Here is a 57,671-nt window from a genome sequence, read left to right on the forward strand (position 1 = left end):
CTGCTCAGCCGTGGCTCTACGAGAATTTCTTCACGCCACAGGACATTGCTCTGGCCATTTCGTGTCACAAGAGGAGTCAGCAATTGGCTGTGGCCGGTCGACCTTTGTCGCTGTACATGCAGGCCAGCGATGCGTCCATGTTGAAGTACAGCTTCAGCGGCAGCGAGATAGAAGCGGCACTGAGCGTCGAGCATTACGACGGGTCGATCACCGACGCCGGGGTGCAATCCAGGTTGCTGACTGGAGCATTGTCGCCACGGGAATTTGTCTCGATGCTGATACTGGCGGGCCGGCTTGAGGTGTTGCGGGGCAGCGCGCTCTGGGCACGTTTGGGGAGGGTGGGCCTGGAATGGATACCCTTCGCGAACTTCCCTTGGCCGCCCTTGAGTCAGGCGTTTTTATCCGCCGATGACGCCGTTCGGTATGCCCACGAACAAGTCGGCATTCGCCGTGACCGCCAGTACGCAGGCTATGTATTTCAGCGCAGCGACACACGCTTTGTGGTCACCGAGCCGTTGGAAGGGGATATCGATGTGCTGGACCAGGGGCGACTTTATCCTCGGGATAATCGAGGGCGTCCGGTTTTCCCTGACGACCACGTGGTGCATGCCCGATATGTCTCCCACGTCGCGCTCACGCAGCTTGAGCCGGTCAATATCAGTTCCCGGCAGTGGACGCTCCAGGAGGCGTTACTAAGCCTGCAAATGTTGAGTGTAGAAGAGGTCCGGCAGGTATTGCTCGATAACACCGTTCTGTATTGCTCTGCTGCCATGAACAGTCTGGTCAGGTTTGCACCTTACGCAACCCCGGCTTCGAAGGATCTGGCGCGACGCCTGGGAACACGCGTGCATCCCGGTCCATTGGCTCTAGGTCTGGACAAGGGCAGCAAGCGACCGCAAGACTTCATCAGGGAGCAGGCCGCCGCCGGCTGGCTGTTCAACCTGACGGACAACGAGTTGTGGGGCCATCGCGGCCAAATATTACCGGGCTGGAGCATGTCAGAATCCGCCGGGTCAACCTCCGCAGAACCGACGTCACCCATACCTGCACTCCCTACGCCGTCCCTGCCTCAGCCGTCGCTGCCCCCGTATCCTTCGTCGTCTTCGCCCCGGCCATCTTCTCCTCGGCCTTTGCCATGGAAGCGGCCGGAGTTCGTCATGTACGGTCCTGTCTGTTCTTCGGCGGACGACGCGGCACAGTATCTGTTTGCTGGCGACAGGCGTTTGCACGATGAGAACCGTGGCTGGTTCGGATTCATCCTCAAGCACAAGGATCGAGAGGAATACATCGGCACGGAACTGTTTCCAGTCAGCGGTCAAGACAGCAATCTTTTTCGGCAGGCGTTGGTGTTCGCCTCTCGACGGTCGGCGCCGTGGCATCAATACCCGGAAGGCTTCGACATGTATGGGAGCTTTTATGCGCATCAGAAAGTAGAAGCATCTTCGAGCAGCCCTGAAGACTGGCTGGCGCAGTATTTTGTTTCGCCAGACATCCTGACAACAGCCATGTACTACGGTCGCCGTCGGCCTGTAATCGCTTCAAGCCCCGCCGCGTTTTATCTTGCCACTCGGGACGGTGCTCTGCTCAAGTATGCGAGGAGTCAGGCAAGCAAGTTGTTCCATGACGACACGTCTCAGACAACACTCGACTCGATCAAGCGAGGGCTCGCGTCCGGCGAGTGGCTGCCGACGGATTTCGTCCATACGGTCGCTGAAAGCGGCGAACTCTCGGTGTTGCGAACAAGCGCGTGCTGGGATCGGTCAGGAATGGTCAGGCCAACGTGGCAGCCCTACGCGAATCTGCAGCGGCGCTGGCTCGGCCCGGTTTTTCAGAGTGCTGACGATGCCGCAGCGTTTGCCAGATCGAGCTTGCCGCTGGTCACGGACAAACCTTTTGGCGGCGTCATTCTGAAACGCCCCGACGGCCTTTACGTAGCCTCTGCGCCCATCAAGGTGTCGCGGGAGGATTTCGACATCACCGAGATTTTTCCGGATGAAAGCAATGGCGCCGGGGTATTTCCTGCTGGCTGCAGTATCACGGCGCGTTATCGATCCAGAGTGGCCAGGGAGCTGTCGGTCATTTTTTCTCGTATTGAGAAGCAGATCTATCTGAACATGCTGTCTGTCGACACCGTGTACTCATCCTTCAAGCGGCTACCAAGACTGGCATGGGATGAATACCTGTTCGGACCCGACGGTTCGTTGATCCGCTATCAGCCAGGAATATGGGATCGTCTGCGCGCAGATCTCTTGGCAGCTTTGACGGATTACAAAACGCTTCCTGCGTCCCTTGATGGCGATGCGATAAAACAGAACATACGTAGCGCCAAGCTGAAACCGAGTGAATGGGTCGACGCCTTGGCAAAGGCCGGTTACTTGCAAATTGTCATCGGCAGTGAAATCTGGGGTTTGCCCCGCCAGATCAGTCGCTGGGTTCCTTTCTTTGCTGATCTGCAGCCTCTAATGGATTACACCAGAGCCGCGAGCGCACCACTTTGCAGCCCAGTGTTCGTTCAAGCAGATGCTGTTGCCCGGTATGTTCATGAAATCTCGGTGAGCAGGGACACCCAGACGTTCGGATTCATACTGCGCTCTCGGGATGGCTTGTTCCTCGCCAGCCTGCCCGTTGATGTGCAACGCTCTGGCCTGGCTGTGGATCGAGTATTCGAACAGGCAAGACTGCCTTCAGGGTTTGAACAGGATTCGATTTATCTGCGCGCAGCGCTGCCTCCGCTCGGCGCACGGCCTGACGATATGCGAAATGTCTTTGTACTTCCCAACGATGTTCAGCAAGCCTGCCGACAGGCCAGTACGCCGCGGGGGTACAGACCGATCTATATCTCCTGTGCCGATGACGCATTGTTGAAGCTGCAATTGCATGCGTTTGAACCCGGCGTGTTCTACGACGCTTTCGGGCAGGTTGAGTTGCGCCCCAATGCGTTTGTATCGCGTGAACAGGCAGCGATCGATGAACGTGACATTGCCAGTGGCCGATTCAGATTTAAAGACTACGTGCACCGGATGGCCAAGGCCGGCCGGCTCGACGTGATTGAAACCAGCGATTACTGGTCGCGGCAGGGTCAAGTGGATGAGCATTGGCAACCGCGTATGGCCGATACTTCCAACGAGCAGCGATGGCGAGATAGCCCGGTGCCGGCGCTGGGACCGATTTTTCATCACCCTGACGATGCCGCCCGCTATGCGCAACAACGCACGGACGATTCCGGTCACAGTGAAACCGGCTACGAAGGCGCGATCCTGGCGCGGTCGACCAGCAGTCGATTTGTCCCGCTCGAGCCAATAGTCTGGTCTGCCCATGCCGAGGACCCTGTCCTGCGGATATTTCGCTCGTCGAGTGATCCGACGATCAGTTGGCGCAATCCGGCGGCGCGTTACCCCAATGGCTACACACTCGTGGCCAGCCACCAGTTCCATCTGTCGGGCAATACCACGCTCGCACCGGACACTGATGATGTCAGAGCAAATTTCGCTTCGCCTGCGCGGGTGCATGCGCACACGCATGAACTGAAGAACCAGGGTTTCGACATTCAGGATTATTACTACTCAACGCCGAACCACGTGTTGATCAAGTACACACCCGTTTACTCGCAGGCCGAGAGGGATTTGCTGCTGGCCCGGCCTGTGGATTTCGAAGCGGGGCGCTGGGTCAGCCGGCTGAGTCCGGGCGAGTTTGTTTCACAACTCATGGAACTGGGTGAATTCAGGGTGCTGCTCGCCGGGCATTACTGGCGTCAGACCGGACGAATGGGCGCCGGCTGGAGAGTGCGTCGCCAGCAGCCTGTAACGGAGGGTGGTGCGCGAGTCAGGGACGAGTTGTAACGCTCGAACCAGCGGCAACACGGCAGGAGTGTGCCGCCGTCGGCGGCCACTCCACATTGAGTCGGATTTACGTCGAGGCAGACTCAGGTTGCCGGTCAAAGCGCGATAGCAGCAATCGATCCAGCAACCAGACGACCACCAGCGAAGCCCCCACCAACGGGAACACCACTGCCAGCGCCAACATGATTACCACGCCGGTTTTCCATTTCGGCAAGTCATGACGCAGCGGCGGTACGCCGAATTTGCCCTGTGGCCGGCGCTTCCACCAGATCACCACCCCGCTGACGGCACTGAGCAGAATCATCAGGCAGATCAGCAGCACGACGATCTGGTTGAAGGTGCCGAACATCTTGCCTTCGTGGAGCATCACGCCGATTTCCGTGGCCCGCGCCACAGTGCCGTAATGTTCGAAACGCACATCGGCGAGGACCTTGCCGGTGTACTGATCGACATGCAGGGTCGCATCGTTGCGCGGGTCATCGGCGAACACAGCGATGGTGAACACACCGGTGGCGGTGGTCGGCAGGGTGATGCTGTAGCCCGGCTCGACCTTGCGTTGGGTAGCAATGTTTTGTACGTCTTGCAGGCGGATGGCGGGTGCTGCGGGGCCGGCGTTGCTGGCGCCGTGGTTCATGTGTTCGGCGTGGTCGCCGGACATTGGCATCGGCGTGTTTTCCATCGCCCATGGCACGGTCTGGCGGGTGGCGCTGTTAAGGCTGCGCGCCTCGACATCGGAGGTCGGCACGTTGTCCCACATCGCCGCTGGAAAGACGTTCCACACCTGGGCGTATTGCTTGCCCCAGAAACCGGTCCAGGTCATGCCACTGAGCAACATCACCAGCAACAGTGTTGCACCCCAGAACCCGGTGACCGCGTGCAGATCACGCCACAATACGCGGCCGCGACTGTTCAGCCGTGGCCACAAAATCCCCGCGGCCTGACCGCGTGGCCACCACAGAAAAAGTCCCGACACCACCAGCACCACGCCCCACCCGGCGGCCATTTCGATGAGCCGATCACCGACGGTGCCAATCATCAATTCACCGTGGATGGCGCGGGCGATGGCTTGCAGGTTCTGTTTGGCATCCTGTTCGCCGAGGATATCGCCGTGGTATGGATCGACGAATACGTTGAGTTCGTGGCCGGCGTTCTTCACCACAAACTGTGCGCTGCGCTCGGCGTTCACCGGCGGCAGATACTGGGTGATCTGGCCTTGTGGATAAGCGCTTTTCACCCGTTGCAGCAAGTCCTCGGCCGGGACGGTGTGATGGCCGGCGGGGACATTGAGCAAGCTGCTGTACATCAGCGAATCGAGCTGCGGTTTGAACAGATAAATGATGCCGGTCAGGGCCAGCATCACCATGAACGGGGCGACGAAGAGACCGGCGTAAAAATGCCAACGCCAGGCCAGGTTGTAGAAATTCGGTTTGGGCTGTTTCATCACGTGTGCTCCGCTTGGCGAATTTTTTAGATCAAGAGATCGCAGCCTTCGGCAGCTCCTACAGGGTGTATGCGCTCCCATGTAGGAGCTGGCGAAGCCTGCGATCTTTTGACTTTTCTTGTTAGAAACTCATGTCGACCTTGGTCCAGAGCGTGCGCCCCGGTTCATTGATCGCTTGCGGGTCATTGGCCGGGTAGCCGAATCCGGCGTTGCCCGCCAGGTTCAGGTGTTCGGCGTAAGCCTTGCCGAACAGGTTGTCGACGCCGCTGCTGACCTTCCAGTTCTTGTTGATCCGGTAGGCACCGTTGAGTGAGAACACGCCGAAGCCGGAACTCTTGTCGTAATCCTTGCCGACCACGTTGCCCTTGTTCTGATCGATACGATTTTGCGCGGCAACCACCCTCCACAGTGCACCGGCGCTCCAGTTGTCTTCGGTATAGGTCAGGCCGAAACGCGCATCCAGCGGCGGCATCTGCGGCAGAGCCTTGCCGTCACTGCTGTTCTTGCCCCAGGCGTAGGCCAGGGTCGCATCGGCTTTCCAGTGGTCGGTGAGTCTGTACGCGGCACCGAGTTCACCGCCCATGATTCGCGCGTCAATGTTCTCGGCGCGCGAGGTGCTCATGCCCATCATTCCCGGGGTGTAATCAAAGAGGATGTAATCGCGCACCACGCCGATATAACCCGAAGCCCAGGCTTCAAGTTCGGCGCTCTTGTAGTTCACGCCAAAGTCGAACTGAGTGGTCTTTTCCGGTTTGATCGAATCGAACGCGTTGACCGATCCTGCCGGGCCGGATTTGGGCGAAAACAGCTCCCAGTAATCCGGGAAGCGTTGCGCGTGACCGAGGCCCGCATAGAGCGTGGTCGGACTGTCGGCGAGGTCATGCTCGTAGCGGATGAACCCGCTGGGTAGGGTGTCGGCGCGGGTATCGTCGGCGGTCGGGTTGGGGCGAGTCATCATTCCCGAGCCAGTGGCCTGTCGATAATCCTTGGCCGAGGCGCGGTCGATGCGGGCGCCGCTGATCAGCCGATCACGGTCGGCGGCGTACCAGGTCATTTCGCTGAACACGCCGTAGTTATGGAAATCGGCGTCTTTGGTGTAGGGCTGATCCTTGTAGGTATCGATGCCCATGCCGCTGCGCTGGCGGTGTTCGTTGGTCTGCGCGTCGAGGCCGGTGATCAGCTGAAAGTCAGCCCAGCGCCAGGTGGCCTTGATCCGTGCGCCGAGGGTGCGTCGGTCGACGTTGGACGCCATTGGCCCCGACATCATTCCGGTGCCGGACGGCGTGCGCAGGGTGTAGTTGTCCATCACGTGGTCGGCGTAGTTGTAGTAGACCTGCGCTTCGAGTTTCTCCAGCACGTCAGTGATGTTGGATTTTTCGAAACGCAGGCCGAGGCTTTCGCGCAGGAATTGCGAGCCGTCCATGCCGCGTCCGGCATAGCGCGCTTCGCCGTCGCCCTTGCCGGCGGTGAGTTCGATCAGGGTATCGGCGTCCGGGGTCCAGCCCACTGCGATGTCGCCGTTCCACTTGTCGTAGCGTGAGGCGACGATGTCGTTGTTGCCATCGCGGTAATCGTCGGAATGCGCGGTGTTGCCGATCACGCGCACGTAGCCCAACGGGCCGCCGGCAGCGGCGTCGACAACCTTGTCAAAACGTCCGTGGGAGCCGGCCAGAATGCTTGCGTTCACGCGGGTGCCGAGTTCGCCGAAGCTCTCTGGCTCACGATCGAACAGCACCGTACCCGCCGACGCGCCGGGGCCGTAAAGCACGGTTTGCGGGCCTTTGATCACGGTGAGTTTGTCGTAGGTTTCCGGCGAGATATACGAAGTCGGCGCGTCCATTCGGCCGGGGCAGGCGCCGAGCATCATGCTGCCGTTGGTGAGGATGTTCAGGCGCGAACCGAACATGCCGCGCAGCACCGGATCGCCGTTGGTGCCGCCATTGCGCACCAGCGCAAAGCCCGGAATGGTCTTCAGATAATCGCCGCCATCACTGGCCGGCACCGGTTGGCGCGGGTCTTTGGGGTTGGTGACGATGGTCAGCGGTGAGCTCGGGGCGATCGCGGTAATCACCGTCGGGCTCAGTTCTTCCTGGTGGCCGGTGTGATCATCGGCCAGTACCAGCGGTGACAGCAGGACGCCGCAAAGGACGGCGGTAGCGTGCCTGAAACGAACCCGCGATTCGTTCAGAGCGAAGGACGCCGGGGCAACGCCCGAGCGTGGAACAGCAGAAAACCTGGACATGACAATTTCCATCAAACAGTCGTAAACGACACGGCCGGCAGCCTGAGGCTGTCTTCTCAACCGTGTGCAATCAAAGGTGCGTGTTTACGCTGCGATGGGCGGGGCGCGACTGCGGGCGCCGGGGAAGAAGGTCTGCCGGGCGTGGCCCAGGCGCGGGGAGGGCGGGGTGAAGGTGTTCAGCGGCGCGATGTTGAAGGCGACGAAATCACCGCCCCCAGTCAGCGCCGGGCAGTTGAACAGCAGGCTGCAATAGCCACATTTTTCCCACAGCACGTGGTGCGAGGATTGCGGTGGGCAGTGTTCGGCGCTCGGTTTTGCATCATGGCCCGCGTGATCCATGCCCGGCATGTCCATCGACATGTCCATCGACATATCCATGCTCATCGGCATCGATGTCGAGGCGTGTTGATCCATCGGCATCGACTGAGAAATCAGTGGGCCGATGAAGATCATCAACATGGCGAACAGGGCAATCCAGCTGCCGCGAGTCAGGTGTTGAGTCTGACGGCGTTGCATTGGCGGCCTGACGCTCAGCGGGCGCATGGGCGGAGTCTGCCGGAAGGCTTACTGGGCGTGCGCGTGGGCCTGCGTGGTTTCCGGCGGCTTCTTCTGCACCGAGACTTCGACGGTGACGTCACCAGCCTTCTCGAAATGCAGTGTCAGCGCGAAGCGCTTGCCGTCGCTGAGCAGGCTGCGATCGGTCGGGTTAAGCAGCATCACGTGATAGGCCATCGGCGCAAACGTCACGTTGCCACCGGCCGGAATGGCCACGCTCTTCACTTGCTGCATCTTCATCAGATCGCCCTGCATGACGTGCTCGTGCAGTTGCGCTTCCTCAGCAATCGGCGTTTTCACGCTGAGCAGGCGATCATCAGTCTTGCCTGCGTTGTGAATGATGAAATAGGCAGCAACGGTCGGTGCATTCGGCGGCAGTTCCTGCGACCACGGATGAGCGATTTCCAGCTCGCCGGCCTTGTATTCGTGGGCATGGGCAAAGCACGCCGGCAACAGCAGCGCAGCGACGATGATGAGTTTGTTCAACATGGCAGTTCTCCAGAACGATTTGAAACGCAGGTCAATTGCGCGAACAAATCAAACTAGAGGGGAAGCGCGGGGATTGAGACTCGGCCATTGCTGGCGCGGAGTGGGTGTTTGCAGAGAGGCTGGCGCCACGCTGCGGTTGCTTTCGTAGCGGGCGAAATACAGCTGCGGCGAATGCCCCGGCAACGCGACCAGTGGCGCCGAGCCTGAGCAACACCAGCAATGCTGCATGTTCGAATGATTGTCGTTGCTCGGAGCCTTTTGATCGGTGGTGCCGATGTTGATCGCCACCATCTTGGTCCCGCTGCCGGTGCAGAAACTGCTCCAGAGCAACTGTTCGGCCGGTGAATTGGCCGCCTGCGCCATCGCTCCCGTCATCGGCATGGCGAGCATGTTGAACAGCACTGCAAAGCAGGCGATCCAGGCAATTGCTAGCCGGTGTCGGTTCATGGGACAGATCCATTGGGTGGGCGATCAGGCGCGGCTATTTAGCCTGATCAGGGCCGATAAGTAAAAAAGCGTCGTGCGGTTTGGTGTCGCAGCGCTTTCACAGTGTTACGGCATGCAATCGCAAACCCAGAGCCTTCATGACTTTCATGATAGTTGCGAATTCGGGATTGCCAGTGCTACTCAGCGCTTTATAAAGACTTTCGCGGCCCAAACCTGCATCCCGCGCCACTTGTGTCATGCCTTGAGCCCGGGCGATGTCATTGAGCGCTGCACGGATAAGGACGCCGTCGCCTTCATCGTCGTCAAAACAGGCATCCAGATACGCCGCCATGTCCTCGGGAGTTTTGAGGTACTCGGCGGCGTCAAAACGGGCGAATTCTTCGCTCATGATTTACTCCTCATTTCCGATGTTATGAGCCATCTGCACGGCGCGTTTGATATCTCTTTTTTGTGTCGATTTGTCGCCCCCGATCAGCAGCAGATAAATCACTTCGCCTTTGCGTGTGAAGTACATCCTGTAACCAGGGCCGTAATGAACACGCATTTCATAAACAGTGTCACCGACGAACCCGCAATCACCGAAGTTGCCATTTTCGGCTGTTTTAATTCTGGAGATGATTCGGCCTTTCCCTTTGATGTCTTTCAAGGAGTCGAGCCATTCGGAAAATATGCGGGATCGTTCAAAAGCGATCATGTCGGGATCGTATTCCTTGGGATACAAGCTGGCAAGCCGCTTTTCTCGGCTGGCTGCTTGTAGGGATTAAAGGAACCGAAGTATTGGAGTGAGGGTGTAGTGAAGAACAGTCGGCTGCGTCCTCAAAATTTGCAGGTAAATTCACAGATAAATACGAAATGATGAAAAGTCTTACGACGTCAGGGCTTCAAGGACTTCAGATGCTGATCGAAACTCCCGATCAACCCCCGGCAACCCCGGTCGCTTCAACACAATCACCGGCAGCCCACGCTCGCGCGCCACTTCCAGCTTCGGCTCGGTGGCGGTGCTGCCGCTGTTCTTGCTGATCAACACATCGATCTGCCGCCGTTCGAACAGTGCGCGCTCATCCTCCAGCAGAAACGGCCCCCGCGCGCCGATCACTTCGCAGCGTTCATTGCCCGGGTAGACGTCGAGGGCGCGCAGAGTCCAGAACTGGTCCTGAGGGATTTCATTGAGGTGCTGCAGCGGTTCGCGGCCGAGGGTGAACAGCGGGCGGCGAAACGGTTTGAGGGCGGTGATCAACTCGGCCCAGTCGCTGACTTCGCGCCAGTCATCACCGGGCTGCGGCTGCCAGGCCGGACGGCGCAGCGCCCAGCAGGGGATGTCGGTCAGTCGCGCGGCGGTCGCGGCGTTCTGGCTGATCTGTGCGGCATAGGGATGCGTGGCGTCGAGCAACAGCTCGATGCCTGCGTCACGAATGAATTGCGCCAGACCCTCAGCGCCACCGTAACCACCGACGCGGACCTGACAGGTCAGATCCGTCGGCACCCGACCAACACCGGCGAGGCTGTAGATATGTTCTGGCCCAAGCGTGCGGGCAATCGCCAGTGCCTCAGTGACGCCGCCGAGCAGCAAAATCCGCTTCATGCAAAACCTCCGGCATGCCCGACAATCCCGCCCTGACGATCAATTGCAAACACCTCGACCTGCACCTGCGCGGGCACCACGCTGCGAGCGAAATTCAAGGCATGGCGGCAGACCTCATCACCGAGGCCAACCCCCGCCGCACTGGCCATGGTCAGCGCCTGCTGACTGGTATTGGCCTCACGAATGCCTTGCTGCAATGCCTCGTCGGCGCCAATCGCCGCGGCCCAGTCAGCCAGTTGCGGCAGGTCGATGCTCGAATGCCGCGAGTGCAGGTCCATGTGCCCGGCGGCCAGTTTGCTGATCTTGCCGAAGCCGCCGCACAGGCTGAGTTTATCCACAGGCACTTTGCGCAGATGCTTGAGCACCGCGCCGACGAAGTCACCCATTTCGATCAGGGCGATTTCCGGCAGGTTGTAGACCCGGCGCATGGTGTCTTCGCTGGCATTGCCGGTGCACGCGGCGATGTGCAGATAACCATTGGTTTTCGCCACATCGATGCCTTGGTGGATCGAGGCGATGTAAGCCGCGCAGGAAAATGGCCGGACGATGCCGCTGGTGCCGAGGATCGACAAACCGCCAAGAATGCCCAGCCGTGGATTCATGGTTTTCAGCGCCAGCGCTTCGCCGCCCTCGACGTTGACCGTGACGTCGAAGCCGCCGGCATAACCGGTTTCGGTGGCAAGCAGTGTCAGGTGATCACTGATCATCTTGCGTGGCACCGGGTTGATTGCCGGCTCGCCGACACCCAGCACCAGTCCCGGCCGCGTTACGGTGCCCACGCCGGCGCCGGCATTGAAACGAATCCCCGGTTCACTCAGCAGCCGAACACGCGAATAGAGCAACGCGCCGTGAGTCACGTCGGGGTCGTCGCCAGCATCCTTGATCGTCCCGGCCTCGGCGCCATCATCGGTCAAGCGGCAGAACTCCAGACGCATCTGCACCTGTTTGCCTTTGGGCAAAACAATCTGCACCGCATCGGCCGCCAGTCCGCTGAGCAACAGGCGCGCGGCGGCCAGGCTGGTCGCGGTGGCACAGCTACCGGTGGTCAGGCCGCTGCGCAGGGGCGCGGGTTGTTCCGCGGTTTCGTCACGCATCGAGGGGTTTGACCAGATCGAGCAGGGTGATCGGCAGTGCCTGGCGCCAGGTGTCGAACTCGCCGAGCGGCTGCGCCTGGGCGACATGGATACGCGTCAGCTCGCCGCCGAAGCGTTCGCGCCAGTTCATCAGGGCCATTTCGCTTTGCAGCGTCACCGCGTTGGCGACCAGACGGCCACCGGGTTTGAGCTGTTCCCAGCAGGTTTCGAATACGCCCTCACGGGTGACGCCGCCGCCGATGAAGATGGCGTCCGGGCGTTCCAGTCCCGCGAGTGCCTGCGGTGCCTTGCCACGAATCAGTTGCAAACCGGGCACGCCCAGTGCATCGCGGTTGTGCTCGATCAATTGCTGGCGACCATCATCGGCTTCGATGGCCAAGGCGCGGCAGCTCGGATGCGTACGCATCCACTCGATACCGATCGAACCGCTGCCGGCGCCGACATCCCAAAGCAATTCGCCGGGGGTCGGGGCGAGGCGGGCGAGGGTGATGGCGCGCACGTCGCGTTTGGTCAACTGGCCGTCGTGCTGGAAGGCCGAATCCGGCAGTCCGGCGAGACGCGAAAGGCGCGGGGCCTGTGCGTCGGCCAGACATTCGATGGCGATGACATTGAGGTCGGCCACGGACGCGGCATTCCAAGCATTGGCGGTGCTGTCGATGCGCCGTTCGGCGTCACCGCCAAGATGCTCAAGCACGCTCATGCGACTCGAACCGAAGCCGCGCTCGCCGAGCAATTGCGCCACCGCTGCCGGGCTCTGGCCATCGTTGCTCAGCAACAACAGGCGCACGCCGCTGAACAATTGCGCATTGAGCGCCGCCAGCGGTCGGGCCACCAGCGACAGCGTCACCACCTCCTGCAATGGCCAGCCGAGACGGGCGGCGGCCAGCGCGCAGGACGACGGGGCGGGCAGGATCAGCATCTCTTCGCTTGGCACCTGGCGGGCGAGGCTGGCACCGACGCCGTAGAACATCGGGTCACCGCTGGCCAATACGCAAACTGCTTCGCCACGCTGTTCCAGCACCGGTGCGAGGGAGAACGGGCTCGGCCACAACTGGCGTTCGCCGCGAATACACACCGGCAGCAAATCCAGTTGACGCTGGCCACCGACGATCCGCGAGGCGCCCAGCAGGGCACGCCGGGCGTTTTTGCCCAGGCCCTTGAAGCCGTCTTCACCGATTCCCACTACCGTCAGCCAGGGTGACATCTATATTCCTCTAAACACGCCGTTCCGACGGGCAGTCTTTTCATGCCAGCGGACAAAGCAGGCATAATACCGCGCCTTCGCCCGCGAAGCGCCTTTCCCACGCAGCCGGTCAGCCCCTTGAACGAACGCCCGATGTCCACCGCCTTACGCCCCTCGGCCTGCCCGGGGTTACTGCGTATCGTCCAGGCACTGGACGGCGGCATCTGCCGGATCAAGCTCAATGGCGGTTCGATCAGCGTCGATCAGGCCGACGCGGTGGCCGATGCCGCCGAACAGTTCGGCGCGGCGATCGAGGCGACCAACCGTGCCAATCTGCAGATTCGCGGGATCGGTGAGCAATCTGCGGCACTGATCGAACGCTTGCTCGCCGCCGGTCTCGGCCCGCGCACGGCGGCCGGTGACGATGTGCGCAACCTGATGCTCAGCCCCGCTGCCGGCATTGATCGGCAGATGCAGATCGACACGCGCGGCCTCGCCGGGCAGATCCTCGATACTTTGCAAAGCCATCCACGGTTCCACGAGCTGAGCGCCAAATTCGCCGTGCAACTGGATGGCGGTGAAGCGCTGGCGATGCTCGAACATCCCCACGACCTGTGGTTGTCGGCGTTCGCGCGTGACGGTAAAACCTGGCTGGCGTTCGGCCTGGCCGGGTGCCCGACGGATCGCGCGGTCGGAGCGGTGGCGCTGGAGCACGGCCATGCGTTGGTGGTGGCGGTGCTGGAGTTGTTCCTGGCGTTGGCACGTCCCGAGCAGACGCGCATGCGTCATTTGCTCGATGAATTGCCGATGCCGGCGTTTCTGCAACAACTGAGCGCACGTTTGCCGATCAAGCCGATCAGCGATTGGCAGCGCACCGCCGTGGCGGACAATCTGCACATCGGAGTTCATCCGCAAAACACTGCGGGTCAGGTGTATATCGGTGCGGTGCCGGCGCTGGGCCGTCTCGATCCGGCGATGCTGCGCGGGGCTGCGCAACTGGCCCGCCAGTTCGGCAATGGCAGCCTGCGTTTTACGCCTTGGCAAAGCCTGCTGGTGCCGGGCGTCAAAGCAAGTGATGCGGCTCAGGTGCTGGAAGGTCTTGAGCAACTGAACCTGTTGACCCGCGCTACCGAGCCCCTCTCACGCCTGATCGCTTGCACCGGTGCCAGTGGCTGCGGCAAAGGCCTGGCCGACACCAAGCAGGACGCCCGCCATCTGGCGACGTTGCTGCCCTCGGCCCTCAACGTCCACCTCAGTGGCTGCACGCGCTCTTGCGCTGCCGCCCACTGTGCCCCGGCGACGTTGCTGGCCGTCAGTGCCGGTCATTACGACCTCTATTTTCGCGATGCGACGCTGCCGGGTTTCGGCGCGCTGCACGCACGCAACCTTACTATTGAAGCGGCCGCGACCCTGCTCGCCGCCCGCTCTCGGAGTCCCTTTGATGCTTGATTACATCCGCGATGGTCAGGAGATTTATCGCAACTCCTTCGCGATCATTCGCCGCGAGGCCAATCTGGCGCGCATCCCGGCCGATCTGGAAAAACTCGCGGTGCGGGTGATTCACGCCTGCGGCATGGTCGAGGCCATCGACGGTCTGCAGTTCTCCGAAGGTGCGGGCAAGGCCGGGCGCGATGCGCTCGCCGCCGGTGCGCCGATCCTCTGCGATGCGCGGATGGTCTCCGAAGGTGTGACACGTGCGCGCCTGCCGGCCAACAACGAAGTGATCTGCACCTTGCGTGACGAGAGCGTGCCGGAGCTGGCGCGCGAGCTGGGCAACACCCGTTCCGCCGCCGCACTGGAGCTGTGGCGTCCGCATCTGGAAGGCAGCGTCGTGGTAATCGGCAACGCGCCGACCGCACTGTTTTATCTGCTGGAAATGCTTGACGCCGGCGCACCGAAACCGGCGCTGATCCTCGGCTTCCCGGTCGGCTTCGTCGGTGCCGCCGAGTCGAAAGCCGCCCTGGCCGCCGACAGCCGTGGCGTGCCGTTCGTGATCATGCAAGGCCGCCTCGGTGGCAGCGCCATGGCCGCCGCCGCCGTTAACGCCCTCGCCACGGAGATCGAATGATGCAGGCCAAAGGACGTTTGCTTGGCCTGGGCGTCGGCCCGGGGGATCCGGAGCTGATTACCGTCAAAGCCCTGCGCCTGCTGCGCGAATCGCCGGTGGTGGCGTACTTCGTCGCCAAGGGCAAAAAGGGCAACGCGTTCGGCATCATCGAAGCGCATCTGCAACAGGCGCAGAACCTGTTGCCGTTGGTCTATCCGGTGACCACAGAAGCGCTGCCGGCGCCGCTGTCCTATGAGCAGGTCATCAGCGATTTCTACGACGAAGCCGCCGAGACGCTCGCCGCACACCTGGATGCCGGTCGCGATGTGGCGGTGATTTGTGAAGGTGATCCGTTCTTCTACGGCTCCTACATGTACCTGCACGATCGCCTCGCCAGCCGTTACGAAGCCCAAGTGGTGCCGGGCGTGTGCTCGATGCTGGGTGGCGCTTCGGTGCTCGGCGCGCCGCTGGTGTATCGCAATCAGAGCCTGTCGGTGCTCTCGGGCGTGTTGCCCCATGAAGAGTTGAAGCGGCGTCTGGCCGATGCCGACGCGGCGGTGATCATGAAGCTGGGGCGCAATTTCCCCAAAGTGCGTCAGGTCCTCGAAGAACTGGGTCTGGCCGAACGCGCGCTGTATGTCGAGCGTGCGACCATGGCCAATCAGAAGATCGTGCCGATGGATCAGGTCGAGCCGATGTCGTCGCCGTACTTCTCGCTGATCATTGTGCCGGGCGAACGGTGGCAAGGCTGATGACTCAATCTACGCCAGCCATCGTCATTCTCGGCCAGGGTAGCCTGGCCACCGCACGGCGCATTCAGCAGGTCTATCCGGCGGCGCAGATCCACGGCCTCGCCGGGCGCGTCGAAGGCGCCGATTGCACCTATCAGGAGTTCGGCGCGACCCTGCGTGCGCTGTATCAGCAGGACACGCCGATCATTGCCCTGTGCGCGGCCGGCATCGTTATCCGTACGCTGGCGCCGCTGTTGCTGGAAAAGGGCGCCGAGCCTGCGGTACTCGCCGTGGCCGAAGACGGCAGCGCCGTGGTGCCGCTGTTGGGTGGCCTTGGCGGGGTGAATGTCATGGCGCGCGACATCGCTGCCGGGCTGCAAGTCGCAGCCGCGATCACCACCAGTGGCGAGTTGCGTTTTGGCACGTGCCTGCTCAACCCTCCGAGCGGTTATGCCCTGGGCGATCTGGAACTGGGCAAGTGTTTTGTCTCCGACCTGTTGGCCGGTCACAGCGTGCGCATCGAAGGCGCGGCGCCGTGGCTGGATCAGGCGCAATTGCCGGAAGATCCGCAGGCGCAGCGCTCGATTCATGTCGGCAGTGCCGCGCGTGAGGCGAGTGCCAGTGAGTTGCTGATCTATCCACGCAGCGTCGCGGTGGCGGTGAGTGCCGAAACAGCTGACCTGGCGAATGCCGTTCGCCGCGCGTTGCAGCAGGCGAAAATCGCCGTGCAGTCGCTGGCCTGTCTGTTGGCCAGCGAGACGCAAATGGCTTCGCCACTTTTGCGTGAAGCGGCGCTTGAGCTGGGTGTGCCGCTGCGCTTCGTTGCGGCGCAAAGCGACATCGAAACTCTGGCACGTGCCGCAGTGCCTGAGGCTAAAGTTGTGGTCAGCCACGGCATGGCAATCGCGGTCGCCGAACAGCCGTTGGATGTTTCCAGCATTGGCCGGCCACGCGGCCGTCTCGCCGTGATCGGCCTCGGCCCCGGCGCTGCCGAACTGATGGTGCCAGCGGTGAAGGCCGAACTGGCCCGCGCCACCGATGTGCTCGGCTACGAAACCTACGTACGCATGGCCGGGCCGTTTCGCGACGATCAAGTGCAGCACTGCACCGACAACCGCGAAGAGATGCAGCGCGCCCGTCACGCCTTCCGGCTGGCTGCCGAAGGGCGCTCGGTGATTGTCGTGTCCTCGGGTGATCCCGGCGTGTTCGCCATGGCGGCGGCGGTGCTCGAAGCCTTGCACGAGTCGACGGACCCGGCGTGGCACAGCGTCGACCTGGAAATTCTCCCGGGTGTTTCCGCTTCGCTGGCCACCGCCGCGCAGGCCGGGGCGCCACTGGGCCATGACTTCTGCGTGATGTCGCTGTCGGACAATCTCAAGCCTTGGTCGATCATCGAAAAACGTCTGGATCTGGCCGCTGAAGCGGATCTGGCGTTGGCGTTCTACAACCCGATCTCCCGGGCGCGTCCGTGGCAACTGGGCCGGGCGCTGGAGATTGTCGCGCAGCATCGCGCACCTGAAACCCCCGTGGTGTTGGGTCGCGACATCGGCCGTCCGGGCCAGACCCTGCGCACCACGACACTCGGCGCCTTAACCCCCGAGCAAGTGGATATGCGCACCATGGTGTTGATTGGTTCTTCGACTACCTGCACCTTCCCGCGCGGTGACGGCGGCGTCTGGGTTTACACCCCGCGCTGGTACGGTGAAAAACCCGGGGCGTGAGAAAGTCGTGTTGAGCGTCAAGCGCAGTTGTAAGCAACTGCGTGAGACGTGATATCCGGTTAACGCTTCGGATTGAATCATTCCGCTCGAACACAAGGCCGCCAATCTTCTGGATTGGCGGCCTTGTGCGTTTGTGCGCAGGTAAGAAAACAGGCAATTCATTGCCACATGGTTCAAGCACAAACCCCGAGTGTTATTGGCTGTTTCACTGGACATCGTTTGAGTTTGTTCGGGTTTGAGCGTGGTACTCCAGTTCAATAGTTTCGTGGCGAACGAAGCCGTTATGGAAGAAGTGCCACGATGAAAACCAACAAGCCGTACGAAATCCTTTCCGTCAAAGACTTCTCGCAACTGCAGCGGGCGCTGAGCGAGTTTGCCGGCAGCGCTGAATACAAGGCGTTGCTGTCGCACTATGAACTGGCCAGACAAGCCGCTGATGACCCGCAGCGACTGCTGTTGATCAAGCTGTTTCAGGAGGCCCTGGAGTCGTTGCTCCAACGCAGGACTCAGCCCGTTTCCGAAGCCATCAGCCAGATCAGATCGGATCTGGTCAAGTCTGTCGCCAGGCTGGAGGACACACACGCCATGCTCCATGGCGTGGCCAGGCCCGTGGCGAAAATCATGCACTTTGTCTGGGTGGGCGGCAGTGAAGTCGGGGCCAATCAGCGCGACTACATGAACATCTGGCGCCAGGTGCTGGAGCCGCAGGGTTACCGCTTCAACCTCTGGTACGACAGTGATGCGTTGCTGGCCTTTGAAATGAACCGGGTGATCCTCGACAGCGCCAGAGTGGATGCGCTGGAGTCGGGCGGTGACAAGGTCAGCAAGGCTTTTCAGTTGTCGCAGATGATCGAGGACCGTGCGCGGGTGTTGAAGCAGCAGATGTTCGCCCACCTTCAGCAAGCACAGTGGCGGGGGCGAGCCGACGAAGCGCGGATCGACTTGATGGTGCGTGCCTACGGCAAGGATCGGGCGACGCTTGAAGCCTTTCGCCAGCGCTGCCTGCAGACGCATCAGGCGATGCTCGGAGCGGACCTGCAATTGCGCGATGTCGGCGACGAATTTGCCGGGCACTTTTTGCAGGATGTCTATCAGCGCGAGGTGGCCATGCGCGGCAATTTTGCCGCGGCGAGCGATGTCGTGCGCCTGCAGGCCGAATACCTCGAAGGTGGCCGTTACAGTGACATGGATTACTTGCCGCCACTGGCGGACACGCTGGCCGGTGTCGATATTCTCAGCGTCGGCGAAGAAGGCCGAATCGGCGTTTTGCAGTTGCTGTTGAACCACAATGAAGCCTTGATGCCGGGACGCGACCGCCAGCGTTATCTCGACCGCACTGACAAAATCCCGCCCGAACACCTCGAGGCATTGACGGCGTTTGCCCGTGAGCAACACCGGCTAAGCGAGATCTTTGTCGCACCGCAAGATCACGCGGTGCCGCAGGACGCGATGCGTTTGGGCACGGCCTATGGCTTGCCGGACTGGGCGGAAATGAATGCGCATATGCTGGCCCATCCCGGCAGTGCCATGACCCTGGCGTACATGCAGATGATCCGCCTCAATTATGACTGCCTGCTGGAAGTGGAGCGGCGTGCGGCGCTCGCCGGCATCGACGCGACGGATCAGGCGCGGATGTTTGATGTGGTCGAGAATGTGGTCAACGAAGCTCAGGCGCAGGGCAAACTGCCTGAAGCGCAAGGCGAGGTGTTCCGCTCCAGACTGATCGACGCGATTTTTACCTATTACCGCGATGGCATTCGCCTTGAAGCCCGCGGCACCATCACCCTGACGGGCCCAGGGGCCGCCGCGGCCGCGCTGCTCAAATACATAGAGCAGCACCTGCAACCCGATCGACATGTGCAGATCCGTGAGCGCCTGAAGTTGCTCGAAGGCTACAACACCCACACCGAGGAGGAGATGATCTCCGGCTGGACCGTCGACGGTAAGGCCGAGCAATGGTTGCTCAAAGAGCGGGAGAAGTGGCAGAACGGCAAACTGAAATCGCGCTACGTCGGCCAACTGGCGGATCTGCTGAAAGCGCACACGCTAACCTTCAAGCAGGGCTGGCCGGTCATCGAAGGCCAACCGGTGATGTTGACCTCGGTATTGCAGCCACTGATGGACGATCTGGGCGAGCCGTTCCTGCGCGCGATGCAGGAGAAGTTGAGCGGCGACATGACGTTCAATTCAGCGATCTCCATCGGTTTCGACAGCCGTGAGCAGATTCGCGCGCAAACAGTCCGTGCGATTCCGCTTTCCCATGGCGCGGAGCCTACCCGCAATCTCAATGAGTTGTTCACCCTCGTTGCCCATGGCTCGCTGGCGGTTGAGCAACTCAGTCCGTTGCAACGCGTCATCCTCGGCGGGATGTTGGGGGCAAACAGTCTGGATGCCGCCGGGTTTGCCCCGGTCTTGCAGAGCGTTATGGACATCGCTCGGGGAACCGCTGAGGGTGGTTTGTTCGCCCGTTACCACGCGATCGAAAAGGCCCTGATTCAGCAGGCGGCGCCGAACTTCGAGGCGGGGCTTGCCGGCGCGAGCATCCACGGCACGCACACGGCGCGCGAACTCAAGGCGTTGGCGATGAGCGAACCGCTGACGCTGAAACAGTGGGGCGAGCGCATCGGACAGATCAATCGCACGGCACAGCGTGAATACCACAGGCATATTTTCAAGCGGGGTGGCCAGGTGCGGGAGGCGTTGTTCCAGTCCGGCGCCGTGTCCGTCAGGCAACTGCCGCAGGATTTGTTGAGGCGCAGCACGGGCGACCCGGGACGCCGTTGCTATCCGCTGGCGTTGTTGATGGGCGCCGCCGTGGCGGCTGGCGGGTTGGCCGAGCGTGCACTGATCGGACGTGTGGAGAATGCCAGCCTGAGGCCGGAAGACGTTGATTCGCGGGCGTTGCTCAGTGCGCTGGATGAGCTGGGCGAGGTCTCCGGGCGTGCGATCGGACAGGCTCGTGGCCGGCAAAATCTCGACAGCGTGATGCAGACACTGGAAGCGAAAACCGCCCCCGGCGCCCTGCTGCTCGACACAGGCAATCACGCTTTGCTGGTGGCTAAAGTGCAAGTGGATGAGCAAACGTTCTATCGCTTTTATGATCCCAATTTTGCGATTTATGGATTTGCCGCAAGCGCAGAAATGAAGCAGGGCTTGGCACGCTATTTAAGTGACGACGGCAACACTTTGGCGAAGTTGTACGGCCTGACTGACATCGGCACTGCGCAGTTCGATGTAATCGAACTGGACACCGTAGCGCTCGCCGAGCGGACATTGTCGTCCGGGTTGCGCGTCGAGAGTTTTTTGCAAACCGCAGCTATCGCCGACCCTCAGGCGGCTTCGGTCTGGGCCAGGCAAGCTGTCGCACGCACGCGCTCACTCAGTGAAAACGCGCGGCTGGGGGCTAGCCTCGCGCAGTTGGACGCGCGTTACTGGGCGCAGGAATTTGATCAGGCGACCCGGCAATTGCGCGCTGAACACACATTGGGTCGCGACTATCTGCCGCTGCTGGAAACGCTCAAGGCAAACCCGGACGCGGGTTATTCGCTGACGCTGGTGGATGTGCAGAACCCGGCCAGATCACTGACAGTCGGCACCGCCGATGCGCGGTTCGACAGGCTTAAAAAACACCTTCAACGTTTGGTTGTCACATTGACGGGCAAGCCGAGTACCGCGGTCGAAGCCGACGGCGGCAGTCGTCTGAGTTTCGCCTTCGCGATCCAGGCGTTGGTCACTGAAATGCGCCATCGTGACTATCAGGCTGATGGGGAGCGGGCGCCGGTTTTGTCGATAGCCCTGCAAGTGCAGGTCTATTTCAACTATGCGCAGTTGGGTTTCGGCGTATTGAGCGACACGGCCCAGACGATCAATCTGGTGCGTCAGGTGGCGGCCAGCGAACGGGCATTGACGCTTGGTCAGTCGTCGTTGTCCGGGCGTGTGCTGGGGCGTGCCACCACGGCAGGCGGATTGGTATTTTCGCTCGCCAACATCGGCTTCGATCTCCACAACCTGTCGGTGGCCGAGAACCACGAGCAACGCTCGCGGTTCTCCACATCACTGGTGTTCAACGTTGCAGCATTGGGGGTGGATGTTGTTGCTTTGGCGGCTGGCGGGGCGGTGGGCACGGCAGCGGCCGTTCTCTCGGTGCCGCTGCTGGGTGTCGGCATTGGGGTGACGGCGATTGCCAGCAACCTGGGACAGATCAGGGACAAGGCGACGGCGGTGGGCAATCATCTGCGTGCGATCGGTCATGCTTACCGGCGCGGTGCCTACACCTTGAAGGATGGCCTGCTGCAATTTCCCGCAGAGGCGGTCATCGTCAGTCTGAACCTGCAAACCAATGACGTGCGCTTCGACAGCCAGAAGTTTTACCCCTGGACGGGCGGGCCACTGGAACTGCCGCAGTACAACGATGACCCGCAGGCTATTCACCTGTCCCTCGATATCCGCCAGGCACTGGGGCTGCCCGAGGTCGTTCATCTTTACCGTGACGAAACCGATAGGCTTGAGACGCTGGTGCTGCCGTGCACGCCGATCTGCCATTACGGTTACGAGTATCAGTTGAAGGGGCTGGGCGGGTACACCTACGACCCCCTTACCGGCGAGGTCGGGGACGCTGGCGACATCCCTGCTGAAACCCGCTACCCGCAAGTGACGGATCGCATGGCGGACACGCTGGAGTATGACCAACACGGAAACCGGCGCTTTTATCTCACCAGCAACCCGTCGCTGCCGCACATTCTGTACAAGCTGCATCCGGTCTATCAACCGACAGACATCAGCGTGGTGCTGGACAGTCAGGTACGCCAGTTGGTGGTGCCGACCCTGGAAGCGCTGGTGCACAAGAGGATTTCCTACGCAATCAGCGCACCCGAGGGGCAATACCGGATCAGGCTTGCACCCGGCATCGTCTCGGTCAGATTTAATGGCCCTGCCAAGTGGATCGTGCAGGCGACCTGGGCTTGCCTGGAACAGGTCAGATTTGCCGTCCCGAATCGGGAAAATGATGATGAAGTCCAACTGATGGTTGATGGCACGGTGCTGTCGGTTTTCGATGGCTTGATCGAACTGGCCGAGGGCCTGTTCCGGGTCGATGGGTGGGAGCGCTGCCTTCGCTTGCAGTCGGTCACCCTTGATGAGCAAAGCCGCCTGCCGCAAATACTGGCGATGCTGCGCCAGCACGCCCGCGAAGGCCGATTGGTCGCAAATGCTGTGGCGCTGTACAAATTCCGGGTGCCCGCCGCCATGGTGGTGACCACCGCTTGGTATGACGCGACCAGTGATCGTTTGTTGTACGCACGCAATCTGCCGAGCGCGGTGAACGAGGGGCTGCTGTTGGGCGGCGCCGGTGCCCGCCATGCCTGGTTCTACCATCCGCAACGGGCGACGGTCTGGCGTGTCGACACGATCACCGGCACGGTTGTGCATCGCTACCGCTTGATGAACCCCGCGAGCGGGTCGCACATCATGGGTTGTGTCCAGGACGCCGATGGCAGTTTGCGAGTGTTGCAACGCTTGCTGATCGACGCCCGGATAACTGAAACCGAAACCACACTGGAGTATCGCCTCAGCGATGCGGCCGTGGTCCTGACGGGCATCAAGTCGTCGTTTATCGAGGAACCCACCGCGCGCCCCGGGCAGGGCGACTTGCATCACTTCACGACCTTCGGCGCGTATAACGATGAAACCCCGGGCATGGCCAATGCCATCAGCACCTGGGTATATGCATCGTTCGTTTACGCGCGCACCTACTACTTCGAAGGATTGCGCCGGCGTGCCTGGGTCAACAAACGCACGGGCCACTATTTTTCGGCGGGGTTGGGCAGTGACGCGGACATGGTCATGTTGATGCCGGCCGATCCGCAGAGCGGTGCGCTGCTGTTCTACAGCAAGCAAGCGCAGACCATCAGTCAAGGGGTGGAGCCGAGGGTGGGGCAATTCATCAATCGGGTCATCGAGCGCGATATTGTCGACGTCACCCAAACGTTCGGAAGCTACATTGCCACCAAGGCCGACGGCCGCCTCTTCGAGGTCGACACCAGCTTCAAAGATGAGCAGTGGATGGGCGGCATTCCCACACCGAATATTCTGAAATTTGCCGGCCTCGGCCAGCGCTGGCTACAGCTCAACTCCGACTGGCTGGACGCTTTGCCGGCGCTGGCAAAAGTCTACAAAGCCGAACCTTTTCCGCTCATCGGATTGGGCAATGGGGCGGGTCATGCATTTCTGGCGGCGTGGTGCATCGAGGAGCAATTCGTCGTGTCGAACATCGGTCCTGAAGTGCAGTTGACGCCGTTGGGACTGACGCCGGACAAACAGGCCGCATGGTTGCTGGAGGGTTCGACCGGGCGGCTTTATCGCCAGCCGACGATTGCCATCGGGGCATTGCGCGTCGCGTTTGCTGCAGGGCCGCAGCGCGTGAGTCCCGAGCAGTTGCCCATGGCAGAAAAGGTCTGGTCGCAGTGGTCATTTGTTCACGTGCTGAGGCATGGACAAGGTCTGCTCGGGCAAACCCGCGACGGGGTCAATGTCGAGCTGCACGATCAGCAGCCTGCGCGGATCATCAGCGTGGAAAATCGCTGGTCGCATGTGCAGGGGCAGACGGCCGAGCAGTGGCGTACGCGCTTGAAAGGATTGCTCGCGGAACAGGTCCACGCGCAGGTCCTGCCGGTCGAACACACCGGCACGCGCTACACGTATTACCTGCCTGCAACGGATCGCTTGTTTGAGGTCGCCGCCCGCCATGCGCGACAGTGGCCGACGTTTCTTGGCACGCGCCAAAACACCGCAGCGCTGCTGTTCGACGCAGTTGACGGACTTGTCTTCAGCGCAGGCCCGGTCGATCCTGATCCTGTCTGGATTCCGGGCTGCCACGCGCACCGCGAAGGCGAGGTGTTGTCCCTGTCCTTGAGCGATGAGGTGACCGATGTCTGCGCATTGTTGCCCGATGGTATCGACACACTGATTCTAGCCTTCGGTTCCCGGGAAACCGGGTATCGCATCACCGACGAAACCTGGCAGCGTCTGGACTGCATCGTGGTCGATACGCAGCTGGCAGCGGACGACGATGGTTCGGGCACGAACCTGCTGTTTCTCGACATGGCTGATTGCGCGCGCCTTTTGATGTCGCGGGTTGAAGGGCATCTGGTGATTGCCGACCCGGACAGTGCAAGCACGCTGATTGTGCGGGATGTCGAGCCGCAGGGCGGCGAGGAAAACACGCCAATGGAAATAACAGTCCGGCTCAATGAGCGGCTCCACTGCACGTTTACCCTTACCGATTGGTTGCAGCGTTTTGCACGGCTGCAGGGCGATAACGCCGTGGTCAGTCTGAACGTGCTGATTGAGGCAGCGCTTTGAACTCAAAACCGATGTAGAAGCAAAAAGGGCCGTGAAGAATAAATTCACGGCCCTTTGCAAGAAGTGTACGGACGTATTCGATGCGCTTGTTCAGGGCACCAAATAGCCTTTGACCCCTGTAAAAATGATCTGCGCCGCCAAAGCGCAAACAAACAATCCCATCAAACGACTGACGATCTGTAAGCCCTGATCGCCCAGAATCCGCTCGATACGATTCGACAGGTACAGCACCACGCCGACGGTAAAACTGGCCAGGGCAATACTCATGATCGCGGTGAGTTTGTCGTCCCAGTGCGGCTGGCTGACGCCCATCACCAGCAAGGCACCGATGGTGCCCGGGCCGACGGTCAGCGGGATGGTGAGCGGCACGATGGTGACGTCCTGCTGCACATTGTCGGCCTGTACCGCCGGTTTGCCCTGCGCCATCCCCAGTGCCGAAATGAACAGCACACTGCCGGCGCCGATGCGAAACGCATCCACGGTGATGCCGAACACATCGAAAATTACCCGCCCGAACAAATACAGTAAAACGCTGGAGACCAGCGTGGCCACGGCGACTTTCCAGGCCAGCCGCCGTTGTTCCTTGCGCGAATAACCGCGGGTCAGGCTGATAAAGCACGACAGCACGAAGAACGGGCTGTAGAGCACCAGCATCTTCAGGTAAACGCTGAACAACACATGGAGCATGGTGCAAGCTCACTGGCGAGGGAATTCGTGGGGGAGTCTATCAGGCGCTACGGGGTCTGTCGGCTCAGGAGGTGGGCGTCGTGGCACGGTTCTGCTGATCACGCTCGGCTACCCAGTGCTCGATCAGCTCGCGCAATTGTGACAACTCGACCGGCTTGGACATGTGCCCATCCATCCCGGCCTGACGCGCGCGCTCCTTGTGTTCGGCGAGAATATGCGCCGTCAACGCCACGATCGGCGTGCGAATGCGTTGATTGCTGACTTCCCAGGCGCGCAATTGCTGGGTCGCCGAGAAGCCATCGAGGATCGGCATTTCGCAGTCCATCAGCACCAGATCGTAACGCTGGGCTTTCATCGCTTGCAGGGCTTCTTCGCCGTTGGCGGCGGTGTCCGGTTGCAGGTTGAGCTTGCCGAGCATGCCGCGAATCACTTTGGTCGAAATCGTGTTGTCTTCGGCGACGAGGATGCGGAAATCGCTTGGCACTTTGGCGGCCGTGGCCGGGGTGACCACTTGCGGCTGGAACACCACCTGACCTTTGTTGCGCTGGTTGAGCTCGTCGGCCAGGGTGGTCTTGAGGGTGTAGCCGGCCACCGGTTTGGCGAGGATGCGTTTGATCCCCGAGTTGCGCGCGATGATCTTGCTCGGCGCATTGCTGATGCCGGTGAGCATGATCAGCAGGATGTCGTGGTTCAGACTCGGGTCTTCCTTGATCTTGGCCGCGAGCTGCATGCCGGTCATGCCGGGCATGTTCTGATCGAGCAACACCACATCAAAGTAATCACGCAGGTGCGCCTTGGTCCGCAGGAGAGCCAACGCTTCCTTGCCTGAAGGTACGGCGCTGACATTCAGCCCCCACGCACTGCATTGCTGGACCAGCACTTTGCGGCAGGTGTCGTTGTCGTCGACCACCAGGACCCGCGCGCCCTGCAGCGGACTGTCGAGATCGGAGGTCGGGTGTTCGAGGCGGTCGGGGTCCAGCGGCAAAGTCAGCCATAACGTGCTGCCTTGGCTGGCGCCGCTCTTGATGCCGAACTCGCCATGCATCAAGCGGATCAGTTGTCGCGCGATCACCAGCCCCAGGTTGCCACCCAGACGATTGGCCGAAAGGAAGTGCTTGCTGTGCAGTTCGGCGTGCATCAGTGCGTCACGCTCTTCCTGATCCATCGGTTCACCGCTGTCCTGCACGGCGATGCGCAGACGCGGTTTGTTGCTGCGCTCGTCGAGGGCGACGACGATCAGCACTTCACCTTCATCGGTTTTCTTCAGGGCGTTTTCCAGCAGGCTCAGCAGAGTCTGGCGCAGGCGGGTCGGGTCGCCGCTGATCACCCGCGGTACTTGCGGCTGGATAAAGCTGATCAGTTCGACGTTCTGCTGTTCGGCCTTGGCCCGGTAGATGCTCAGGCAGTCGTCGATCAAGGCATTGAGGTCGAACTGCACATCGTCCAGTTCGATCTGCCCGGACTCGAGCTTGGAGATGTCGAGAATCTCGTTGATCAACGTCAGCAATTCGTTGCCGGCGCTGTGGATGGTCTGCACGTAGTCGCGTTGCTTGACCGACAGTGGCGTGCCCAGCAGCAGTTCGGTCATGCCCAGCACGCCGTTCATCGGCGTGCGGATTTCGTGGCTGATCTTGGCGAGGAACTCGGCTTTGGCGTTGATCTCGGCATTGCTCGCGGCGAGGTCGCGGCTGACGCTGAAACGACTTTCGGTGATGCTGCGCTGACGCTCGCCGAGGGCGATGCTCATCAGCAGCCCGCTGATACAGATGAATGCCATCAGGGTCATGATCAGACCTTGCGGCGACACCAGTGTCAGCCCCAGCAACGCGGGAAGAATGATCAAGGTGCCGATGTTGAACACCACCATTGCGGCGACGAACAGGCGCGCCGGGCGGTAACCCTTCTGCCAGTGATAGAAGGCGACAAACAACATGCTCAGGCCGGCCAGGGCCACCAGGGCATAGGTGATGATGTTCAGCGGCAGGGTGTTGACGAACAGCAGCAACAGACTGCAGGTGACGATAAACAGGATGTCGCCAATCAACAGTTTGTTCAGCGGGTGCGGGCCGAGCGGAGCGAAGAAGCGATAGGCGAACATCAATCCTGCGGGAGCGGTCAGCAGCAACGCCAGATAGGCGCCCGGGGTCTGCACCGCGTGCCAGTTCGGCAGCCAGGGGCCGGCGAGGTTGAGCAGCAGCAACAGACTGAGGCCCAGCAGGCCCTCGCAGACCGCCAGCCACAGGCTGCTGCGCGAGCGGGAGTAGGCGTAGCGCACAAGGTTGTGCAACAGCAGCATGGCGAGACAGCCGAACAGCAAGCCGAAGATCAGCGTCTGATTGTGGTTGGCCGCGCTCATCACCGCCGATTGTAGGGTGACGTGCGGGCGCAACTGGTGATCGGAGACCAGGCGCAGATAGACATCGAGCGGTTTGTCGGTCTGTGGCAACGGCAGCATGAAGTCGCTGCTCGGCAACGGCCTTTCGGCCTGTGGCTGGTCGGTGCCGGTGTTGCGTTGCTCGATCAGCTTGTCACCGTCGAGTACGTAGAGATTGAGCTGTGACAGGTCGGGGGCAAAGATGCGTAGCACTTGTTCGTGCTTGCCCGGCGCCAGTTTGAAGCGCAACCACAGGGCGCCATCGGGCTCGGCCGCAGTGAGGCGGTCGAGGTCGATGGGGCTGAATTGATTGGTGTAGCGAGCGGAGCGGATATCGCTCAGTTGCAGACTGCCCTGATCGTCAAGCAATACCGACCAGCCACTGCCTTGCGCGGCCTGGGCCGGGAGCATGCAGAGCAAGGTCAGCAACGTGACGGTGAAGCTTATGGCAATCCTGAGCCAGCGCACGGCGAAATCCCTTCGTAGGTTGATGCCAGAATATAACGATGCGCGGCGGCGGAACAGCCCGGCGAGGAACGGTATCCCTCGCCGGGCTCGATCGACAGCTTATTCCTGGGTTTCGCCACGTTCACGGGCAATGGCGCGGTAGCCAATGTCCTTGCGGTAGAAGCAGCCTTCCCAGTCGATGGCTGCTGCCAGCTTGTAGGCTTGCTGCTGAGCTTCACCGACGCTGGCGCCCATTGCAGTGGCGCAGAGTACGCGACCACCGGCAGTGACAACCTGACCATCCTTCAGCGCGGTACCCGCGTGGAAGACTTTGCCTTCCAGGCTCGCCGCTGCGTCCAGACCATTGATCGCCGCGCCCTTGGCGTAGTCGCCCGGGTAGCCGCCAGCGGCCAGCACGATGCCGACGCTCGGGCGTGGATCCCACTGTGCTTCAACCTTGTCCAGCGCTTGCGCCAGAGCGGCTTCAACCAACAGCACCAGGCTCGATTGCAGACGCAGCATCACCGGTTGGGTTTCCGGGTCGCCGAAGCGGCAGTTGAACTCGATAACCTTTGGATTACCAGCCTTGTCGATCATCAGACCGGCGTAGAGGAAACCGGTGTAGACATTGCCTTCTTCAGCCATGCCACGCACGGTCGGCCAGATCACCAGATCCATCACGCGCTGGTGCACGTCGGCAGTGACCACCGGGGCAGGGGAGTAGGCACCCATGCCGCCAGTGTTCGGGCCGCTGTCGCCGTCGCCAACACGTTTGTGGTCCTGGCTGGTGGCCATCGGCAGGACGTTTTTGCCATCGACCATGACGATGAACGAGGCTTCTTCGCCGTCGAGGAATTCTTCAATTACCACGCGCGAACCGGCGTCGCCGAACGCATTGCCAGCAAGCATGTCGCGCACGGCGTCTTCGGCTTCGGCCAGGGTCATGGCGACGATCACGCCTTTACCGGCCGCCAGGCCATCGGCCTTGATCACGATCGGTGCGCCTTTTTCACGCAGATAAGCCAAGGCCGGCTCGATCTCGGTGAAGTTCTGGTAGTCGGCGGTCGGGATCTTGTGGCGAGCCAGGAAGTCCTTGGTGAAGGCCTTCGAACCTTCCAGCTGCGCAGCGCCGGCGGTCGGACCGAAGCAGTCCAGGCCACGGGAGCGGAACAGATCAACAACGCCAGCGACCAGCGGCACTTCCGGGCCGACGATGGTCAGGGAAACGTTTTTCTCGGCGAAGTCGGCCAGTTGCTCAAGAGCCAATACGTCGATGGCGACGTTCTCGCACTTGGCTTCGATGGCGGTGCCAGCGTTGCCCGGTGCGACGAACACCTTCTGCACGCGCGGATCCTGAGCCACTTTCCAGGCCAGGGCGTGTTCACGGCCACCGCTGCCAATGATCAAAACATTCATTTCAAAAACCTCGGATGACGCTAATTCTGTGGGGGCTGATCGTTCCCACGCTCTGCGTGGGAATGCCTCTACGGACGCTCTGCGTCCAAGGGACGCGGAGCGTCCCGGGCTGCGTGCCCACGCAGAGCGTGGGTACGATCAAGCAATAATCAGTGACGGAAGTGACGCATGCCCGTAAAGACCATGGCGATGCCAGCCTCATCGGCAGCAGCAATCACTTCAGCATCACGCATCGAGCCGCCCGGCTGGATCACTGCAGTGATGCCGACCTTGGCCGCGTTGTCGAGGCCGTCGCGGAACGGGAAGAACGCGTCCGATGCCATCACCGAACCCGCTACTTGCAGACCGGCGTGCTCAGCCTTGATCGCGGCGATACGCGCCGAGTTTACGCGGCTCATCTGGCCAGCGCCGACACCGATGGTCTGACGGTTCTTGGCGTAGACGATGGCGTTGGACTTCACGTACTTGGCCACTTTCCAGGCGAAGATCAGGTCGTGGATTTCCTGTTCGGTCGGCGCGCGTTTGGTCACGACTTTCAGGTCATCGGCGCTGATCATGCCGATGTCGCGGCTCTGTACCAGCAGTCCGCCATTGACACGCTTGTAGTCCCACGCGGCTGCGCGGTCTGCCGACCACTCGCCGCAGGCCAGCAGGCGCACGTTGGCTTTGGCCGCAACGATGGCGCGGGCTTCTGCGCTGACGCTTGGGGCGATGATCACTTCAACGAACTGACGCTCGACGATCGCTTTGGCGGTCTCGGCATCCAGTTCACGGTTGAAGGCGATGATGCCGCCGAACGCCGATTCGGTATCGGTGGCGTAAGCCAGTTCATAGGCCTGACGGATGCCGCCTTCAGCGTCCGGGCTGACCGCCACGCCGCACGGGTTGGCGTGCTTGACGATCACGCAGGCTGGCTTGACGAAGCTCTTCACGCATTCCAGCGCGGCGTCGGTGTCGGCCACGTTGTTGTACGACAGTTCTTTGCCTTGCAGTTGGGTCGCGGTAGCGATGCCGACTTCGGCAGGCTTGGCTTCCACGTAGAACGCCGCGCTCTGGTGCGGGTTCTCGCCGTAGCGCATTTCCTGGGCCTTGATGAACTGGCTGTTGAAGGTGCGCGGGAATTCGCTGCGGCCTTCAGTGCTCAGGGTTTCAGCCGCTTGATTCACGGTGCCCATGTAGTTGGCGATCATGCCGTCGTAGGCGGCCGTGTGTTCGAAGGCCTTGAGCATCAGGTCGAAACGCTGCGCGTAGGTCAGGCCACCGGCTTTCAGGCCTTCCAGGACGCTGGCGTAATCGCTGGCATTCACCACGATCGCTACGTCTTTATGGTTTTTCGCTGCCGAACGGACCATGGTCGGGCCGCCGATGTCGATGTTCTCGATGGCGGTCGGCAGGTCGCAGCCTGGCTTGTTGATGGTGGCTTCGAACGGGTACAGGTTGACCGCCACCAGATCGATCGGCTTGATGCCGTGCTCGCTCATGATTGCGTCGTCGATACCGCGACGACCGAGGATGCCGCCGTGGATTTTCGGGTGCAGGGTTTTCACCCGACCGTCCATCATTTCGGCGAAACCGGTGTAATCCGCGACTTCCACTGCGGCAACACCGTTGTCGCGCAGCAGCTTGAACGTTCCGCCGGTGGAGAGGATCTCGACGCCCAGAGCTTCAAGCTCCTTGGCGAATTCGAGGATCCCGGTCTTGTCGGAAACGCTGATCAAGGCGCGGCGGATCGGCAGGCGGGTAGTCTGGTCGGTCATCTCAATTTCCATCAAAAGCAAAGGAAGTCAGCAAAAAAGGCGACCGTTTTTTACGCGGGCGCCTTTCTGGTTTGATTGAATGCTTACAGCAGATCGTACTGCTTGAGTTTCTTGCGCAGCGTGCCGCGGTTAAGTCCGAGCAGCTCACTGGCCTTGGTCTGGTTGCCCTTGACGTAGTTCATCACGCTTTCGAGCAGGGGAGCCTCGACTTCGGAGAGCACCAGGTTGTACACATCCGTGACGGACGCGCCCTCAAGGTGGGCGAAATAATTGTGCAGCGCCTTCTCGACACTCCCGCGAAGGGTCTGGCCTTCTTCGCTCGGGGTATTGAGGTGCTGTTTCAAATTCACGTTGTCGCTCACGGGTGCTGTTCCACTCACTAAAGTCTCGGTCATCATCGTCATGCGGCCACCCCTTCTTCGTCCCCTGTCAGGCTCTTGTAACGCTCGGCGAAAAACTCCCGAACGTTGGCGCATTGTGTTTCCGTACCATCCAAACGATTGAAGTGGGCGCGAAACTCCCTGGCGCCCGGCAAGGTTGCGAGATACCAGCCCACATGCTTGCGCGCAATGCGCACGCCCATCACATCCCCATAGAAAGCGTGAAGGGCGGCCAGATGCTCCAGCAGAATGTGTTCCACTTCGATCAGTTCCGGTGCCGGCAATTTCTCGCCGGTACGCAGGAAGTGTTCGATCTCGCGAAAAATCCATGGCCGCCCTTGGGCGGCGCGGCCTACCAACAGGCCATCGGCACCGGTCGCGTCGAGCACGTAACGGGCCTTTTCCGGCGAATCGATATCGCCATTGGCAAACACCGGCATCGACACCGCCTGCTTGATCGCGGCAATCGTGTCGTACTCGGCTTCACCGGTGTACAGATCGGCGCGAGTGCGGCCATGCACTGCCAGCGCGGTGATCCCGGCCTGCTCGGCGATCTTCGCCACGGTCAGGCCGTTCTTGTTGTCGCGATCCCATCCGGTGCGGATCTTCAAGGTGACCGGCACATCAACCGCAGCCACAACGGCCTGCAGGATCTCGGTCACCAGTGCTTCGTCCTTCAACAACGCGGAACCGGCGGCCTTGTTGCAGACCTTCTTTGCCGGGCAACCCATGTTGATATCAATAATCTGCGCGCCCAATTCGACGTTGGCCCGGGCCGCATCCGCCAGCATCTGCGCGTCGCCACCGGCAATCTGCACCGAGCGGGGCTCGGGATCGCCTTCGTGGATCATGCGCATGCGCGACTTGCGGGTGTTCCACAGGCTCATGTCACTGGTGACCATTTCCGAGACTACAAGCCCTGCGCCCAAACGCTTGCACAGCTGACGAAAGGGCTGGTCGGTGACGCCCGCCATCGGGGCGAGAATCAAGCCGTTCTGCAATGTGTATGGGCCGATGCGTACCGCCGACATAGGACTTCCCTGAGGTGGGGCCGGATCATGAGAGTTCGAAAAAGGGTTGGCATGATACCCGCTCTCGATGACTGGATAAAGGCTGAATTGAACAAAATCTGAACAGTTATTCCGTTATCGCCACAGGTTTGGTTGTGGGTGGCAAAGTCAGAAAACCGCCGTCAATTGCAAACCGCCGCAGGGATTCACTCGGGCGAGTGGAAACTCAGGCTGTAATTCACTGCTTTCGGGCCTGGGTCGAGGATATCCAGCGCAATGTGGATCGGCGTTTGCGGCGGCATTTCCGCCAGACCTTCGAGGTCCCCTCTGAGGTACTCGCCGGGTTTGAAGCGACGACTGGCGATCAAGTGGCCATTGAGGTCGGCGAAACGCAATTCCAGTAATGGAAAGGGCTGAGAGAACGTCGCGCGGTTATAAATGATCGCGTCGACCACCAATGCGCCGTTGAACTCCGGATGACTGCGCACCACCAGATTGCTGCTCTTGATCCGGGCGATGTCGACCTTGGACGGCACCGTGCAGCCGATCTGCGGGCAGATTTGCTGGAACCACGGACGGTATTGATCCTGGCGGGCCAGTTCGTCGAAATGATAGGCGATGTATTGGGCAGCCAGTCCGCCCGCCGCCAGTAGCACCAACAGCAACCAGAGCAAACGGCGTCCCCACGGCGAGCGGCGTTTCTGCCAGTCCAGTTGCAGCGGGTCGTCAGTCAGGTCCTGCAGGACTTCAGCACGTACACCGGGTTCTGCGCGCTCGCGCTTTTTGCGCAGCGGCTCGATCGATGGCAACTCGTCGCCGTCATCGATATCGTCGCTGGCAGAAAATCGTTCACGACGGGCGTTCGGATCGATCGGGTCGTGAAGGCGCAGTTGCGGGATCGCCGGCTCGTCGTCGAGATCTACCGGTTCCAAAGTCAGCGAAGGCTCAGTGCGCGCGGCTTTGGCCGGTTCGATCTCCGAGACTTCTGCCTCGTCGTCGGGCTCGATCGTGTGCTCATCGGCATGTTCGCTGAACAGGCTGTCGCGCCAGACGGTTTCGTCCGGCTCAGGCATGTCGCGCCGGGCGCTCAGGGAATCTTCGCGGGGACGACCGAATTCGGTGGTCGGCTGGATTTCCCGTTGCTCGAGGCGGGCAAGTTCCTGGTCCAGATCGAGGCTGTCGAGATCCAGCTCCGAGGCGCTCCACTGCTTTTGGCTGATGGCGCGCGGTGCCGGCGGCTCGACGATGGCTACGGGTTCGACGGCTGGCGTCGACTCGACAATCGGCGGTGGCTCGGCAAGCGAAGGCGCGACCGGCGTCACCGCGTCCTTGCCAGCGTGTTGTTCCAGCAGCTGTTTGGCGGCGTTGAACACTTGCAGGCAGGAGCCGCAGCGAACCACCCCGCGGGCCACGCTCAATTGAGCATGGCTGACACGGAAACTGGTTTGGCAATGCGGGCACTGGGTGACGAAGCTGTCAGTCATGCGGCGATCCGGATTATGCAGGCGGACATATTAGCGCCGACGGCCGGTGATGCGCACCCAGCCATCGCGATTGGCGATCGGGTCGAGATCGAAGTCCTGTGCATAAGCGGCAGCGACTTCATCACCTTGTTCAGCGAGGATGCCCGACAGGGCCAGACGACCGCCGGATTTGACTAGGCCAGACAGTTGCGGCGCCAGCGAAACCAGCGGACCGGCAAGAATGTTGGCGACCAGCACGTCAGCTTGAACCTGCGGCAAGTCTTGCGGCAGGTACAGCGGGAACAGTTCGTCGGCAATATTGTTGCGACCGGCGTTGTCGCGCGAGGCTTCCAGTGCCTGCACGTCGATGTCGGTACCAACGGCTTCTTTCGCACCGAGCAACAGGGCGGCGATCGCCAGAATTCCCGAACCGCAACCGAAGTCGAGCACGTCGCAGTCTTTCAGGTCCTGGCCGTCGAGCCATTCCAGGCACAAAGCGGTGGTCGGGTGAGTGCCGGTGCCGAACGCCAGGCCCGGATCCAGCAGCAGGTTGACCGCATCAGGTTCCGGCGCGGCGTGCCAGCTCGGCACGATCCACAGGCGCTGGCCGAAACGCATCGGCTGGAAACCGTCCATCCAGCTGCGCTCCCAGTCCTGATCTTCGATGACTTCGCTGTGGTGTTCGGGTAGCGGGCTGCCGGTCAGCAGTTCCAGGTGGGCCAGTACCGGGGCTGGTTCGGTGCCGCCTTCGAACAACGCCAGCAAGTGGGTGTGCGACCACAATGGGGTGGTGTTGAGTTCCGGTTCGAAGATCGGCTGGTCTTCGGCGTCCATGAAGGTCACCGACACGGCGCCGACTTCGAGAAATGCGTCCTCGTAGGTTTCGGCTTGTTCGGGGGTGATGGCGAGACGGACTTGCAGCCAAGGCATGGCGGGCACCTTTGAAAATCTGTGGGGCAGCCCGAAGCTGCAAAAGCGCGCAGTTTACGCCAGGTCGCCGGCAAAGTGGACACGCCTCTTGGCTGTTACACATTCGCCGGCGCGATATACATATGTATCCCCGGAGCGCGGTTGCCGGCAAATAGAGTGAAAGCTCATTTCTACGCAAGCGGGCTGGACGATATGGCGAGTGAACAAGGGATTGTAGAAGAAAAACCACCGGAAGCCGCTGCGCCCACAGGAACGGCCCAGGAGATTCTGCTGCGGATCACGCGTTGGCAGGTACTCATCGACAAGCGCCTGAGCAGTCAGCTGACCTTATTGGAGGCCATGGAAGCTTTCGCGTTGACCGAGCTGCGCAATCATTACCCGCACGGCAATATCGATCCGGGTTTTGTGCTGGCTTTGCTCGATTCGATTCTGCAGAAAATCATCGACGGCAAGCCGATGATGTACCTGGCGATTCAGGACGCTCCGTACCGCTGGCCGGGTGCTGCTGACCGGGGATTTCCGCTCGGCCATCGTCAAGCGGTCATCCAGACTGTGGAGAGCGTTTCTGAGCATTTCCTTGATCAATACAAAAACTACCTGCGAACACATTGGGAAACCAAGGGGCAGGAGGCTGCGTTCGATCAGTTGGTTTTGCGCAAATTGCAGCGTTATATCGATGACATCGACGCGCTGTTCCACACTGACCGGCTCGTGCGACTGACGCCGGATCGATTGCGCAGGCAAATCGAAAAGGTTCAGGAACGAGGCGCTCGCCGCTATCGGTTGACCGCACTGGCAACGGGTGCGGAAAAGAAGAGGCTCGAAGCGCAGTCATACGCGCAATTGCCGCATTGGCTGCGGGTGCTGAACGAACCGGAGCGTGCCAGGCTGCGCCGTTATCAAGAACAGACGTCGCAGGCCCAGGCAGCGCTCGATGATCTGCTGGAAGGCTACGGCTCGTTGCGCGCCTATGCCCGGCAACAGGCGATTGACTATATCCAGCTCAAACTCGACATGGAGGTGGAACCGGACCGGATCGATGTCCGCCTGAGGTGGCTTTCAGCGGTCGGCGAGCCGACGCAGAACCGCAGTTTGAGCCAGTTGCTCGCGGCGGGGCCGATCGGTACGGATTTCGCTGCCGTTCTGGAAGTCACCAGTGGTCCTTCGCGACGCAATCAGCCGCTGGAGCCGGCATTCATCGCCGACATGCTGGCCGGCCAGGATTATCCGGTCGGGTACCTGCGAGCCCTCGCCGGGCAGTATGAGCGCGAGGACGTACAAAAGGCCTTGATCGACTGGTTTGTCGCGCGACTCAAGCAAAGCGCGTTCGTTGCGCGTTGTGCGGGGCATCTGGCGGTGGACGATCATGATCGTCTCGAATCGATGTGGGCGGGGGAAGCCATGGGCGAATCTTTGCGCGTCGCCGCACTGGCTTTACCCAACGGCATGCAGTGTGCCGACTTTCTGGTGTTTTACCGGCAAGAGCCTGCACCAGCGGTGAGCGATCTGCTGCTGTACGCGCCAAACAAGCCAGACGGCCAGGAGTGGGTGCGCCTGCCTTCGCTGGCGGCATTGACCGGAGAGGTCTGGGGCTGGACGCAGAGCGAGTCCGGTCGCGAATATCTTTTGCAGCAGCTTTCTCCCACTGCCCATCGCCGAGCGCGGGAGTATCTTGTCGCCGTGGCTGCCGACCCTGGCCGTTGGGGTATGAGCAGTGATATTCGGCGTGCGCCCCTGCCGTTCGCTCAGTGCGTCGAAGCGGCTGTAAAAATGGGCCTGGCCAAAAACCTGCAGCAGGTCGAAGAGGACAATTTACTGCGCTGGAACTCAACGCTGACCCTGGATGCGCGTCGACGCCTCAGCAGCCTGAATCAGGAGCTTGTTGTTCATCAGCAGGTCTTCAATGAGTTGCTGGGCGGTTTCGAAGTCTTTGTCGATTTTGCCAGACGCACGGTGACCGCAGAGATCGCGCCTTATATGCGCAGCAAACAGGTGCTGGAACCGGTTGATCCGGCCACCGTGTTGATCGATTACAACGCCGGCATCGCCGATCGCAGGAAACAGTCGGTAGCCAGCCTGCTCGATCTGGCGATCTACGGCTACGACGACAACGCTGGTATCGACAATCCGAAAAAGGGCGTGCGCTCATCCGTTGGCCAGGATCTGAGCGAGGTGCGCAGCGCCGATCTGGCGTTGTATCTGCGCGGGGCCTGGCTGGGTGAGAAGTACGCCAGCGAGATCCGAGGCAAATATCTCGACGCTCGCCATGCGGACTACGAGCCGCGCCGGTTTGCCTGGCGCAATGTGCTGCTGTCGACAATGGATCGTGACTTGCGGGTTGCGCGAAGTCAGGCACGGCTAAGCGACACGGTGTATACAGCGCTCGTCCGCCAGGTCTCGCTGTTGAGTCAATTGCCAACGTCAGGGGGCCATTTGCCGGGCGCCAGCAGGGTCACGACTGACGGCGTATTCAGGTTTACTGTGCGTGGTCATGTCGTACTCGGGGTTTATGTTTTTACCGCTTTCGATCCCGAGCCGTCTTGGTGGTTGTATACCCCGGATGCTCCTGACGGCCTTGCGGTGCGCCCGTACCATTCACTGTTTGGCGACATCGCCGGCGAGCTGCATGACTACTTGATGGCGCGCACGGCGGTTGCTGCACGCAAAACCGTTTCGCTTTCCTTGCATGCGATAGCGGTAAAAAATCAGCGTGTCGATACGCTGTACGAAGCGCAGCGAGTGAGCGACGCGCGGGTTGAGTTCAACGCTTACATCGAGCGCTCGGTTACGGATGTGCACGACATCACGACCAGCCGCGCGGAAATGATCGAAAGACAGGTGGTCAAGGGACTGATGTTCGCCGCCGCGCCGTTCTGCATGGTGTTTCCGCCCTTCGCCTTGTTGTTGGACGTGGTGTTCATCGCCGTCAGTGCCGGTGATGCCGTCGCGGCGCATCTGGAAGGCGATGTCGATGGCGCGCTCGGCCATTGGCTTGAGGCGTCGTGGGGCGCGCTGTTTGCCATGGTTGGCGCCGGCAGTACGGTCAAGTTACTCGGGCGCACGGTCAGAAATCTGAAGCACACGACGCGGCCGGTCTCATTGCTCACCGAACGCTTGAGCACCGTGGCTCCGATTCGCAAGGAAGCGCTGCCGGCGGTTCGCAAGGTGCGTTTTCACGCCAGACAGGCCGTCAGCAACAAGCCGGATAATTTGCAGCAGGTCACTGAAGAAGGTGTCTTTTTTGGCACATGGCGCAGTCCGCCCAGTGCTGCACAGCCCCAGCCGACCTATTACATCCGCAACAGAGGCAAGTACTTCCAGGTCAGGGAAAACCCACATTTCGGGGGGCTCAGCCTGATCGATGCCCGGCGCCCCGAAGCCATTTATCAGCGCCCCGTACGTCTGACTGCGAGTGGCAAATGGACGCATGACCGGGTCGGGCTGCGCGGCGGCAATGATCAGGTACGTAATCTTGGTCGAGTGAACAATCTGCGCAATGCGTTTCCCGGCCGGGTCGAGCCAGTGCTGAACCGTGGTGCGTTGCAGGGCGAGGCTGTGGTGGCGAAGTTTGTCGCCGGGTCTATGGACAATTATCTGTTTTCGCTGAATGCGCAGACCTGCGTGATTGCCTCGATGTACAACCCGACGACAAAGGTCGGCGCAGTCATTCATTTCGATCACAACGTTCGCTCGCTGATCAACCACACCGTCAAGGATGCGATGACGCGTCTGGGAGGCTCGCCCAAAGATGTTCGGGTCACGCTGGTGGGCGGTGACTGGCTGACCGGCACCGACATCGGTGGACCGGTCAGGAGTGTATTGCGTCAACAGGGGCTGAGGCCGACATGGGATTACTGGTCGTATTCTTCCTGTCTGGGTAATACCTATGCTGTTTCGTTGAATCTGAACAACGGTGTTTCGACGGTGTTCAAGACTTCCGCCAGCCAGGTTGAGCGCTTGTATTCGCCGGTTTTGCAGCGGGCCAGATATGCCAGCGATCCGGTGTCGAAACGCGCACAGGTATTCATGGAGCGGTTTCGTCGAAAGCCATTGCACCAAGATGCCTCTGGCGCTGTAGTCGACCAGAACGGGCGCCGGGCAACCCCTGAAATGATTCAGGGGCAAGCTTTTACCTTGGTGTCGATGAACTGATGCGCTGGTTGCAGGCATAAAAAAACCCGATCCACAGGGATCGGGTTTTTCCACGCCAGGTCAGTCTTACGACTGCTTGGCCAGCTTGTGCTCGAGGTAGTGAATGTTCACGCCACCTTTGCAGAAGCCTTCGTCACGAACCAGGTCACGGTGCAGCGGGATGTTGGTCTTGATCCCGTCAACCACGATTTCGTCCAGGGCATTGCGCATGCGGGCCATGGCTTCGTCGCGGGTCGCGCCGTAAGTGATCAGCTTGCCGATCAGCGAGTCGTAGTTCGGTGGAACCGCATAACCGCTGTACAGGTGCGAATCGACGCGAACGCCGTTGCCGCCTGGTGCGTGGAAATGCTTGACCGTGCCCGGACTCGGCATGAAGGTTTTCGGGTCTTCAGCGTTGATCCGGCATTCCAGCGAGTGGCCACGAATAACCACGTCATCCTGAGTGAACGACAGCTTGTTGCCAGCGGCGATGCTGAGCATCTCCTTGACGATGTCGATACCGGTAACCATTTCCGAAACCGGGTGCTCCACCTGAACACGGGTGTTCATTTCGATGAAGTAGAAGCGACCGTTTTCGTAGAGGAACTCGAAGGTGCCGGCGCCACGGTAACCGATGTCGATGCACGCCTTGACGCAACGAGCCAACACTTCTTCGCGAGCCTTCTCGTCGATGCCCGGTGCCGGCGCTTCTTCGAGAACCTTCTGGTGGCGGCGTTGCAGCGAGCAATCGCGGTCGCCCAGATGGATGGCGTGGCCCTGGCCGTCGGACAGGACCTGCACTTCGACGTGACGCGGATTGGTCAGGAATTTTTCCAGATAGACCATCGGGTTGCCGAACGCCGCGCCTGCTTCGGAGCGGGTCAGTTTCGCCGAGGCGATCAGGTCTTCTTCCTTGTGCACCACGCGCATGCCGCGACCACCACCGCCACCAGCGGCTTTGATGATCACCGGGTAGCCGACTTCACGACCGATGCGCAATGCCGTTTCTTCGTCTTCCGGCAGCGGGCCGTCGGAACCTGGAACGGTTGGCACGCCTGCTTCGATCATCGCGTGCTTGGCCGAGACCTTGTCACCCATCAGGCGAATGGTGTCGGCTTTCGGGCCGATGAACGCGAAGCCGGAGTTCTCGACCTGCTCGGCAAAATCGGCGTTTTCCGCGAGGAAACCGTAGCCTGGGTGAATGGCGGTAGCGCCAGTCACTTCAGCGGCAGCGATGATGGCCGGGATGTGCAGGTAGGACTGAGCGGCAGAAGCCGGGCCGATGCAGACGGATTCGTCTGCCAGACCCAGGTGCATCAGCTCTTTGTCGGCCTTGGAGTAAACGGCGACGGTCTTGATGCCCATCTCTTTGCAGGCACGCAGAATCCGCAGGGCGATCTCACCGCGGTTAGCGATCAGAACTTTTTCCAACTTCGCAGTCATCAAAGGCTCTCCGCAGTTCAAACGATGGTGAACAGCGGTTGGTCGTACTCAACCGGCTGGCCGTCTTCGACGAGGATGGACTCGATCACACCGCTGGTTTCAGCTTCGATGTGGTTCATCATCTTCATGGCTTCGACGATGCACAGAGTGTCGCCTTTCTTCACGGTCTGGCCGACTTCAACGAAGGACGGCGAGGTTGGCGAAGATTTGCGATAGAAGGTACCGACCATCGGCGAACGGGCAACAGTGCCGTTCAGCGCTGGTGCAGCAGCGGCAGCCGGGGCTGCGGCAGCAACCGGAGCAGCAGCGGCGGCAGGTGCGGCAGCCGGAGCGTGCATCGGAGCCGGCGCGTAGTACTGCTGAGCCGGGGTCTTGCTGTGACGGCTGATGCGTACGGACTCTTCGCCTTCCTTGATCTCGAGCTCGTCGATGCCGGACTCTTCCAGCAATTCGATCAGTTTCTTAACTTTACGGATATCCATGAATCATCAACTCCCAAGGGTCGGTCAGGGGCGTTTAACGCTTGTAGTTCAAGCCGTTGCCTGTGTTTCAAGCTGTTCTAGCGCAGCCTCCAGGGCCAGTCGGTAACCGCTGGCGCCAAGGCCGCAGATCACTCCCACCGCTACGTCGGAGAAGTAAGAGTGATGGCGGAAAGGTTCGCGTTTGTGCACGTTGGACAAATGCACTTCGATGAATGGGATGCTCACTCCCAGCAACGCGTCACGTAATGCGACACTTGTGTGCGTAAAAGCTGCTGGATTGATCAGAATGAAATCGACCCCTTCGCCACGCGCGGCGTGGATGCGGTCGATCAATTCGTACTCGGCATTGCTTTGCAGATACAGCAGATGATGGCCGGCTTCACGAGCGCGGCGCTCCAGATCCTGATTGATCTGCGCCAGGGTCGTTGAACCGTAAGTGCCGGGTTCGCGGGTGCCGAGCAGGTTCAGGTTGGGGCCGTGCAGCACCAGGAGGGTCGCCATCTGCGTAGTCCTTGTTATGAATGAGCAATCGTCAGAACCCGGCGACTATGCCGCAAAGACTTTGTGACTGTCCAGTTCTATGCAATAGCCAGCACGATGGCCGATGTTTGCGCGAAATATGTGACCAAGTGGTTTGATCCGGTCACTTGTAGTGATTGTGCTGACGCCTTCGCGAGCAGGCGGTTCATCAGACGCGAAATGCCTGAACGGCCGTATGCAGTTGCCCGCCCAATACCAGCAGATTCTCACCCTGCTCACGCCCACGGCCGATCCGCACCAGATTATCCCCACCCAACTGATGAATCCGCTCACTGTGATCGCGAATCTCGCTGACCGCGCCGCTCTGCTGCGCCGTGACGTCGGCAATGCGGATCGCCGTGTCGGAAATGGTCTGGATCGCGCCGACGATTTTATCCAGCGCGCCATCCGCCGCTTGCGCCTGATTGGCCGTGGCTTCGGCGTGCTCGACCTGCGCGCGCATGCCTTCGACCGATTGACGAGCAGCGGTTTGCAGGCCGGCGATCAGGGTTTGAATTTCGGCAGTTGCGCCGGCTGTACGTTGTGCCAGCGAGCGCACTTCTTCAGCCACCACGGCAAATCCTCGACCCATTTCCCCGGCACGCGCCGCTTCGATCGCCGCGTTAAGCGCCAGCAGGTTGGTTTGATCGGCAATCGAGCGAATCACCGTCAATACGCCACCAATGGTCGCTGACTCCTCGGCCAAATGCTCGATCATTTGCGCGTTGCCCTGAACCTCACCGACCAGCGCGTGCAGGCCGGTGAGGCTTTGGCCAATCACCGACTGGCCATGCTCGACCGCCAGTCCGGCATGACGGCTGGCATCCGCCGCCTGCTGCGCATCGCCAGCGACCTGCTGAATCGTCGCCTCCAACTCGCCGAGTGAATCGCGGATCAGCGCGGTATCACCGGCCTGATGTTCGGCGCCGCTGTGCAAGTCGTTGCTTAGTTCGGCGAGCGTGCGACTGCTGCCTGCGACTTGTTCGGCATTGCCGCGAATTGTCCCAACCAAGTCCACCAGGTAGGCACGCAAGCGATTGAGCGAGGCCTCGATGTCGTGCAGTTCACGGTTGGTTTTGCCCAAATGAATGTCGCGGCTGAAATCGCCTTCGGCCCAGTTCGACAGCGCCGGAGCGAGATTGGTCAGCGTGCGGGCCAGCCGCCGCTGCAAGGTGTCGATGAGCAACGCAATCAGCAGAATCAAGCCGATCATCACGCCTTGCATCAGCCGCACTTCGCCTTGAATTTGCCCGTGCTGCGCGCGCACGACCGGCTCAAGTCCGGCGATGGCCTGCTGCACGGCGGCGATTTTCTGGTGGGTGGCGGTGCTGAGGTCGGTGCGTTTCTGGATCTGATCCCGTGTGCGTGCCAGCTCCGCCGGATAGCGTCCGAGCAAGCTGTTGAGCTCACGTTTGAGCCCGACACCAGCGTCTTCGGCGACGGTTTTTTCGCTGTTCTCGATGCCCATCATTGCCGCAAAGTCATCACTGCCCGATTCGCTTTTGGCGACAACACCGAGCAAGGGCAGGGCCTCAATTACCTGAGCTTGCGAGCGGATATTGGTGACTTCGCGCTCAACATCGGCGGCCAGCTCACTGCGTCCGCTGCTGACCAGTTTGTCTCGCGCCAGTGACAGTTTGCCTAAGTGCTGAGAGGCGACGAGCAACGGCGTCAGATAAGCCGCGTTGCCGTTGGCGTAAGTGCTGAGCTGATCGAGGCTGGCGCTCAGTTCGCGCTCTGCCTGCAACAGCAAGGCCTGCGGGTCGCCCGCCAGTTTGCCGGCAGCGAGCAAGTCGGTCTTGCTGAATTCATCAAGGCCCGACAGGCTCGGGCGCAGGGTGTCGGCCAGCGCTGGCGGCAATTCGCCGAGTTCTTTCTGCAAATTGTCGATGGCCTGACTGGCACTGCTCAGGCGCAAGGCGTCGCCGCTGGCGAGGTAATCCTCGACGTTGCGTGCCACCTCGTTCTGAAATTGTTGCGACAGACCGAGATAGCGCTCCATCAACAGGTACGGGCGCTCAAGGGCTTTTTGCGACCACCACAGCGTCGCGCCGAGTGCGAGACACACGGCGACCAGCAGCAGGGTATTGAGATTGGTGAGCAACTTCAGGCGCATGACGGCTACCAACGGCAGAAATGGTAAGCGCCTGAATTTATTGCGTTTCTGTTACAGGGTTATGACCGAATCAGTGGAATCCGATGAAAAAGTGGCACTTTGCTTTGAGTCGCGCGCGGTCTGCACGCGATTGCGCCCGGCACCCTTGGCCCGGTACAGCGCTTCGTCGGCCTGACTGGCCATCATCAGGCTGTCGCAGTCATCGTGCATTTCCACCACACCGGCGCTGAAGGTGCACCACAAATCCTGCGGCTGCGCCGGGTAATGGATTTCAGCGAAGCGCTGGCGGATCTCGTCGAGCACTTTGTGCGCGGCTTCTATATCGGTGTCGGGCATGACGATGGCGAACTCTTCGCCGCCGTATCGGCCGATGAAATCGGTCTTGCGCAAACGCTGCTTGAGAAACAGCGCGAGGCTCTTGATCACCCGGTCGCCCATCGGGTGGCCGTGGCTGTCGTTGACCCGTTTGAAATGGTCGATGTCGAGCATCGCAAAGCTCAATGGCTTGTTCTCGCGGCGGGCGCGGAACGAGCAGTCTTCGAGCAATTGCAGAATGTGCGTGTGGTTGTACAGACCGGTGAGGCTGTCGCGGACCATCCGTGCTTTGAGGTTGCGTGCGCGGGCGGCGCGGTTGCGCACGGTGGTGATCAGGTGGCGCGGCTTGATCGGTTTGGTCAGGAAGTCATCGCCGCCCTCGCTCATGGCGTCGAGCTGCTTGTCCAGATCGTCCTCGGCAGACAGGTAAATGATCGGCACGCTGACATAGCGATCGTTGTGGCGAATCACTTTGGCCAGTTCGGTGCCAGTGCAGGCTGGCATGTACATGTCGAGGATGATCAGGTCGGGCTGGAAATCGGCCAGTTCCGCCATCGCCTGAATCGGTTCGATCAAGGTACGCGTGACGATGCCGGCGCTGTTGAGCAGGCGCTCGGTGTGCAAGGCCTGCGCACGCGAGTCGTCGATGATCAGCACTTTATAAGGTTCGTACTGGGCGACGCAGGTGAGGACTTCTATCTTTTCCAGCAGGCTCGACGCTTCGAGGGTGCCGGTGAGGAACTCCTGGCCGCCGGCGCGCACGGCGGCGAGACGGGTTGGCGTGTCGGTTTCGTGCAGGCTGAAGAACAGCAGCGGCAGCGGTTCTTCCAAACCGACCTGAGCCTCCGCGGCGAGTTTCAGGCCGATGCCGGCGCCGCTGAAATCGACGTCCATGACGATCGCCGCGGGCAGGCGCTCGACCATCGAGGAGCGAAACGCCGAAACGCTGTCCAGCGCCTGCGCGCTCAGACCGAAGAATTCCAGTTGTTTGGCCAGGCGTTCGGCGCGGTCGTGATCTTGCAGCATCACATAGATCGGTTTGCGCAGCGGTGGCAGGAAAGTCTGGTCGAGTTGATCGCCATGGCGCAGGCCGGTGCGTGACAAGCGCTGCATCAAGCGATTGAGGTCGGTGATCAAGCCACTGCTCAGGCGACCGCGATTGGCGTCCACCGCTTCCAGCGATTGGCTGATATGGCGCGCAAGCTGCGTGTGTTCGGGCTGTTCGAAGCGCTCGGCAAAACGCAGCAGGCGCAGGTTGGCCTCGCTCAGTTCGGCGAGATCGACATTGGACCACTCAGTGCGTTGCAGGCGCTGCCATATCTCAAGAATCTGACGTGCCTGATGAATTACCCGCTGGGCAAAGTGGTGCTTGAGACGCTCACGGCTGGGGTCTTCTGGCTCGGTCATATCCTGACTACTAGTTAGGCTGCATGCTGAGATCGACTGGTGGCTCTATGCTAGCACCTCTTTTCCCTTACACGAGTGTCGTACGTCAATAATCTGCAATGCGTCACCATTCAGTTTCTGACCGTACGGTTTTGTTTTTGACCTGAGTGTCTGACAAGTCCCCGTCGGCCGGGCACTCCCTGACTAAGCTGGGTGATCAGGATGACGGGGCAGTGGTGCTTTTATCCGTGCAGTGAATGACCTTTGCGATGGTTTTCAATCCGATGGGCTGAAGCATGGGCATCGGGGATTCCCTTAGTCATCGTCGAAGCGTCATTCGCCCATACGAATTGCGGCTTATCTTTACGCGCGGGTGCCCGGCCTCGGCACGTTGTTGTATGGTTGTGGTCGAACCGTTGAACCCAAGTGATTGAAAGGATATCGCCATGCTGGACTGGAAAAACCGCGCGGGCCGCGCGCCTGAACGTGCCGCCGAACCCAAGTCGGCCACCCGCAGCTATGTTGGCGGATTGCTGTTCAGCCGTGCATTGGCCACGCTGATCGGCATCTACCTGCTGGTGACCATTGGCCTTGGCTGGTACTGGAGCCAGGAGCCGGCGCTGTTTCCGGTCGCACAAAACGCGCAAGTGGCGGCCGAGAAAGAAGGCAAGCAGATGGTGATCGGCTACACCACCGTCGAAACCCTGAAGACCGTTGCCGGCACCTTGCTCAACAAGCCGGGCGGCTACATTTCCAACGACCGCTTCCCGCCGGGCCTGTGGATGGACAACACGCCAAGCTGGGAGTACGGCGTGCTGGTACAGGTGCGTGACCTGACCCGTGCCCTGCGTAAAGACTTTGCCCGTTCGCAGTCGCAGTCGGCGGAAGATGCCGATCTGGCCAAGGCCGAGCCGCGTTTCAACTTCGACAACAAGAGCTGGATCCTGCCGTCGAGTGAGTCGGAATATCAGGAGGGCATCAACTCGCTGAGTCGTTATCAGGCGCGCCTGTCTGATCCAACCCAGAAAAACGCGCTGTTCTATGCTCGCGCCGACAACCTGAACAACTGGCTGGGCGATGTCGGCACCCGTCTCGGTTCGCTGTCGCAACGCCTGTCGGCCAGCGTAGGCCGGGTCAAACTCAATACCGCGCTGAAAACCGAAGTGCCGGCGATCGGCGAAGTGCCGCAGGTTGACGAAGAAGTCGTCGAGACCCCGTGGATGCAGATCGACAACGTGTTCTACGAAGCCCGCGGTCAGGCCTGGGCGCTGTCGCACCTGCTGCGCGCCATTGAAGTCGATTTCGCCGATGTGCTGGCGAAGAAGAACGCCACCGTCAGCGTGCGTCAGATCATCCGTGAACTGGAAGCCTCGCAGGAGCCGGTCTGGAGTCCTATGATTCTTAACGGCAGCGGCTTCGGCGTGCTGGCCAACCACTCGCTGGTCATGGCCAACTATATTTCCCGGGCCAACGCCGCGGTGATCGATTTGCGTCAACTGCTCAATCAGGGCTGATTCATGAGCCACAACGCCAAAGAGGCGGCCCATCGCGCCGCCTCGGATGCCGAACAGATCGCCTGGGTCGATGAGCAGGACAACCTGCTCGGCGCGCTCGTGCGCGCCGATTTGCGCGAGCGCGGACTGATTGGCCGTGGCACCTACATCATGTTGTTCAATTCCGCCGGTAAGCTGTGCGTGCACCGGCGCACCTTGAGCAAGGCGATTTATCCCGGCTACTGGGACGTCGCGGCGGGCGGCATGGTCCAGGCAGACGAAACCTACGCCGAGTCAGCGGCCCGTGAACTGGAAGAGGAATTGGGCGTCAGCGGCGTCGAACTGACGGCTCATGACCATTTCTATTTTGAGGACACCGGCAATCGCCTGTGGTGCTCGGCGTTTTCTGCCGTATGGGACGGCCCGTTGAAACTGCAACCGGAAGAGGTGCTGGAAGCGCGCTTTATTCCGGTCGAGCAGGTGCTGCAGGAAATCCAGCAGAAGCCTTATTGCCCGGACTCTCTGGCCGCATTGAAGCGCTATCTCAAGGCGCAACAAAGCGACGTCGCAAAGAACACATAAATTGGCGCCGATTGGCACTTAGCAATCGGGATTTTTGCCGTTACACTGCGCGACCTTTTCAAGCTGCACCGCGAGTGCTTTTTGTAGGAGCTGCCGCAGGCTGCGATCTTTTGATTTTTTGTTTTGGCGTCGAAATCAAAAGATCGCAGCCTCGTTTCATTCGACAGCTCCTACATTTGGCGCTTTATCGGTGCAGTAGCGCTGCCCCTGCCTGAGTGGGGCTTCGCGGTCGATGACCTTGCCCAAGGTCGCGATCAGTCTTTGTCCTCCCGAGAGGATTGCCGGTGGCCAAAAAAGCCGCATCCTTCGCCGCCTTGGGCGGCCTGGTATTTTCCACCGACGCAGGTCGTCATTGCCCGGAATGCAGTAAGCCGGTGGACGCCTGTATCTGCAAACAAACCGTGATCCCGGCTGGCGACGGCATTGCCCGCGTGCGACGCGAGAGCAAGGGCCGTGGCGGCAAAACGGTGACTACCATCACCGGCGTGCCACTGGCCGAAGACGCGCTCAAGGAGCTGGCGACAACGTTGAAGAAACGTTGCGGCACCGGCGGCGCGTTGAAAGACGGGATCATCGAAATCCAGGGCGATCATGTCGAGCTACTCTTGGCTGAGCTGATCAAGCACGGTTTCAAAGCGAAGAAGTCCGGCGGCTAGCAGCCTCTGTGAAAACCACCTGCGGCTTGATCCGGCGCTGAAACACTTCAGATCCGGCGTCGTCTCCATGGTTTTCACAGAGCCTGTTCATGACCGGTTTCTAAACTCCACGCAGTCAGTGCGGTCTACCGCCGCGCTGACAAACCGTCATTTTCATTCTTTAGAATGCGCCGGCCTGAGATCAGGCGACGCACTATGACTTCTTTATAGGGGACTTCGATGTCCGTACGACGCACACGCAAAGACGATGGCAGCCAATGGACAGTTGCGGACAGCCGCAGTGTTTACGGGATTCGCCATTGGGGGGCCGGGTATTTCGCGATCAATGACGCCGGTCGCGTCGAAGTTCGTCCGAACGGTCCGAGCAGCTCGCCTATCGACCTGTTCGAACAAGTCGACCAACTGCGCAAAAGCGGTTTGTCCTTGCCGTTGCTGGTTCGCTTCCCCGACATTCTGCAAGACCGCGTCCGTCAGTTGACCGGTGCCTTCGATTCGAACATCGAGCGCCTGGAATACCAGAGCAAATACACCGCGCTGTACCCGATCAAGGTTAACCAGCAAGAAGCGGTGATCGAGAACATCATCGCCACCCAGGACGTCTCCATCGGTCTGGAAGCCGGCTCCAAGCCTGAGCTGCTGGCCGTGCTGGCGCTGGCGCCGAAGGGCGGCACCATCGTCTGCAACGGTTACAAGGACCGCGAGTTCATCCGTCTGGCGCTGATGGGCCAGAAGCTCGGCCACAATGTCTTCATCGTTATCGAGAAAGAATCCGAAGTCGGTCTGGTGATCGAAGAAGCCGCCTCGCTCAAGGTCAAGCCACAGGTCGGCCTGCGCGTGCGTCTGTCGTCGCTGGCGTCGTCGAAGTGGGCGGACACCGGTGGCGAGAAATCCAAATTCGGTCTGTCGGCAGCACAACTGCTGTCGGTGGTCGAGCGTTTCCGCGCGGCTGGCCTGGATCAGGGCATTCGCCTGTTGCACTTCCACATGGGCTCGCAGATCGCCAACCTGGCTGACTACCAGCACGGCTTCAAGGAAGCGATCCGTTACTACGGCGAGCTGCGCAATCTCGGTCTGCCGGTCGATCACATCGACGTCGGCGGCGGTCTGGGCGTCGACTACGACGGCACGCACTCGCGCAACGCCAGCTCGATCAACTACGACATGGACGATTACGCCGGTGTCGTGGTCGGCATGCTCAAGGAATTCTGCGACGCGCAGAGCCTGCCGCATCCGCACATTTTCTCCGAAAGCGGCCGCTCGCTGACCGCGCACCACGCCATGCTGGTGGTGCAGGTAACCGACGTCGAGAAGCACAACGACGAGATCCCGCAGATCGAAAACAAAGAGTCGCTGCCGGAAACCGTGCAGTGGCTGGTTGACCTGCTCGGCCCGACCGACATCGAAATGGTCACCGAAACCTACTGGCGCGCCACGCACTACATGAGCGACGTTGCCGCGCAATACGCCGATGGCAAGCTGACCCTGGCTGAAAAAGCCTTGGCCGAGCAGTGCTACTTCGCCGTCTGCCGTCGCCTGCACAACTCGCTGAAAGCCCGTCAGCGTTCGCACCGCCAAGTGCTCGACGAACTCAACGACAAGCTGGCCGACAAGTACATCTGCAACTTCTCGGTGTTCCAGAGCCTGCCGGACACCTGGGCGATTGATCAGGTCCTGCCGATCATCCCGTTGCACCGTCTCGACGAAGAGCCGCTGCGTCGCGCGGTGCTGCAAGACCTGACCTGCGACTCCGACGGCAAGATCAATCAGTACGTCGACGAGCAGAGCATCGAGACCAGCCTGCCGGTACACGGTTTGAACGAAGGTGAAGACTACCTGCTGGGCGTGTTCCTGGTCGGCGCCTATCAGGAAATCCTCGGCGACATGCACAACCTGTTCGGTGACACCGACTCGGTAAACATCTACCAGAACGCCGATGGCAGCGTGTACCACGCCGGTATCGAGACCCACGACACCATCGAAGACATGCTGCGTTACGTGCACTTGTCGCCGGAAGAACTGATGACTCACTACCGCGACAAGTGCGCCAGTGCCCGCATCAGTGCCAGCGAGCGCACGCAATTTCTCGATGCCTTGCGTCTGGGCCTGACCCGCTCCTCCTACCTGTCTTCCTGAGGCCAGGTGGCGATCTTGCCGGGTTGTCTGAATTTTTCCTGAGCGTGGCGGAAAATTCGGATGACTCGGTGGGATATCTCCCAAAATCTTCGCGAAATCCATGGCATTCCTGGCCAGCAAAGTCATCCGGTCTGCTTTTCGCGTAGGTCATTTCCTAAGTTGTACTTCAGCTCTCTACTCGGCCATGGCTCTCGGCGAGAATCCCCGACCGCCCCTCCTGTAGAGATCCGCCCATGTTCGAACCAGTCAACGAGTCGTCCTTTCGTCTCGATGTAGCGGGCCTGTCCGACCCTTTCGAAGTCCTGGCCTTTACCGGTAGCGAAGCCCTCAGCGAATCCTTTGCGTTCGAGATCGATGTGTTGATCGACGATCCGCACCTGGATCTCGCCGGCCTGCTATACCGTTCGGCGTTCCTCTGTTTCGGGCCGTCGGGGGAGGGCGTGCACGGGCAATTGCAGAGCCTTGTCCAGCATGAACACGCAGAGGGCTCGAGATTGAGCCGGATCCGTCTGGGGCCGAAACTCGGTTGCCTCGCGCTGCGCTTCAGTCAACGCATCTTCAGTGGCCGTTCGGTGCCGCAGATCATCGAACAAGTGCTCAGGGAGCACGGGATTGCCGGCGCCCAGTGCCGCTTCGATCTGTCTGCCGGCTACCCGGCCCGGACGTTCTGCACGCAGTATCGCGAGTCCGATCTGCAACTGCTCCAGCGCTTGTGCGCGCAGGCGCGGATTCACTATTACTTTGAACACGATCGCGACCGGCATTGCCTGGTGTTCGCCGATGATCCGGCGCAGTTACCCGTGGCCGGTGCCGCGCAGTATCCGCGCGGGGACGACGGGCAAGATACGTCTCCCGCGTTGCGGCAATGGCAATTGCAAAGTGCAATTGAGACCAGTTTATCGGGTGTGCAACGGGCTGAAGGCCAGAGTGAACTGCCAGCGTTGCGCAGCGGTCACTGGCTGCGGTTGGCCGGTCATCCCTTCGCTGAATGCAATCGGCCGTGGTTGCTGACACGCATTGAACATCGCGCCGATCCATCCCGTGAACCTCCCTACGTCAACCGCCTGTTCGGCACGGTGCAAGTGCCGTACACATCGGCTACAGCGCCATCGCGCCTACGCATGCACAGCCTGCAACGGGCCTGGGTGGTGACGGTCGATGAACCGCAGCCTGACCGGATGCGCCCGGTGGCGGTGCAATTCGACTGGCTCTACCAGGGCGAAGGGGCCGCTCCGAGTCATTGTTGGCTACCGCTTGCGCCGTCCCTGGCGCAGGTGTCCATGGCGGCGCTGAGCGAGGGTGTCGAGGTGGTTGTGAGTTTCTTCGAGGGGGATCCGGATCAGCCGATGATCAGCGGTGTGCTGCAGCCGCCATCCGCCGTTGTCGACACCGATGATGACCTGCCGTTGCCTCTGCCCGACAGCCTGGTGAGTGACGGCTTGCAGCAACTGCTGACTTGCGGTGAACCGTTGCTGCTGTTGTGCCTGATCCCCGGCGGCGGCAGTTTCAACCATTGCTCTCAATCGGTGTGCAGTTGCCGACTGGTCACCGCGCTTGAACAGAGCGGCGCAACATGAATGGCGCGGCGCTTGAGCCCATGGCGCAGTGGCTGCTGCTCGATGGCCCGGATGCACCGCAGGCCTTGCTGACCCTGCATCGGGCTTTTGCCGGTGTGCAGTGTTTCAGCCTGTTCGAAGGCACTGAGTTCGAACCGGTCAGCGAGCACGGCCCGGTGTTGATCGAGCTGCGCGACTGCCCGGCATTGGCTGCGTTGTGTCACAGCGACCCAAACACCTGGCGCGGGCTGTTGCTGGGCAGTGAGGTTTCGGCACAACAACTGCTGAGTCACTTGCAGCGCATGCTCACGGTGTCGTTTGGATTGAATCACCGGGCTTTGCTCAGCTATTACAACCGGCAGACCGCGAGCTATTTTTTCGATGCCTGCGATGCTGCTGAGCTGAGCCGCTGGCTCGGGCCGATCCGTCAACTGCGCTGGTTCGGTGGCACTTGGGCCGACCGGGCGATTGGCAGTCTGGGCTGGCAGCAGTTGCGCAACCCGGGGCTAGCCGTCGAGCCGCTGAGCATCGAAGAAAGCCTGACCCGGCGCCAGCGCGAACGCCTGCAAACCTGCTTGCTGGAGCAGCATATCTGGCGCTGGTGCCAATCGCTGGGAACCGATTACGCGACGATGGCCTCCCATGTGCATCAAGGCCTGACGCTGGGATTCAGCGACCGCACCGTGCTCGATGGCTGGTTATGGCTACGCTTGCTGCATCCGCGAGCCGTGCTGGTGCCACCGCCGGTGGGGCTGACCCAGCAGCAGCGGCTTGACCATGTGCGGCGCCAGTGGCGCAGCGATCAGTCCTGAGGCGAGGTTCGGCGCGTATGGCAGGTTTATTCCGGCAAGGGTGGGGGATCGTGTTGCTGCTGGTGCTGGGCGGTTGTTCGCCGGTGCAGGTGCTCAATGCGTTGACTCCGGACAGCACGTACGCCAAAACCTTGGGCATCGCCTATGGCGACGATCCTCGGCAGAAGCTCGACGTGTATGTGCCGCATCAGCCGATGCCCGGCGCGCCGGTGGTGGTGTTTTTCTATGGCGGCAGCTGGAACAGCGGTTCGCGCGTCGACTACCGCTTTGTCGGCGAAGCGCTGGCATCCCGAGGGATTGTTGCCGTGGTGGCGGATTACCGTTTGTATCCACAGGTGCGCTATCCGCTGTTCCTGCAAGACGGCGCGCGTGCGGTGGCATGGACCAAAGCGCATATCCACGAGTTTTCCGGCAACCCGCAGCGCTTGTATCTGATGGGACACAGCTCGGGCGGGTACAACGCGGCAATGCTCGCGCTGGACAGCGAATGGCTCGCGGCGGTGGGCATGTCGCCCAGGGATGTACAAGGCTGGATCGGTCTGGCCGGGCCGTATGATTTTCTGCCGATCAAGAATCCCGAGGTGCGTCCGGTGTTCTTCTGGCCGGATTCACCGCCGCAGTCGCAGCCGATCAACCATGTCAGTCGCGGCGCACCGCCTGCGCTGTTGATTGCGGCAAGCCGGGATGATCTGGTCAACCCGACGCGCAACACCGGTGGCCTTGCGAGCAAGCTGCGCGAGGCCGGTGTGCCGGCGCAGGATTTGTATTACTCGCGGCCCAGCCACATAACCTTGGTAGCGACCCTGTCGCGGCCGTTGCGGCGTCTGGCGCCGGTGCTCGATCAGGTGGTCGGGTTTATCGCCCACACGCCGAGTCAGTGAACGCCGCCACTGAACCAGCCATCGTTGCGCTTGAGCCACCAGGCTTGCGCACCGAGGGTCAGGCTACGCAACACCATGAACAGCAGAAAAGATATCCACAGCCCGTGATTGCCCAGACCTTGCAGCGCCCAGGCGAACGGCAATAACAGCACCACGGTGATCAGCATGCCGTTGCGCATTTCCCGCGCGCGGGTGGCGCCGATGAACAAACCGTCGAGCAGGTAGCTCCAGACTGCAATCAGCGGCAGCACGGCGAGGTAGGGCAGGTAGACGAACGCGGTGTCGCGCACGCTCTGGATGTCAGTCTGCATCTCGATGAACAAGTGCCCGGCCAGCAGGAACAGCACGGCGAAGCCGAGGCTGGCGATCAGTGACCAGCCGCCTGCCACCACCAGCGAGCGACGCAGGGCCAGACGATCACGGGCGCCGATGGCGTGTCCGCACAAGGCTTCGACGGCATGGGCCAGACCATCCAGCGCATGCGCGGTGAGCAGCAAGCCATTGAGCAGCAGCGCGTTGGCGGCCACCGTCGAATCACCCAGTCGCGCGCCTTGCACGGTGATCAGGAAAAACACCGATTGCAGCGCCAGGCTGCGTATAAAGATATCGCGGTTGACCGCCAGCAACGGGCGCCAGCTCTGCCAGATTCTCAGCGCTGCCCAAGCGATGTGCCCGGGGTACGCGCGCAGCGCCTTGCGGGTCAGCAGCAGGCCGAGCAGGGCGCCGCTCCATTCGGCGATCACCGAGGCGCGCGCCGAACCGACCACGCCCCAGTCCAGGCCGATGACGAACCACAGATTGAGGACGATGTTGATCAGGTTGGTGGTCAGCAGAATCGCCAGCGGCGCCCGGGCGTTCTGTGTGCCGAGGAACCAGCCGACCAGCGCATAACTGGCCAGCGCCGCTGGCAGGCCGAACAGCCGCGTGTGGAAGAAGTCCCGAGTGAGCTGATCCAGCTCCGCCGACGGTTGCATGAAGTGCAACGCAACACCACTCAGCGGCACACCCAAAGTGCCAAGCACTAGCGCCAGTCCCATCGCCAGCAGCAAGCCCTGCAACAGAATCTGCCGCAACGCCGCACCGTCGCTGCGCCCGGCGGCTTGCGCGGCAAACCCGGTGGTGCCCATGCGCAGAAAGCCCATGGCCCAGGCGAGAAAGGTGTACAGGCTGGCACCGACCGCCACCGCGCCTAATTGATGGGCGTGGGGCAAGTGGCCGATGACGGTGCTGTCGACCAGCGCCACCAACGGTACGGAAATATTGGACAGAATCATGGGCGCGGCGAGTGCCCAGACCTTGCGGTGCGTCGGGCGGTCGCGCCAGTCGGCGATCAGAGTGGACATGCGGGCTCCTTGGGGAGCGGCATTGTAGCGATTCCTCTGGCCTGAAACGCGATTCACTGTAGGAGTGAGCCTGCTCGCGATAGCGTCCGTTCAGTCAAAACAGCTTCGAATGACACACCGCTATCGCGAGCAGGCTCACTCCTACAAGGTTTTGTGGCGCTAGTGAATAATCCAGCTAAGCAACCACAACCCCAGCAACAACCAGATGATCCCGGCAATGATCGACGCATTCATGAACGCGCGAATCGCCGACCACAACAGCATCAATCCGACAATCAGGGCGATGATGCTGATGATCGAGGTGTCCATGCCCAGGGTTTTGGCCAGCCCGTCGACAAAGTTGCCACCGGCATTGCTCAGAATGTTGAACAAGCCACTGAGGCCATCGACGATAAAGCGGATGACCGAACCGAGCGCCTGCCCGAGCCATTCGAAAAAGCTTTCTACCTGCATGTGTGCATCCTGATGAAAGAGCTGAGCCTTGGGCCACAACGCGGGTGGCCGAGTTCCCTGCATGATAGAAGGTTTGCACCCATTCTGTGTGGGAGCGAGCCTGCTCGCGAATACGGTGGATCAGATAATTGATGGGTTTGAATGACACACCGCTTTCGCGAGCAGGCTCGCTCCCACATTAGATCACCTGCGCCGCTTGCCTTTGGTGGGTATCCCCCCGAAGCTATACGCCTTCAGGAGAGCCCGATGAACCTTGTTGAACTGACCGAACGCCTGCACGCCATTCGCGACCGCAATGACTGGCGGCAATTTCACAGCCCGAAAAACCTCGCCATGGCGGCCAGTGTCGAGATGTCCGAACTGGTGGAAATCTTCCAGTGGCTGACGGAAGACCAGTCGCGCCAGTTGCCCGCCGACAAACTCGCCCACGCCGGGCAGGAAGTCGGCGATATCGTGTTGTATCTGTTGCTGCTGTGCAGCGAGTTGGGCCTGGACATGAATGAAGTGGTGCGCGCCAAGCTTGCCGACAGCGAACGGCGGTTCAGCTGATGAGCGACCGGCATTTCGATCAGTTGGCGACGCGGTTCGCCGAAAAAATCTATGGCGGTGCCAAAGGCGCGATTCGCCTCGCGGTGTTGCAGGCCGACCTAATCGAGGCACTGCCGGATCGTCCGTTGCGAGTGCTCGACATTGGCGGCGGCCTCGGCCACATGTCGCTGTGGCTGGCCGAGCGCGGCCATGACGTAACCTTCACCGAGCCCGCCGCACCGATGCTCGACGGTGCGCGCCAGCGCTTCGCCGACGCCGGGCAAACCGCAACATTCATCCAGGCGCCGTGGCAGGAACTGCTCGGGCAACTCACTGAACCTTACGATCTGGTGATTTGCCACGCCGTGCTCGAATGGCTCGCCGAGCCTCACGCGATCCTGCCGGTGCTGCATCAACTCACCAAACCCGACGGCTGGTTGTCGCTGGCGTTCTACAATCGCGACGCGCTGATCTACCGCAACCTGCTCAAAGGCCATTTCAAGAAAATGCGCAAGAACAGCATGGCCGGGGAAAAGCAGAGCCTGACCCCGCAACAGCCCCTTGATCCACGGGAATTGGCAACGCAACTCGAAGGCTTGTGGCAGGTCGAAACCCAGAGCGGGATCCGGGTTTTCCACGACTACATGCCGGTGGAATTCCAGGCCCGCGCCGAACTCGCGGATTTGCTCGAGATGGAGCTCGCTCACCGCCGTCACCCAAGCTTCGCCGGGCTTGGGCGCTACTTGCACTGGATCTGCCGGCCGATCTGATCGGAGCGCGACATGAAAGCTCAATCCGGGTTATTGCTGATCTGTCTGGGGTTGGCTGCCTGCCAGGGCAGCAACCCCTACGTGGCGCAGTCGCGGCCCCTGCCGCCGGCGCCAGCGCAAGCCGCCACCACCTTCGACCGTAGCGCTTACCCGGCGCCACCGCGTGACTACGGACGCTATCGCAGTTGGGCCTGGCTCAACGGGCAGTTGCCGCCGGGTACGGCGTGGGCGGACTCGGCGCAAGTGGCCGAAGCGGTGAGCAATGCCCTCGATCAGCGCGGTTTGCGACCGTTGCACGACAACCGCCCGGCCGACCTGTTGGTCAGCGCCGATCTGCGGCTGGAAACGCGTTTGCGGCAGGTCCAGGACGACTACGGTTATTACGGCGGCGGATACGGCGGCTATGATCGCTACGGCCGCGGTTACGGCATGTACAACACGGTGCCGATCGTGCGCACGTATTCGGAGCAGGTCGTGGTAGTGCAGGTCAATCTGTTCGATGCCGGCAGCGGGCAACCGGTCTGGAGTGCCAGTGCCGAAACCGCGAACAAGGGCAGCGAAATCGATCGCACCGATTCGATCCGCGAAGCTGTGGAAAAGGCCATGTCGGCGTATCCTCCGAGTTAGCTTTCTGCCAACGGGGAAGCTGCCGCAGGTTCATGTCTTCAACCGGAGAAAAACCATGTTCCGCCGTCTCGCTTTACTGGCCATGGCCGCGCTGCTCAGCGCCTGCGCCGCCAACCAGGTCAACCACGACTTCGATGCCAGCCGCGACTTTGCCGCCTATCGCAGCTGGAGCTGGAAAGACCCCGCCCTGCAATATCGCCCCGATGATCCACGAATCAAAAGCGACCTGACCGAACAGCGCATCCGCCAGG

General features: G+C 60.9%; 43 protein-coding genes (2 of these 43 cut by a window edge). 18 read left to right on the top strand and 25 right to left on the bottom strand.

Features of this window, described 5'->3' with window-relative positions; genetic code table 11:
- Positions 1 to 3,839: the 3' portion of a DUF4329 domain-containing protein gene (locus LOY43_RS02985; protein WP_408980824.1), read on the top strand. It extends 835 nt beyond the left edge of the window; 3,839 of the gene's 4,674 nt are visible here — the last part of the coding sequence; its start codon lies beyond the left edge, outside the window; its stop codon occupies positions 3,837 to 3,839.
- 67 nt (positions 3,840 to 3,906) lie between these two features.
- Here LOY43_RS02985 and LOY43_RS02990 read toward each other — a convergent pair whose 3' ends face one another.
- The 10 genes from LOY43_RS02990 to cbiE form a co-directional block, all read right to left on the bottom strand.
- A complete protein-coding gene (locus LOY43_RS02990) occupies positions 3,907 to 5,280 on the bottom strand; it encodes a PepSY domain-containing protein (protein ID WP_095047341.1) in 1,374 nt (457 codons plus the stop codon).
- 121 nt (positions 5,281 to 5,401) lie between these two features.
- Positions 5,402 to 7,522, bottom strand: coding sequence for a TonB-dependent copper receptor (locus LOY43_RS02995; RefSeq protein WP_258709172.1), 2,121 nt, complete (start codon positions 7,520 to 7,522; stop codon positions 5,402 to 5,404).
- Positions 7,523 to 7,606: 84 nt separating this feature from the next.
- Positions 7,607 to 8,065: a DUF2946 domain-containing protein gene (locus tag LOY43_RS03000; protein ID WP_258709173.1), complete on the bottom strand. Its 459-nt coding sequence runs from the start codon at positions 8,063 to 8,065 to the stop codon at positions 7,607 to 7,609.
- A gap of 21 nt (positions 8,066 to 8,086) precedes the next feature.
- A complete protein-coding gene (locus LOY43_RS03005) occupies positions 8,087 to 8,566 on the bottom strand; it encodes a copper chaperone PCu(A)C (protein ID WP_258709174.1) in 480 nt (159 codons plus the stop codon).
- Positions 8,567 to 8,614: 48 nt separating this feature from the next.
- Positions 8,615 to 9,013, bottom strand: coding sequence for a DUF2946 domain-containing protein (locus LOY43_RS03010; protein ID WP_122599673.1), 399 nt, complete (start codon positions 9,011 to 9,013; stop codon positions 8,615 to 8,617).
- Between the two features lie 97 nt (positions 9,014 to 9,110).
- Complete coding sequence (locus LOY43_RS03015) at positions 9,111 to 9,401, bottom strand: addiction module antidote protein (protein WP_077570750.1); 291 nt, start codon at positions 9,399 to 9,401, stop codon at positions 9,111 to 9,113.
- Positions 9,402 to 9,404: 3 nt separating this feature from the next.
- On the bottom strand, positions 9,405 to 9,707 hold the full coding sequence (locus tag LOY43_RS03020; RefSeq protein WP_122606498.1) for a type II toxin-antitoxin system RelE/ParE family toxin: 303 nt from the start codon (positions 9,705 to 9,707) through the stop codon (positions 9,405 to 9,407).
- 171 nt (positions 9,708 to 9,878) lie between these two features.
- Entirely contained in the window at positions 9,879 to 10,595 is a 717-nt protein-coding gene (locus tag LOY43_RS03025) for a cobalt-precorrin-6A reductase (protein ID WP_258709175.1), read from the bottom strand.
- Positions 10,592 to 11,689 carry a cobalt-precorrin-5B (C(1))-methyltransferase gene (locus LOY43_RS03030; RefSeq protein ID WP_258709176.1) on the bottom strand — a complete coding sequence of 366 codons (1,098 nt, stop codon included), beginning with the start codon at positions 11,687 to 11,689 and terminating at the stop codon, positions 10,592 to 10,594. The genes LOY43_RS03025 and LOY43_RS03030 overlap by 4 nt, the downstream gene beginning before the upstream one ends.
- On the bottom strand, positions 11,682 to 12,893 hold the full coding sequence (gene cbiE / locus LOY43_RS03035; protein ID WP_095126116.1) for a precorrin-6y C5,15-methyltransferase (decarboxylating) subunit CbiE: 1,212 nt from the start codon (positions 12,891 to 12,893) through the stop codon (positions 11,682 to 11,684). The genes LOY43_RS03030 and cbiE overlap by 8 nt, the downstream gene beginning before the upstream one ends.
- A 132-nt stretch (positions 12,894 to 13,025) precedes the next feature.
- Between cbiE and cobG the strand changes: the two genes are divergently transcribed.
- The 5 genes from cobG to LOY43_RS03060 all read left to right on the top strand — a co-directional run bounded on the left by cobG (position 13,026) and on the right by LOY43_RS03060 (position 24,730).
- Positions 13,026 to 14,321, top strand: a complete 1,296-nt coding sequence (cobG, locus tag LOY43_RS03040) for a precorrin-3B synthase (RefSeq protein WP_305885173.1) — start codon at positions 13,026 to 13,028, stop codon at positions 14,319 to 14,321.
- Positions 14,314 to 14,940, top strand: a complete 627-nt coding sequence (locus LOY43_RS03045; RefSeq protein ID WP_093430238.1) for a precorrin-8X methylmutase — start codon at positions 14,314 to 14,316, stop codon at positions 14,938 to 14,940. Before cobG ends, LOY43_RS03045 begins: the two co-directional genes overlap by 8 nt.
- On the top strand, positions 14,937 to 15,671 hold the full coding sequence (locus tag LOY43_RS03050) for a precorrin-2 C(20)-methyltransferase (protein WP_407082799.1): 735 nt from the start codon (positions 14,937 to 14,939) through the stop codon (positions 15,669 to 15,671). Before LOY43_RS03045 ends, LOY43_RS03050 begins: the two co-directional genes overlap by 4 nt.
- A complete protein-coding gene (gene cobJ, locus LOY43_RS03055) occupies positions 15,671 to 17,371 on the top strand; it encodes a precorrin-3B C(17)-methyltransferase (RefSeq protein ID WP_258709177.1) in 1,701 nt (566 codons plus the stop codon). The genes LOY43_RS03050 and cobJ overlap by 1 nt, the downstream gene beginning before the upstream one ends.
- 300 nt (positions 17,372 to 17,671) lie before the next feature.
- A complete protein-coding gene (locus LOY43_RS03060) occupies positions 17,672 to 24,730 on the top strand; it encodes a TcdA/TcdB catalytic glycosyltransferase domain-containing protein (protein ID WP_258709178.1) in 7,059 nt (2,352 codons plus the stop codon).
- Positions 24,731 to 24,820: 90 nt separating this feature from the next.
- Here the strand turns inward: LOY43_RS03060 and LOY43_RS03065 are convergent, their stop codons facing one another.
- The 8 genes from LOY43_RS03065 to prmA all read right to left on the bottom strand — a co-directional run bounded on the left by LOY43_RS03065 (position 24,821) and on the right by prmA (position 35,194).
- Positions 24,821 to 25,417: a MarC family protein gene (locus LOY43_RS03065; RefSeq protein ID WP_025111770.1), complete on the bottom strand. Its 597-nt coding sequence runs from the start codon at positions 25,415 to 25,417 to the stop codon at positions 24,821 to 24,823.
- Positions 25,418 to 25,481: 64 nt separating this feature from the next.
- On the bottom strand, positions 25,482 to 28,259 hold the full coding sequence (locus tag LOY43_RS03070) for a hybrid sensor histidine kinase/response regulator (protein ID WP_258709179.1): 2,778 nt from the start codon (positions 28,257 to 28,259) through the stop codon (positions 25,482 to 25,484).
- A 99-nt stretch (positions 28,260 to 28,358) separates the two neighbouring features.
- Entirely contained in the window at positions 28,359 to 29,654 is a 1,296-nt protein-coding gene (gene purD, locus LOY43_RS03075; RefSeq protein WP_095047354.1) for a phosphoribosylamine--glycine ligase, read from the bottom strand.
- A gap of 149 nt (positions 29,655 to 29,803) precedes the next feature.
- Positions 29,804 to 31,411 (bottom strand): bifunctional phosphoribosylaminoimidazolecarboxamide formyltransferase/IMP cyclohydrolase, encoded by a 1,608-nt coding sequence (purH, locus tag LOY43_RS03080; protein ID WP_095047355.1) that lies wholly within the window; start codon positions 31,409 to 31,411, stop codon positions 29,804 to 29,806.
- A gap of 83 nt (positions 31,412 to 31,494) precedes the next feature.
- A complete protein-coding gene (fis, locus tag LOY43_RS03085) occupies positions 31,495 to 31,815 on the bottom strand; it encodes a DNA-binding transcriptional regulator Fis (RefSeq protein ID WP_003221275.1) in 321 nt (106 codons plus the stop codon).
- Complete coding sequence (gene dusB, locus LOY43_RS03090; RefSeq protein WP_093430243.1) at positions 31,812 to 32,822, bottom strand: tRNA dihydrouridine synthase DusB; 1,011 nt, start codon at positions 32,820 to 32,822, stop codon at positions 31,812 to 31,814. Before dusB ends, fis begins: the two co-directional genes overlap by 4 nt.
- Before the next feature lie 185 nt (positions 32,823 to 33,007).
- A complete protein-coding gene (locus LOY43_RS03095; RefSeq protein WP_093430244.1) occupies positions 33,008 to 34,285 on the bottom strand; it encodes a DUF3426 domain-containing protein in 1,278 nt (425 codons plus the stop codon).
- Between the two features lie 30 nt (positions 34,286 to 34,315).
- On the bottom strand, positions 34,316 to 35,194 hold the full coding sequence (gene prmA, locus LOY43_RS03100) for a 50S ribosomal protein L11 methyltransferase (protein WP_093430245.1): 879 nt from the start codon (positions 35,192 to 35,194) through the stop codon (positions 34,316 to 34,318).
- A gap of 192 nt (positions 35,195 to 35,386) precedes the next feature.
- Here prmA and LOY43_RS03105 point away from each other — a divergent pair, with 192 nt between their 5' ends.
- Positions 35,387 to 39,346 carry a type III effector 1 gene (locus tag LOY43_RS03105; protein WP_258709180.1) on the top strand — a complete coding sequence of 1,320 codons (3,960 nt, stop codon included), beginning with the start codon at positions 35,387 to 35,389 and terminating at the stop codon, positions 39,344 to 39,346.
- 66 nt (positions 39,347 to 39,412) lie between these two features.
- On the opposite strand, the gene accC is transcribed toward LOY43_RS03105, so the two are convergent.
- From accC to gcbA, 5 genes are all read right to left on the bottom strand, one after another.
- Entirely contained in the window at positions 39,413 to 40,768 is a 1,356-nt protein-coding gene (accC, locus tag LOY43_RS03110) for an acetyl-CoA carboxylase biotin carboxylase subunit (protein ID WP_093430247.1), read from the bottom strand.
- A 17-nt stretch (positions 40,769 to 40,785) separates the two neighbouring features.
- The gene (gene accB, locus LOY43_RS03115) at positions 40,786 to 41,250 is read right to left on the bottom strand and encodes an acetyl-CoA carboxylase biotin carboxyl carrier protein (protein WP_093430248.1); all 465 of its coding nucleotides are present in this window, start codon (positions 41,248 to 41,250) and stop codon (positions 40,786 to 40,788) included.
- Positions 41,251 to 41,298: 48 nt separating this feature from the next.
- Positions 41,299 to 41,751 carry a type II 3-dehydroquinate dehydratase gene (gene aroQ / locus LOY43_RS03120; protein WP_093430249.1) on the bottom strand — a complete coding sequence of 151 codons (453 nt, stop codon included), beginning with the start codon at positions 41,749 to 41,751 and terminating at the stop codon, positions 41,299 to 41,301.
- A gap of 187 nt (positions 41,752 to 41,938) precedes the next feature.
- Positions 41,939 to 43,885: a methyl-accepting chemotaxis protein gene (locus LOY43_RS03125; protein ID WP_258709181.1), complete on the bottom strand. Its 1,947-nt coding sequence runs from the start codon at positions 43,883 to 43,885 to the stop codon at positions 41,939 to 41,941.
- Between the two features lie 51 nt (positions 43,886 to 43,936).
- Positions 43,937 to 45,607, bottom strand: coding sequence for a diguanylate cyclase GcbA (gene gcbA, locus LOY43_RS03130; RefSeq protein ID WP_093430251.1), 1,671 nt, complete (start codon positions 45,605 to 45,607; stop codon positions 43,937 to 43,939).
- Between the two features lie 425 nt (positions 45,608 to 46,032).
- On the opposite strand from gcbA, the gene LOY43_RS03135 reads away from it, so the two are divergent.
- The 7 genes from LOY43_RS03135 (at position 46,033) to LOY43_RS03165 (ending at position 53,699) form a co-directional block, all read left to right on the top strand.
- Positions 46,033 to 47,100: a DUF2333 family protein gene (locus LOY43_RS03135; RefSeq protein ID WP_258709182.1), complete on the top strand. Its 1,068-nt coding sequence runs from the start codon at positions 46,033 to 46,035 to the stop codon at positions 47,098 to 47,100.
- A 3-nt stretch (positions 47,101 to 47,103) separates the two neighbouring features.
- Positions 47,104 to 47,661 carry an NUDIX hydrolase gene (locus LOY43_RS03140; RefSeq protein WP_258709183.1) on the top strand — a complete coding sequence of 186 codons (558 nt, stop codon included), beginning with the start codon at positions 47,104 to 47,106 and terminating at the stop codon, positions 47,659 to 47,661.
- Between the two features lie 284 nt (positions 47,662 to 47,945).
- The gene (locus LOY43_RS03145) at positions 47,946 to 48,317 is read left to right on the top strand and encodes a translation initiation factor Sui1 (protein WP_007914613.1); all 372 of its coding nucleotides are present in this window, start codon (positions 47,946 to 47,948) and stop codon (positions 48,315 to 48,317) included.
- A 219-nt stretch (positions 48,318 to 48,536) separates the two neighbouring features.
- Entirely contained in the window at positions 48,537 to 50,450 is a 1,914-nt protein-coding gene (gene speA, locus LOY43_RS03150) for an arginine decarboxylase (RefSeq protein WP_038360569.1), read from the top strand.
- Positions 50,451 to 50,683: 233 nt separating this feature from the next.
- Complete coding sequence (locus LOY43_RS03155; RefSeq protein ID WP_258709184.1) at positions 50,684 to 52,027, top strand: type VI secretion system Vgr family protein; 1,344 nt, start codon at positions 50,684 to 50,686, stop codon at positions 52,025 to 52,027.
- Entirely contained in the window at positions 52,024 to 52,818 is a 795-nt protein-coding gene (locus tag LOY43_RS03160; RefSeq protein WP_095047362.1) for a DUF4123 domain-containing protein, read from the top strand. Before LOY43_RS03155 ends, LOY43_RS03160 begins: the two co-directional genes overlap by 4 nt.
- A 17-nt stretch (positions 52,819 to 52,835) precedes the next feature.
- Positions 52,836 to 53,699 (top strand): alpha/beta hydrolase, encoded by an 864-nt coding sequence (locus tag LOY43_RS03165; protein ID WP_258709185.1) that lies wholly within the window; start codon positions 52,836 to 52,838, stop codon positions 53,697 to 53,699.
- Here LOY43_RS03165 and LOY43_RS03170 read toward each other — a convergent pair.
- Complete coding sequence (locus LOY43_RS03170) at positions 53,693 to 55,042, bottom strand: MATE family efflux transporter (protein WP_258709186.1); 1,350 nt, start codon at positions 55,040 to 55,042, stop codon at positions 53,693 to 53,695. The genes LOY43_RS03165 and LOY43_RS03170 overlap by 7 nt on opposite strands.
- A 159-nt stretch (positions 55,043 to 55,201) precedes the next feature.
- Positions 55,202 to 55,495 (bottom strand): hypothetical protein, encoded by a 294-nt coding sequence (locus tag LOY43_RS03175; protein ID WP_007914623.1) that lies wholly within the window; start codon positions 55,493 to 55,495, stop codon positions 55,202 to 55,204.
- A 246-nt stretch (positions 55,496 to 55,741) separates the two neighbouring features.
- Between LOY43_RS03175 and LOY43_RS03180 the strand changes: the two genes are divergently transcribed.
- The 4 genes in view from LOY43_RS03180 to LOY43_RS03195 are tightly spaced (at most 55 nt apart) and all read left to right on the top strand, a layout consistent with a single transcriptional unit that may run on beyond the window.
- Positions 55,742 to 56,044, top strand: a complete 303-nt coding sequence (locus LOY43_RS03180; RefSeq protein WP_007914625.1) for a MazG-like family protein — start codon at positions 55,742 to 55,744, stop codon at positions 56,042 to 56,044.
- Positions 56,044 to 56,793 (top strand): methyltransferase domain-containing protein, encoded by a 750-nt coding sequence (locus LOY43_RS03185; protein WP_095047365.1) that lies wholly within the window; start codon positions 56,044 to 56,046, stop codon positions 56,791 to 56,793. Before LOY43_RS03180 ends, LOY43_RS03185 begins: the two co-directional genes overlap by 1 nt.
- 12 nt (positions 56,794 to 56,805) lie before the next feature.
- A complete protein-coding gene (locus tag LOY43_RS03190) occupies positions 56,806 to 57,420 on the top strand; it encodes a DUF4136 domain-containing protein (RefSeq protein WP_095047366.1) in 615 nt (204 codons plus the stop codon).
- Between the two features lie 55 nt (positions 57,421 to 57,475).
- Positions 57,476 to 57,671 carry the 5' end (the start) of a DUF4136 domain-containing protein gene (locus tag LOY43_RS03195; protein WP_095047367.1) on the top strand. Its footprint extends 362 nt past the window's final position, so only the first 196 of its 558 coding nucleotides appear in the window; it begins with the start codon at positions 57,476 to 57,478; its stop codon lies beyond the right edge, outside the window.

It is taken from the genome of Pseudomonas sp. B21-041, from assembly GCF_024748675.1.
GTDB classification, from domain to species: domain Bacteria; phylum Pseudomonadota; class Gammaproteobacteria; order Pseudomonadales; family Pseudomonadaceae; genus Aquipseudomonas; species Aquipseudomonas neuropathica.

Bases quoted from the DNA above. Each gene is read 5' to 3' on its own strand.
- LOY43_RS03125 (WP_258709181.1), bottom strand. From the start codon at position 43,885: ATGCGCCTGAAGTTGCTCACCAATCTCAATACCCTGCTGCTGGTCGCC.
- LOY43_RS03005 (WP_258709174.1), bottom strand. From the start codon at position 8,566: ATGTTGAACAAACTCATCATCGTCGCTGCGCTGCTGTTGCCGGCGTGC.
- LOY43_RS03190 (WP_095047366.1), top strand. From the start codon at position 56,806: ATGAAAGCTCAATCCGGGTTATTGCTGATCTGTCTGGGGTTGGCTGCC.
- LOY43_RS03030 (WP_258709176.1), bottom strand. From the start codon at position 11,689: ATGCGTGACGAAACCGCGGAACAACCCGCGCCCCTGCGCAGCGGCCTG.
- purD (WP_095047354.1), bottom strand. From the start codon at position 29,654: ATGAATGTTTTGATCATTGGCAGCGGTGGCCGTGAACACGCCCTGGCC.
- aroQ (WP_093430249.1), bottom strand. From the start codon at position 41,751: ATGGCGACCCTCCTGGTGCTGCACGGCCCCAACCTGAACCTGCTCGGC.
- cbiE (WP_095126116.1), bottom strand. From the start codon at position 12,893: ATGTCACCCTGGCTGACGGTAGTGGGAATCGGTGAAGACGGCTTCAAG.
- fis (WP_003221275.1), bottom strand. From the start codon at position 31,815: ATGACGATGATGACCGAGACTTTAGTGAGTGGAACAGCACCCGTGAGC.
- LOY43_RS03175 (WP_007914623.1), bottom strand. From the start codon at position 55,495: ATGCAGGTAGAAAGCTTTTTCGAATGGCTCGGGCAGGCGCTCGGTTCG.
- LOY43_RS03155 (WP_258709184.1), top strand. From the start codon at position 50,684: ATGTTCGAACCAGTCAACGAGTCGTCCTTTCGTCTCGATGTAGCGGGC.
- LOY43_RS03060 (WP_258709178.1), top strand. From the start codon at position 17,672: ATGAAAACCAACAAGCCGTACGAAATCCTTTCCGTCAAAGACTTCTCG.
- LOY43_RS03105 (WP_258709180.1), top strand. From the start codon at position 35,387: ATGGCGAGTGAACAAGGGATTGTAGAAGAAAAACCACCGGAAGCCGCT.
- gcbA (WP_093430251.1), bottom strand. From the start codon at position 45,607: ATGACCGAGCCAGAAGACCCCAGCCGTGAGCGTCTCAAGCACCACTTT.
- LOY43_RS03140 (WP_258709183.1), top strand. From the start codon at position 47,104: ATGAGCCACAACGCCAAAGAGGCGGCCCATCGCGCCGCCTCGGATGCC.
- speA (WP_038360569.1), top strand. From the start codon at position 48,537: ATGTCCGTACGACGCACACGCAAAGACGATGGCAGCCAATGGACAGTT.
- LOY43_RS03170 (WP_258709186.1), bottom strand. From the start codon at position 55,042: ATGTCCACTCTGATCGCCGACTGGCGCGACCGCCCGACGCACCGCAAG.
- LOY43_RS03180 (WP_007914625.1), top strand. From the start codon at position 55,742: ATGAACCTTGTTGAACTGACCGAACGCCTGCACGCCATTCGCGACCGC.
- LOY43_RS03185 (WP_095047365.1), top strand. From the start codon at position 56,044: ATGAGCGACCGGCATTTCGATCAGTTGGCGACGCGGTTCGCCGAAAAA.
- LOY43_RS03020 (WP_122606498.1), bottom strand. From the start codon at position 9,707: ATGATCGCTTTTGAACGATCCCGCATATTTTCCGAATGGCTCGACTCC.
- LOY43_RS03050 (WP_407082799.1), top strand. From the start codon at position 14,937: ATGATGCAGGCCAAAGGACGTTTGCTTGGCCTGGGCGTCGGCCCGGGG.
- dusB (WP_093430243.1), bottom strand. From the start codon at position 32,822: ATGTCGGCGGTACGCATCGGCCCATACACATTGCAGAACGGCTTGATT.
- LOY43_RS03065 (WP_025111770.1), bottom strand. From the start codon at position 25,417: ATGCTCCATGTGTTGTTCAGCGTTTACCTGAAGATGCTGGTGCTCTAC.
- LOY43_RS03000 (WP_258709173.1), bottom strand. From the start codon at position 8,065: ATGCGCCCGCTGAGCGTCAGGCCGCCAATGCAACGCCGTCAGACTCAA.
- accB (WP_093430248.1), bottom strand. From the start codon at position 41,250: ATGGATATCCGTAAAGTTAAGAAACTGATCGAATTGCTGGAAGAGTCC.
- prmA (WP_093430245.1), bottom strand. From the start codon at position 35,194: ATGCCTTGGCTGCAAGTCCGTCTCGCCATCACCCCCGAACAAGCCGAA.
- LOY43_RS02995 (WP_258709172.1), bottom strand. From the start codon at position 7,522: ATGTCCAGGTTTTCTGCTGTTCCACGCTCGGGCGTTGCCCCGGCGTCC.
- LOY43_RS03045 (WP_093430238.1), top strand. From the start codon at position 14,314: ATGCTTGATTACATCCGCGATGGTCAGGAGATTTATCGCAACTCCTTC.
- LOY43_RS03095 (WP_093430244.1), bottom strand. From the start codon at position 34,285: ATGACTGACAGCTTCGTCACCCAGTGCCCGCATTGCCAAACCAGTTTC.
- cobJ (WP_258709177.1), top strand. From the start codon at position 15,671: ATGACTCAATCTACGCCAGCCATCGTCATTCTCGGCCAGGGTAGCCTG.
- LOY43_RS03160 (WP_095047362.1), top strand. From the start codon at position 52,024: ATGAATGGCGCGGCGCTTGAGCCCATGGCGCAGTGGCTGCTGCTCGAT.
- LOY43_RS02990 (WP_095047341.1), bottom strand. From the start codon at position 5,280: ATGAAACAGCCCAAACCGAATTTCTACAACCTGGCCTGGCGTTGGCAT.
- LOY43_RS03135 (WP_258709182.1), top strand. From the start codon at position 46,033: ATGCTGGACTGGAAAAACCGCGCGGGCCGCGCGCCTGAACGTGCCGCC.
- LOY43_RS03025 (WP_258709175.1), bottom strand. From the start codon at position 10,595: ATGAAGCGGATTTTGCTGCTCGGCGGCGTCACTGAGGCACTGGCGATT.
- LOY43_RS03010 (WP_122599673.1), bottom strand. From the start codon at position 9,013: ATGAACCGACACCGGCTAGCAATTGCCTGGATCGCCTGCTTTGCAGTG.
- accC (WP_093430247.1), bottom strand. From the start codon at position 40,768: ATGACTGCGAAGTTGGAAAAAGTTCTGATCGCTAACCGCGGTGAGATC.
- LOY43_RS03165 (WP_258709185.1), top strand. From the start codon at position 52,836: ATGGCAGGTTTATTCCGGCAAGGGTGGGGGATCGTGTTGCTGCTGGTG.
- cobG (WP_305885173.1), top strand. From the start codon at position 13,026: ATGTCCACCGCCTTACGCCCCTCGGCCTGCCCGGGGTTACTGCGTATC.
- purH (WP_095047355.1), bottom strand. From the start codon at position 31,411: ATGACCGACCAGACTACCCGCCTGCCGATCCGCCGCGCCTTGATCAGC.
- LOY43_RS03015 (WP_077570750.1), bottom strand. From the start codon at position 9,401: ATGAGCGAAGAATTCGCCCGTTTTGACGCCGCCGAGTACCTCAAAACT.